Annotated in this window: 58 protein-coding genes (2 of these 58 only partly in view); 12 read left to right on the top strand and 46 right to left on the bottom strand. The window is 62.0% G+C overall.

The window, feature by feature from the left end; all coding sequences use genetic code 11:
* The 4 genes from CQ007_RS08840 to CQ007_RS08825 form a co-directional block, all read right to left on the bottom strand.
* A protein-coding gene (locus CQ007_RS08840; RefSeq protein WP_105645190.1) for a DUF3488 and transglutaminase-like domain-containing protein crosses the window boundary here: on the bottom strand, window positions 1-1,513 show its 5' portion. Its footprint begins 533 nt before the window's first position; the window shows 1,513 of its 2,046 coding nt (coding positions 1-1,513); the start codon lies at window positions 1,511-1,513; the stop codon falls past the left edge of the window.
* Window positions 1,510-2,472 carry a DUF58 domain-containing protein gene (locus CQ007_RS08835; protein ID WP_256582242.1) on the bottom strand — a complete coding sequence of 321 codons (963 nt, stop codon included), beginning with the start codon at window positions 2,470-2,472 and terminating at the stop codon, window positions 1,510-1,512. The genes CQ007_RS08840 and CQ007_RS08835 overlap by 4 nt, the downstream gene beginning before the upstream one ends.
* Window positions 2,469-3,386 (bottom strand): MoxR family ATPase, encoded by a 918-nt coding sequence (locus CQ007_RS08830; protein WP_105645188.1) that lies wholly within the window; start codon window positions 3,384-3,386, stop codon window positions 2,469-2,471. Before CQ007_RS08830 ends, CQ007_RS08835 begins: the two co-directional genes overlap by 4 nt.
* Window positions 3,387-3,460: 74 nt before the next feature.
* Complete coding sequence (locus tag CQ007_RS08825) at window positions 3,461-4,816, bottom strand: TAXI family TRAP transporter solute-binding subunit (RefSeq protein ID WP_105645186.1); 1,356 nt, start codon at window positions 4,814-4,816, stop codon at window positions 3,461-3,463.
* A 210-nt stretch (window positions 4,817-5,026) separates the two neighbouring features.
* Here CQ007_RS08825 and rnk point away from each other — a divergent pair, with 210 nt between their 5' ends.
* Window positions 5,027-5,434, top strand: coding sequence for a nucleoside diphosphate kinase regulator (gene rnk, locus CQ007_RS08820; protein WP_105645296.1), 408 nt, complete (start codon window positions 5,027-5,029; stop codon window positions 5,432-5,434).
* 41 nt (window positions 5,435-5,475) lie between these two features.
* On the opposite strand, the gene rmuC is transcribed toward rnk, so the two are convergent.
* Window positions 5,476-7,044, bottom strand: a complete 1,569-nt coding sequence (gene rmuC / locus CQ007_RS08815; protein ID WP_105645184.1) for a DNA recombination protein RmuC — start codon at window positions 7,042-7,044, stop codon at window positions 5,476-5,478.
* A 179-nt stretch (window positions 7,045-7,223) separates the two neighbouring features.
* Here rmuC and CQ007_RS08810 point away from each other — a divergent pair, with 179 nt between their 5' ends.
* Window positions 7,224-8,558, top strand: a complete 1,335-nt coding sequence (locus CQ007_RS08810) for a sigma-54 dependent transcriptional regulator (protein WP_105645182.1) — start codon at window positions 7,224-7,226, stop codon at window positions 8,556-8,558.
* A gap of 3 nt (window positions 8,559-8,561) precedes the next feature.
* On the opposite strand, the gene CQ007_RS08805 is transcribed toward CQ007_RS08810, so the two are convergent.
* From CQ007_RS08805 to CQ007_RS08755, 11 genes are all read right to left on the bottom strand, one after another.
* Window positions 8,562-9,797, bottom strand: a complete 1,236-nt coding sequence (locus tag CQ007_RS08805) for a hypothetical protein (RefSeq protein ID WP_256582241.1) — start codon at window positions 9,795-9,797, stop codon at window positions 8,562-8,564.
* A 49-nt stretch (window positions 9,798-9,846) separates the two neighbouring features.
* A complete protein-coding gene (locus CQ007_RS08800) occupies window positions 9,847-10,599 on the bottom strand; it encodes a hypothetical protein (RefSeq protein WP_146114555.1) in 753 nt (250 codons plus the stop codon).
* A 21-nt stretch (window positions 10,600-10,620) separates the two neighbouring features.
* Window positions 10,621-11,319: a C39 family peptidase gene (locus tag CQ007_RS08795; RefSeq protein ID WP_105645178.1), complete on the bottom strand. Its 699-nt coding sequence runs from the start codon at window positions 11,317-11,319 to the stop codon at window positions 10,621-10,623.
* Between the two features lie 57 nt (window positions 11,320-11,376).
* A complete protein-coding gene (locus CQ007_RS08790; RefSeq protein WP_105645176.1) occupies window positions 11,377-12,186 on the bottom strand; it encodes a hypothetical protein in 810 nt (269 codons plus the stop codon).
* A 41-nt stretch (window positions 12,187-12,227) separates the two neighbouring features.
* A complete protein-coding gene (locus CQ007_RS08785) occupies window positions 12,228-12,797 on the bottom strand; it encodes an adhesin (RefSeq protein ID WP_105645174.1) in 570 nt (189 codons plus the stop codon).
* Window position 12,798: 1 nt separating this feature from the next.
* On the bottom strand, window positions 12,799-13,296 hold the full coding sequence (locus CQ007_RS08780) for a hypothetical protein (protein WP_146114554.1): 498 nt from the start codon (window positions 13,294-13,296) through the stop codon (window positions 12,799-12,801).
* A gap of 390 nt (window positions 13,297-13,686) precedes the next feature.
* The gene (locus CQ007_RS08775; RefSeq protein ID WP_105645171.1) at window positions 13,687-14,382 is read right to left on the bottom strand and encodes an NrdJb; all 696 of its coding nucleotides are present in this window, start codon (window positions 14,380-14,382) and stop codon (window positions 13,687-13,689) included.
* Window positions 14,383-14,445: 63 nt separating this feature from the next.
* Window positions 14,446-16,599, bottom strand: coding sequence for an adenosylcobalamin-dependent ribonucleoside-diphosphate reductase (locus tag CQ007_RS08770; protein WP_105645292.1), 2,154 nt, complete (start codon window positions 16,597-16,599; stop codon window positions 14,446-14,448).
* Window positions 16,600-16,780: 181 nt separating this feature from the next.
* Window positions 16,781-17,365: a DUF1285 domain-containing protein gene (locus CQ007_RS08765; RefSeq protein WP_105645169.1), complete on the bottom strand. Its 585-nt coding sequence runs from the start codon at window positions 17,363-17,365 to the stop codon at window positions 16,781-16,783.
* A gap of 14 nt (window positions 17,366-17,379) precedes the next feature.
* A complete protein-coding gene (locus tag CQ007_RS08760; RefSeq protein ID WP_256582240.1) occupies window positions 17,380-17,991 on the bottom strand; it encodes a DUF4823 domain-containing protein in 612 nt (203 codons plus the stop codon).
* Window positions 17,988-18,887, bottom strand: a complete 900-nt coding sequence (locus CQ007_RS08755; RefSeq protein ID WP_105645167.1) for a radical SAM protein — start codon at window positions 18,885-18,887, stop codon at window positions 17,988-17,990. Before CQ007_RS08755 ends, CQ007_RS08760 begins: the two co-directional genes overlap by 4 nt.
* Window positions 18,888-19,065: 178 nt before the next feature.
* Here CQ007_RS08755 and CQ007_RS08750 point away from each other — a divergent pair, with 178 nt between their 5' ends.
* Window positions 19,066-20,751 (top strand): carboxylesterase/lipase family protein, encoded by a 1,686-nt coding sequence (locus tag CQ007_RS08750; RefSeq protein ID WP_105645165.1) that lies wholly within the window; start codon window positions 19,066-19,068, stop codon window positions 20,749-20,751.
* A 48-nt stretch (window positions 20,752-20,799) separates the two neighbouring features.
* On the opposite strand, the gene CQ007_RS08745 is transcribed toward CQ007_RS08750, so the two are convergent.
* Complete coding sequence (locus CQ007_RS08745; protein ID WP_105645288.1) at window positions 20,800-21,735, bottom strand: amidohydrolase family protein; 936 nt, start codon at window positions 21,733-21,735, stop codon at window positions 20,800-20,802.
* Between the two features lie 157 nt (window positions 21,736-21,892).
* Complete coding sequence (locus tag CQ007_RS08740) at window positions 21,893-22,531, bottom strand: TetR/AcrR family transcriptional regulator (protein ID WP_105645163.1); 639 nt, start codon at window positions 22,529-22,531, stop codon at window positions 21,893-21,895.
* 171 nt (window positions 22,532-22,702) lie between these two features.
* On the opposite strand from CQ007_RS08740, the gene CQ007_RS08735 reads away from it, so the two are divergent.
* The 3 genes from CQ007_RS08735 to wrbA all read left to right on the top strand — a co-directional run bounded on the left by CQ007_RS08735 (window position 22,703) and on the right by wrbA (window position 25,613).
* Complete coding sequence (locus tag CQ007_RS08735; RefSeq protein WP_105645161.1) at window positions 22,703-23,860, top strand: aminotransferase class V-fold PLP-dependent enzyme; 1,158 nt, start codon at window positions 22,703-22,705, stop codon at window positions 23,858-23,860.
* A 343-nt stretch (window positions 23,861-24,203) separates the two neighbouring features.
* Complete coding sequence (locus CQ007_RS08730) at window positions 24,204-24,902, top strand: pirin family protein (RefSeq protein WP_105645159.1); 699 nt, start codon at window positions 24,204-24,206, stop codon at window positions 24,900-24,902.
* Window positions 24,903-25,013: 111 nt separating this feature from the next.
* Entirely contained in the window at window positions 25,014-25,613 is a 600-nt protein-coding gene (gene wrbA / locus CQ007_RS08725) for an NAD(P)H:quinone oxidoreductase (protein WP_105645157.1), read from the top strand.
* Between the two features lie 9 nt (window positions 25,614-25,622).
* On the opposite strand, the gene CQ007_RS08720 is transcribed toward wrbA, so the two are convergent.
* The 13 genes from CQ007_RS08720 to CQ007_RS08660 form a co-directional block, all read right to left on the bottom strand.
* Window positions 25,623-26,402 (bottom strand): TatD family hydrolase, encoded by a 780-nt coding sequence (locus tag CQ007_RS08720; protein WP_105645155.1) that lies wholly within the window; start codon window positions 26,400-26,402, stop codon window positions 25,623-25,625.
* A gap of 2 nt (window positions 26,403-26,404) precedes the next feature.
* Entirely contained in the window at window positions 26,405-26,761 is a 357-nt protein-coding gene (locus tag CQ007_RS08715) for a PilZ domain-containing protein (RefSeq protein WP_105645153.1), read from the bottom strand.
* 34 nt (window positions 26,762-26,795) lie between these two features.
* Window positions 26,796-27,791: a DNA polymerase III subunit delta' gene (locus CQ007_RS08710; protein WP_105645151.1), complete on the bottom strand. Its 996-nt coding sequence runs from the start codon at window positions 27,789-27,791 to the stop codon at window positions 26,796-26,798.
* Window positions 27,784-28,416, bottom strand: a complete 633-nt coding sequence (gene tmk, locus CQ007_RS08705) for a dTMP kinase (protein WP_105645150.1) — start codon at window positions 28,414-28,416, stop codon at window positions 27,784-27,786. The genes CQ007_RS08710 and tmk overlap by 8 nt, the downstream gene beginning before the upstream one ends.
* Window positions 28,413-29,492 (bottom strand): endolytic transglycosylase MltG, encoded by a 1,080-nt coding sequence (mltG, locus tag CQ007_RS08700; RefSeq protein ID WP_371919811.1) that lies wholly within the window; start codon window positions 29,490-29,492, stop codon window positions 28,413-28,415. Before mltG ends, tmk begins: the two co-directional genes overlap by 4 nt.
* Complete coding sequence (pabC, locus tag CQ007_RS08695; RefSeq protein WP_105645284.1) at window positions 29,489-30,319, bottom strand: aminodeoxychorismate lyase; 831 nt, start codon at window positions 30,317-30,319, stop codon at window positions 29,489-29,491. The genes mltG and pabC overlap by 4 nt, the downstream gene beginning before the upstream one ends.
* A 14-nt stretch (window positions 30,320-30,333) precedes the next feature.
* Entirely contained in the window at window positions 30,334-31,572 is a 1,239-nt protein-coding gene (gene fabF, locus CQ007_RS08690) for a beta-ketoacyl-ACP synthase II (RefSeq protein WP_105645148.1), read from the bottom strand.
* A gap of 238 nt (window positions 31,573-31,810) precedes the next feature.
* Window positions 31,811-32,047, bottom strand: a complete 237-nt coding sequence (gene acpP, locus CQ007_RS08685) for an acyl carrier protein (RefSeq protein ID WP_044499790.1) — start codon at window positions 32,045-32,047, stop codon at window positions 31,811-31,813.
* Window positions 32,048-32,227: 180 nt separating this feature from the next.
* Window positions 32,228-32,971, bottom strand: a complete 744-nt coding sequence (gene fabG / locus CQ007_RS08680) for a 3-oxoacyl-ACP reductase FabG (RefSeq protein WP_105645146.1) — start codon at window positions 32,969-32,971, stop codon at window positions 32,228-32,230.
* A gap of 10 nt (window positions 32,972-32,981) precedes the next feature.
* The gene (gene fabD, locus CQ007_RS08675) at window positions 32,982-33,920 is read right to left on the bottom strand and encodes an ACP S-malonyltransferase (RefSeq protein WP_105645144.1); all 939 of its coding nucleotides are present in this window, start codon (window positions 33,918-33,920) and stop codon (window positions 32,982-32,984) included.
* 61 nt (window positions 33,921-33,981) lie between these two features.
* Window positions 33,982-35,004, bottom strand: a complete 1,023-nt coding sequence (gene plsX / locus CQ007_RS08670) for a phosphate acyltransferase PlsX (RefSeq protein ID WP_256582238.1) — start codon at window positions 35,002-35,004, stop codon at window positions 33,982-33,984.
* 3 nt (window positions 35,005-35,007) lie between these two features.
* Complete coding sequence (gene rpmF, locus CQ007_RS08665; RefSeq protein WP_074778555.1) at window positions 35,008-35,190, bottom strand: 50S ribosomal protein L32; 183 nt, start codon at window positions 35,188-35,190, stop codon at window positions 35,008-35,010.
* A gap of 18 nt (window positions 35,191-35,208) precedes the next feature.
* Window positions 35,209-35,730 (bottom strand): YceD family protein, encoded by a 522-nt coding sequence (locus CQ007_RS08660; protein WP_105645140.1) that lies wholly within the window; start codon window positions 35,728-35,730, stop codon window positions 35,209-35,211.
* Window positions 35,731-35,854: 124 nt separating this feature from the next.
* On the opposite strand from CQ007_RS08660, the gene CQ007_RS08655 reads away from it, so the two are divergent.
* Window positions 35,855-36,433: a nucleoside triphosphate pyrophosphatase gene (locus CQ007_RS08655; protein WP_105645138.1), complete on the top strand. Its 579-nt coding sequence runs from the start codon at window positions 35,855-35,857 to the stop codon at window positions 36,431-36,433.
* Here the strand turns inward: CQ007_RS08655 and CQ007_RS08650 are convergent.
* From CQ007_RS08650 to rluC, 3 genes are read right to left on the bottom strand one after another with little or no spacing between them, the layout of a single operon-like run.
* The gene (locus tag CQ007_RS08650) at window positions 36,425-37,426 is read right to left on the bottom strand and encodes a S49 family peptidase (protein WP_371919810.1); all 1,002 of its coding nucleotides are present in this window, start codon (window positions 37,424-37,426) and stop codon (window positions 36,425-36,427) included. The genes CQ007_RS08655 and CQ007_RS08650 overlap by 9 nt on opposite strands.
* Window positions 37,427-38,104 carry an HAD-IA family hydrolase gene (locus CQ007_RS08645; protein ID WP_105645136.1) on the bottom strand — a complete coding sequence of 226 codons (678 nt, stop codon included), beginning with the start codon at window positions 38,102-38,104 and terminating at the stop codon, window positions 37,427-37,429.
* A gap of 1 nt (window position 38,105) precedes the next feature.
* The gene (gene rluC / locus CQ007_RS08640; RefSeq protein ID WP_105645280.1) at window positions 38,106-39,080 is read right to left on the bottom strand and encodes a 23S rRNA pseudouridine(955/2504/2580) synthase RluC; all 975 of its coding nucleotides are present in this window, start codon (window positions 39,078-39,080) and stop codon (window positions 38,106-38,108) included.
* Between the two features lie 538 nt (window positions 39,081-39,618).
* On the opposite strand from rluC, the gene rne reads away from it, so the two are divergent.
* Complete coding sequence (gene rne / locus CQ007_RS08635) at window positions 39,619-42,858, top strand: ribonuclease E (protein ID WP_105645134.1); 3,240 nt, start codon at window positions 39,619-39,621, stop codon at window positions 42,856-42,858.
* Between the two features lie 88 nt (window positions 42,859-42,946).
* Here rne and murB read toward each other — a convergent pair whose 3' ends face one another.
* From murB to CQ007_RS08600, 7 genes are read right to left on the bottom strand one after another with little or no spacing between them, the layout of a single operon-like run.
* Window positions 42,947-43,972 (bottom strand): UDP-N-acetylmuramate dehydrogenase, encoded by a 1,026-nt coding sequence (gene murB, locus CQ007_RS08630; RefSeq protein ID WP_105645132.1) that lies wholly within the window; start codon window positions 43,970-43,972, stop codon window positions 42,947-42,949.
* Complete coding sequence (kdsB, locus tag CQ007_RS08625; protein WP_105645130.1) at window positions 43,972-44,733, bottom strand: 3-deoxy-manno-octulosonate cytidylyltransferase; 762 nt, start codon at window positions 44,731-44,733, stop codon at window positions 43,972-43,974. The genes murB and kdsB overlap by 1 nt, the downstream gene beginning before the upstream one ends.
* Before the next feature lie 2 nt (window positions 44,734-44,735).
* Window positions 44,736-44,921, bottom strand: a complete 186-nt coding sequence (locus CQ007_RS08620; protein WP_105645128.1) for a Trm112 family protein — start codon at window positions 44,919-44,921, stop codon at window positions 44,736-44,738.
* A 13-nt stretch (window positions 44,922-44,934) separates the two neighbouring features.
* Window positions 44,935-45,966, bottom strand: coding sequence for a tetraacyldisaccharide 4'-kinase (gene lpxK / locus CQ007_RS08615; RefSeq protein ID WP_105645126.1), 1,032 nt, complete (start codon window positions 45,964-45,966; stop codon window positions 44,935-44,937).
* Window positions 45,963-46,394 (bottom strand): biopolymer transporter ExbD, encoded by a 432-nt coding sequence (locus CQ007_RS08610; RefSeq protein WP_105645124.1) that lies wholly within the window; start codon window positions 46,392-46,394, stop codon window positions 45,963-45,965. Before CQ007_RS08610 ends, lpxK begins: the two co-directional genes overlap by 4 nt.
* 3 nt (window positions 46,395-46,397) lie before the next feature.
* Window positions 46,398-47,072 (bottom strand): MotA/TolQ/ExbB proton channel family protein, encoded by a 675-nt coding sequence (locus CQ007_RS08605; RefSeq protein ID WP_105645122.1) that lies wholly within the window; start codon window positions 47,070-47,072, stop codon window positions 46,398-46,400.
* Window positions 47,073-47,118: 46 nt separating this feature from the next.
* A complete protein-coding gene (locus CQ007_RS08600) occupies window positions 47,119-49,401 on the bottom strand; it encodes a DNA internalization-related competence protein ComEC/Rec2 (protein ID WP_105645119.1) in 2,283 nt (760 codons plus the stop codon).
* Between the two features lie 101 nt (window positions 49,402-49,502).
* Here CQ007_RS08600 and CQ007_RS08595 point away from each other — a divergent pair, with 101 nt between their 5' ends.
* The gene (locus tag CQ007_RS08595) at window positions 49,503-50,027 is read left to right on the top strand and encodes a DUF2062 domain-containing protein (protein ID WP_105645117.1); all 525 of its coding nucleotides are present in this window, start codon (window positions 49,503-49,505) and stop codon (window positions 50,025-50,027) included.
* Between the two features lie 9 nt (window positions 50,028-50,036).
* On the opposite strand, the gene lolD is transcribed toward CQ007_RS08595, so the two are convergent.
* A complete protein-coding gene (lolD, locus tag CQ007_RS08590; protein WP_105645115.1) occupies window positions 50,037-50,723 on the bottom strand; it encodes a lipoprotein-releasing ABC transporter ATP-binding protein LolD in 687 nt (228 codons plus the stop codon).
* Window positions 50,716-51,960, bottom strand: a complete 1,245-nt coding sequence (locus tag CQ007_RS08585; RefSeq protein WP_105645113.1) for a lipoprotein-releasing ABC transporter permease subunit — start codon at window positions 51,958-51,960, stop codon at window positions 50,716-50,718. The genes lolD and CQ007_RS08585 overlap by 8 nt, the downstream gene beginning before the upstream one ends.
* A 94-nt stretch (window positions 51,961-52,054) precedes the next feature.
* Here CQ007_RS08585 and CQ007_RS08580 point away from each other — a divergent pair, with 94 nt between their 5' ends.
* From CQ007_RS08580 to CQ007_RS08570, 3 genes are read left to right on the top strand one after another with little or no spacing between them, the layout of a single operon-like run.
* Window positions 52,055-52,639: a PilZ domain-containing protein gene (locus CQ007_RS08580; RefSeq protein ID WP_105645111.1), complete on the top strand. Its 585-nt coding sequence runs from the start codon at window positions 52,055-52,057 to the stop codon at window positions 52,637-52,639.
* The gene (locus CQ007_RS08575; RefSeq protein ID WP_105645109.1) at window positions 52,636-52,929 is read left to right on the top strand and encodes a phosphodiesterase; all 294 of its coding nucleotides are present in this window, start codon (window positions 52,636-52,638) and stop codon (window positions 52,927-52,929) included. The genes CQ007_RS08580 and CQ007_RS08575 overlap by 4 nt, the downstream gene beginning before the upstream one ends.
* A gap of 7 nt (window positions 52,930-52,936) precedes the next feature.
* Entirely contained in the window at window positions 52,937-53,668 is a 732-nt protein-coding gene (locus CQ007_RS08570; protein WP_105645107.1) for a glycerophosphodiester phosphodiesterase, read from the top strand.
* Between the two features lie 21 nt (window positions 53,669-53,689).
* Here the strand turns inward: CQ007_RS08570 and sthA are convergent, their stop codons facing one another.
* The 3 genes in view from sthA to CQ007_RS08555 are tightly spaced (at most 53 nt apart) and all read right to left on the bottom strand, a layout consistent with a single transcriptional unit that may run on beyond the window.
* The gene (sthA, locus tag CQ007_RS08565; protein ID WP_105645105.1) at window positions 53,690-55,087 is read right to left on the bottom strand and encodes a Si-specific NAD(P)(+) transhydrogenase; all 1,398 of its coding nucleotides are present in this window, start codon (window positions 55,085-55,087) and stop codon (window positions 53,690-53,692) included.
* Between the two features lie 53 nt (window positions 55,088-55,140).
* Window positions 55,141-55,374 (bottom strand): (Na+)-NQR maturation NqrM, encoded by a 234-nt coding sequence (nqrM, locus tag CQ007_RS08560; protein ID WP_105645103.1) that lies wholly within the window; start codon window positions 55,372-55,374, stop codon window positions 55,141-55,143.
* A gap of 4 nt (window positions 55,375-55,378) precedes the next feature.
* Window positions 55,379-55,606, bottom strand: the final stretch of a protein-coding gene (locus CQ007_RS08555) for an FAD:protein FMN transferase (protein ID WP_105645278.1). Its footprint extends 795 nt past the window's final position; 228 of the gene's 1,023 nt are visible here — the last part of the coding sequence; the start codon falls outside the window, past its right edge; its stop codon occupies window positions 55,379-55,381.

Here is a 55,606-nt window from a genome sequence, read left to right as displayed (position 1 = left end):
TGCGATAGCGCACCGCTGCCAGCGGGGAACCTTCGAGAAAACTGCCTTCGCTCTGCAATGCCTCCTGCAGACCGCGCTCGATCCGTTCCGGCGCCACCTGGAAGGTCGGGTCGACCGAGACCCAGCCCTGCCCCGGCAACCAGGCCTCCACCCAGGCGTGGGCATCGAACTGATGCACCAGTACATAGTTGCCACGCGGATTGAGCTCGCCGCCCTGATAGCCGGCCACCACCCGTGCCGGGATGCCGGCGGCACGCAGCACGAAGGTCATGGCTCCGGCAAAGTGCGCGCAGAAACCGCGGCGGCTGTCGAACAGGAACTCGTCATTGCTATGCTGACCCAGCGGGGTCGGACGCAGCGTGTAATGGAAGGGTTCACGATTGAAGTGACGCAGCAGCGCTTGCAGCAGATCGGCATCGTCGGGGTGGCTCTGGCGCAGCTCTGCGGCAAAGTCCCGGCTGCGCGGATCGAAGCCTTCCGGCAGGTGCAGATTCAGCCTGCGCTGCTGTGTTTCCAGTTCCAGCGGTTCCAGCAGACTGGCTGGATAGGACATGGCTCGATAGGCCATGCCCTGGTTCAACGGCCTCCGCGCCTGCAGGATGAAGTCCCGGTTCAGCAACAGCCGCTCGTCGTCACTGCTGGCCCCGCGCAGGCTGAATACCCAGGGTTGATGACTGGCGGTGGCGATCACCTGGTAGCTGTACGACTCGCCCTGCGGCTCCCAATGACGGGGCATGCTGCCCGAGGCCAACGGCGACTGGCTCCAGGTACGGCCATCGAACCGGCTGAGAGTCATCGCCCGCCAGTACAGCTGCGACTGCACCGGCGGCGCTCCGTCGAAGGCAGCACGGAAGGCCAGCCCACCAGAGCGCGCCAGCTCCGCGACATCCGCCGGCGTCATGCTTTCCGCCAGCCCGGTACGCGCCTGTTGCCCTGGGGCATTGACCGCCCACAGCGGGCCCATGCGCGGAAACAGTACGAACAGCACAATCATCAGCGGAACCGCCTGCAACAGCAGTACGCCGGCCATGCGCATGGCCCGCGCCGGATCATTGCGCCCCGGTGTCTGCTGCAGGCCGACCAGCGCCGCCACCAACAACAGCAGCGAGAAGCACTGGAACAGCGCCAGCGGTATGCTCTGGTCGAACAGAAAGGCGGTGGCGACAATGAACAGTCCCAGATAGATGACCACCAGCGCATCGCGGGGCCTGCGCATCTCCAGCAGCTTGAGCATGAACAGCATCAGCAGCAGCATCACCGCCGCATCCAGCCCGATCAGCGTCCCCTGGGTCAGATACACGCCTAGCGTCACCGCCGCCAGAGCCAGCATGCGTACCACCAGCCCCGGATAGCGCCAGCGCATGCGCTGGATCTGTACTCGCCAGACCGCGCAACCCAGCCACAGGACCGCCACCCACAACGGCAGACGCGGCAGGTGCGGCATCAGGGCCACTACCTGGGCGGTAAGCAGCCAGACCAGACTGTTACGGGGGATCAGCGCGTGACTGCTCATCGGGCTACCCCATGCAGCGCCAGTGCGCGCAGGCAGGCGTCGCGATGGGTCTCGCCCAGCGCCGGGCCGATACGATTGCCCGGCAGCGCCAGCCCGTAGGGGCGGCGCCGCTGTTCCAGTTGCAACACCCAACCAGTCAGGCAGCTCAGTTGCTGTTCGAGGGATTGTCCCGGGGTCTGCTCCAGGGTCAACCATTGGCTGGTGTGCCGCGGCTCGGCAAACACCTTGCTGTGCAGGCCCTGGCCGCGGGACCAGGCGCGCCAGTCCAGACGCCTTTTCGAGTCGCCCGGCTGGTAGCTGCGCAGCCCCTGAAAGTCATCCACCCCCTCGGCCAGCAACTGGTCCCCTTCCCCAGCCCCCCCAGCCTGCAAGCCGGGTAACGGCAGATTCAGTGGTTTGGGGTACACCAGCACCTGCCAATCAAGATCCACCAGGCTCCAGGCGACGAACCAGCCCAGCGGGTAACGCGTCTCCACCCGCAGGCGTCCAGGTTTAAGCCAGCCGCGCCGCGTAGAGGGGTAATACAGTGACAATGACGTGCTGAGGCCGGGCTCGACATCCACCTGGCGCCGTGGGGTGGATGGCCAGAACAGCACGATGGCCTGATGCTCGCGACGTTCGGACAGCAGGGTCAGGTTCAGCGGCGCCTCCTCCCCGGCGAACACCGGCAGGCTGCCATTGGCCTGCAACTCCAGACCGGCGAGGTTGCGATAGGTATGGTGCAACCCGACCCAGAACAGGCTGCCGAGTAGAAAGACCACGGCATACACCAGACTGTTCTGATAATTGATGGCACCGATCAGCATGATCACCAGCAACAGTAGCAACCCCATCCCGGCGCGGGTCGGCATGATGAAGATGCGTCGGTGGTTCAGGCGTACCTGGCTGGCAGCCGGAATGCGTCTTTTCAGCCAGTGCTGGAACAGCACACTGGTCTGCCCCCCCAGACGACTGATCAAACCGCCGGCACCTCGTTCAACAGCCGCTGCGCCAGGCTACCACCGCCATGTCCTGCTGGATCATCACTGGCACGCAGACGATGGCCAACCACCGCCGGCAGCACTGCCTGCACATCCTCGGGTATCACGTAGCCGCGATTCTCCAGCAGCGCCCAGGCGCGTGCGGCTGCCAGCAACCCCAGACTGGCACGCGGCGACAGGCCCCAGGCGCACAGATGGCTTTCCCGGGTGCGGGTGACCAGCCGCAGGATATAGTCGATGATGGCCTCGCTGGCGGTAATCTTCGGCACCTGGGCCTGCAGCGCCTGTAGTTGCGCACGGCTCAGCACCGGCACCAGGCTGTCCAGGCGCGCGCGCCCGGTATCCCCCAGCAGCAGGGTCTTCTCCGCCGCCGGCGCCGGATAGCCCAGCGACAGACGCATCAGAAAGCGGTCCAGCTGGGATTCAGGCAGGGAAAAGGTACCGCCCTGTGAAGCCGGGTTCTGCGTGGCGATGACGAAGAACGGATCGGGGAGCGGCCGGGTGGCACCATCGACGGTGACTTGGCCCTCCTCCATCGCCTCCAGCAAGGCACTCTGGCTCTTGGGCGTAGCACGATTGATCTCATCGGCCAGCACCAGCTCGGCAAAGATCGGCCCGGGATGAAAGACAAAGGCGCCGGTGTTGCGGTCGAACACCGAGGTCCCGAGAATATCGCCGGGCAGCAGGTCACTGGTGAACTGAATCCGCTGGTAACTCAGGCCCATCACCCGCGCCAGCGCCTGGGACAGGGTGGTCTTGCCCATGCCCGGCAGGTCCTCAATCAGCAGGTGTCCCTTGGCCAGAATGCAGGCGACCGCCAGCTTGACCGCCTGCTGCTTGCCCAGCAGTACCTGGTTGATGGCGTCCGTTGCTTGCTTCAACACATCCCTCATGTTCACCTCTTGTCTGCCCGTTACCGCATCTTATGACCCAGCCGTCCCCCTGCAAACCCCGACGCAATGCGCTGTCACAAAGCCGGCGCCTCGTACCCGGCGTCGGCATTCTCCTGCTGCATCTGCCGCAACCGACTGATCATGTAACTCACATGCAGATGCAGGCTGTACAGCTCATGAGCATAGGACAGCGGCACATCCACCCGCGTCAGCTCGTCCTCCAGCGCCAGCAGCGCATCGATCTCGCGCCCCAGCACTTCATGGATGCCGCCGTTGTGAATCAACTTGTCCACCCGCCGCAGGTGCGCATACCAGCGATAGACCCGCGCACGCATGCGCCAGGCATACAGGGGGCCCATGCTCTTCACCAGGGGCAGCATGATGGCGATGAAGGGAATCAGCAGCACCACGTAACGATCGACGATGGAGGCGACCCAGAACGGCAGATAGCGCTGCAGGAAGGGCACGCCGCGCTCGTGGTAATACTCGGCCTCGCCGCTGAGTTCAAGCTCCATGGGTGTGGCCGCGGGAAAGCTGCCCGGCGGGTCCAACAGACTGCCCTGACGCAGGACATCGGTGGTCGCCTGCAGCACCAGCGAGGCCAGTGCCGGATGAAAAGCCTCGTTGATCACCAGGGTCGCCACCGGTGACAGCAGTTCGGTGCGCTCGGCTGGAATGTTGCGTTGCAGGTCGAACAGCCCTTCAGCGACACTCAGCTTTTCCAGAAACGGCAACCTGGCCGCCAGCGCCTCGGTCTGGCCGAGGTTCACCAGCTCCAGGTCCGGGTCGGCCAGCAACTGACGAACCATGGCATTGTCCACCGGCAGTACGAAGAATGCCGCATCCAGCTCACCAGCATGCAGTGCCCTGGCCGAGGCGCTGTCCGGCAGTTGTCGCCAGTTGCCGTTGGCCAGCTCGTCCTCACCGGCCTGCCCGTCCAATTGATTGAACACACTGCGCACCACCGCCCAGGTGCCGCTGCCGGCACTGCCCACCGAAATCTGCCGACCGCGCAGGTCGCTGAGTCGGGCAATACCCGCATCACGCTTCTGGAACAGCCACAGTGGTTCATGGTAGATGGCCCCGAGGGACTCCAGCCCCGCCAGCCGCTGCGGCTCGATGAGACTGGTGGTACCACTCTGGATCAACCCCAGCTGCACCGCACCACTGCCATCGCTCAGGCGTTCCAGGTTATCCACCGAGCCACTGCTGGTACGCAGTTCCAGGGTCAGCCCTTCCTCGGCCAGACGCTGCTTCAACGCCAGCCCGAAATGATGGTAGCCGCCACTCTCACCGCCGGTGGTCATGACCAGGGTGCGTGGCGGTGCCGGATCGAGAAAACGGAACAGTGCCCAGGCCAGCAACAGCGCCAGCGGCACGATCCAGAAGTTGGTGCGAACGAACAGCGCCGCCTGTTTAACCACATGCATGCATCTATCTCCCTGTCATCGTTCAGATTAGTCTAAACGGCTCGGCACGGCGGGACCATGCCGGTCAAATAGCGGAGGGATCTTGCAAGAAGATTACATTCTGGTACTGTCTACCTATGCCGGTGTCCTGTCGGCTTCCTTACATGTATTTCCCAATTACCGTTTTTTTGATTTTTTTAATTGTTTCGACAAGGAGTAATGCTGTTCGCCATGAGCAAATCACCTTCAATCGTGCTCACCCGTCTGGATGTCCAACGCCTGGATGAGGTGTTGAATACCCTGGACGGGCCGATCGACCTGCTGGAAGCACTCGAGAATGAGATGCTGCGCGCCAAGGTCGTGAGTCACAAGCGCGTGGATCCGGATGTCGTCACCATGAACTCCAAGGTGCGCTTCGTGGATGAGACCAGTGGCCGTGAGTTGGTACTGACCCTGGTCTATCCCAACAACGCCGGCAAGGAAGGCACCATTTCGGTGCTGGCCCCGGTGGGCATTGCCCTGCTCGGTCTGAAAAAAGGTCAGAGCATCGACTGGACCGGCCCCAATGGTCGCCCCCTGAAGCTCAAGATCATCGACATCGAGTACCAGCCGGAAGCCAGCGGCGACTTCCATCTGTAAAACCCGGCGCCCCGCCGGGTCTTATCCTTCCCCATAGCACCTCAAGTTCCCAGTGTATCTGCGGTATCCGCGGACGCGTCGTGGCCGAGCTCAAGCTCGGCACGATCGGTCCAGCTTTCTCCAAGTTCTGCTTTAACAGATACACCCAACTCCTTGAAATCATTGACCTGCTTTACCAGATTCCCGCGCCCGCTGACCAGTTGGGCACAGGCTTTGTGATAAGCCTCGCTGGCCTTATCGAGACTACTGCCGATACTTTCCATGCTGCCTAGGAAGGTACGCAGCTTGTCATGCACCCGTGCCGCCCGCTCGGCCAGTTCGGCGGTGTGCCGGTTCTGGTCTTCGAAGCGCCACAGCTGGCGCACGATATTGAGGCTGGTCAGTAGCGTGGTCGGTGTGGCCACCAGCACGTTCTGCTCAATGGCCTTCTGGAACAGAGTTTCATCGGCCTTGAGCGCCTCGACGAAGGCCGACTCGATAGGCACGAACATGAACACCATCTCGGGTGCATTCAGCCCCGGTAGCTCGAAGTAGTTGCGCTCGGAGAGTTCACGGATGCGTTGTCCGAACGCCTGCACGTGCTCGGCCAGGGCCAGTTGACGCTCGCTGTCATCCTCGCTGTTGATGTAGCGGGTATAGGCATTCAGCGAGACCTTGGCGTCGATGATCAGATGCTTGTCCTGGGGCAGGTAGACCAGCGCGTCGGGACGCTGGCGCTGGCCTTCGACACTGGTCATGCTGACTTCGCGACGGAAGTCGATGCCGGCCCGCAGTCCGGAACGTTCCAGCACGTTCTCCAATATCAGTTCGCCCCAGTTGCCCTGGGTCTTCTTCTGGCCGCGCAGAGCCGTGCTGAGGTCGTGGGCCTCCTGGGTGATCTGCTGGTTCAGTTGCTTGAGCTGCAGCAGTTCCTGGGCCAGTGCCGCCTGTTGCTGGGTATCCTTGTGATGGATGTCTTCGACCTTGCTGCGGAACTGCTCGATCTGTTCCCGGAACGGCTTGAGCAGCGCATCCAGGGATTGCTGGCTGGTCTGGGTGAAGGTCTGCCCCTTGGCCTCGAAGATGCGCCCGGCCAGTTGCTCGAACTCCAGCTTCAGCTGCTCGCGGCTGTCCTTGAGCAGTTGCTGCTGTTCATCGAAATGCTGCTGGCGCTGCTCCAGGGTGGCCTGCACCGTGGAGTGTTCCACCCGCAGCTGCTCATGCGTCTGCTGCAGCTGTTGCAGGCGCTGCTCCAGGGTCTGGCGCTCGGCCTGCAGTTGTTCGCGCTGGCGCAGTTGCTCCTGCGCCAGCGTCTGGAAGCGTTCGGCCCGGCGCTGCCATTCATGGCACTGGCGTTCGCTGTCGGTCAGCCGCGCAGTCAGGCTATCGCATTCCGTGCCGGCGCGCTCCAGTGCCTGTTGCAGGTGCTCGATACGGGTTTCCATACTGAGCTGGCCGGCCAGTTGCTCGTGCGCCTGCAACTGCTGGCGCTGACTCTCCGCAGTCAGCTCGTCGAGCCTGGTTCTCAGCGCCGCTTCCCGGCGCAGCAATATCCAGCCGCTGAGCATCCAGCCTCCCAACAGGGCCAGGCTGAGCAGGGGTAACAGCAAGCGTGCTTCAATCAAGGGCATGGGCATCTCCTTCGGGCTGCCGGTATTATCCCCGCGTCGGGGGCAATATGTAACCGTTGGTCCGAATATGCCAGTCAGGCCCGGCAGACCACCCAATAGAGGGGCAAAGACATTGCACCTTGCGATCTTTCTGCTAGGTTACAAAGCATTACAGGCAGTTCATTGAGCAAGGGAATCTGATGCTGGATGTGGCTAATATCCCCCCTCGTCGTCTGTTACTGGTCGACCCCTGTGACGAATGCAGTGTCTTGCGCGCCCAGTTGAGCGCTGCCGGCTGGGAGGTCCAGAGCGCCGAGCTGGACGACGTTGGCCAGCCCGCCTGTGACCTGGGCATGCTCCGACTGCGCCCGGCGCACCTCGCCAATCTGAAGAAGGTCAAGGCACTGATCAACCTGACCGGTATCCAGTGGGTGGTGGCGGTACCCCAGGAGTTACTGGGCCAGCCCGGCGTGGATCAGTTCATCGCCGAGTGGTTTCTCGATTATCACACCCTGCCCTTCGACCACAGCCGGACCCATATCGCGCTTGGCCGTGCCTGCGGCATGGCCCATCTGCGCCGCCGACAGCAGCAACGGAACGGGACGGAGGATGAGTTCCTGTTCGGTGACAGCGACCAGGCCAAGACCCTGCGCAAGCTGATAGCGCGGATTGCGCCAACCGATTCGCCGGTGATGATCCGTGGCGAAAGCGGTTCAGGCAAGGAACTGATCGCCCGCGCCCTGCATGCCCACTCCCGACGCAAGCAGGAGCCCTTCGTCGCGGTCAATTGCGGTGCGATCCCTGAGCAGTTGATCCAGTCCGAGCTGTTCGGTCATGAAAAAGGCGCTTTTACCGGCGCCCATCAACGCAAGATCGGCCGGATCGAGTCTGCCGATGGTGGCACCCTGTTCCTGGACGAGATCGGTGACTTGCCGCTGGAGTTGCAGGCCAACCTGCTGCGTTTTCTGCAGGAGATGCAGATCGAGCGGGTCGGCGGCAACAGCACCATCACCGTGGATGTGCGGGTACTGGCCGCCACCCATGTCGATCTGGAAGCGGCCATCCGCGAAGGCCGCTTCCGGGAAGACCTGTATTACCGGCTCAATGTGCTGGAAGTACGCACCACCCCGCTGCGCCAGCGCCAGGCCGATATCTTCCCCATGGCCATGCACTTCGCCCAGCTGTACATGGCCGAGATCGGTCGCCGGCCACGCAGTTTCAGCACCGAAGCGATCAGCGCCATGCTGCGCCACAGCTGGCCCGGCAATGCCCGGGAGCTGGCCAACCGGGTGCGCCGGGGCATGGTACTGGCCGATGGCCGGGAGATCGAGGCGGCGGACCTCGGGCTGGCATCCTCGATATCGTCGGAGCGGCCCGCCATCGAGAGCCTGGAGACCTGGGTGTCGCGCGCCGAACGCCAGGCGCTGCATGCCGCGCTCAATCACTTCCCCAACAACATGCGCCAGGCCGCGGAGAAACTGAAGATCTCCCGCCCGACGTTGTACCGCCTGCTGCGCAAGCACCAGATCCGCTGATGCCTAGAAGTAATACGGAAATTTCAGGCTGACGCTGAAGTCCGGTGCATCGGGAGTCAGGCCTATCGACAGGTTGGGCACCACCGTCAGGCGGTCGCTGGCGGCCAGGGTCATGCCAATATTGAAGTACGCCGCATTGGCGTCGCTGCCGTTGACCGTTTGCCAGTTGCCCTCCCGGTACTTGATGCGACTGCTGCGGCTGATCAGCTCGGAAAAGGACATCGACATGCTCATGCGCTCGTTGAGGGCAAAAGCCATACCCAGGCCGAACTGGAAGTAGTCACCCAGATCCACCCGTCCCGGTACTGCCACGCCCTGCTGGGAACTGATGTCGCCGAAATTTCTCGCGAAATTGTGGGTATAGGCGATATTGCCGAACAGCACCGCCGGGTCCACGGTCTTGACCAGTGACAGCCCGGCGGTCGTCGCCCAGACACCGTTGCCAGTCGGCAGCGAGTCGGGCACCGTCAGGTTATCGTTGCCGGGTACCTGATGCAGCTTGATGCCGTAGGGGTGATTGCCGGTGGGCGCCTTGACCCGCAGGCTGACCACCGCATCGGGGCGTGAGGGTCCCTCGTCGAGAAACTTGTAGGCCACACCGACGCTGATATCACCCAGCTCCGGATCACCCTTGACCGTGGCCTCGCTGTAGGAGTTGCTGGCTCCCCCGGCGCCGGCGGACTGGTAAGTGGTCTCACGATAGATATAGGGCACGTTGATATCGAACTGCCAACGCTGACGCCAGTTGTAGCGTGCCGTCAGGTCGAAGGTGAAGGTATCGGCATTGATCTCGTCGACGCCGAGGTTGCCGAGAAAGATCGCGTCCAAAGCCAGAAAGCCATTGAGGAACAGTTGCCGCGTGTCGTAATGACTGTAGGTGAAGCCCGGTTCGAGACTGAAACGGCCGCCGCCGAAGAAACCACTGGCTTCCTGGTACAGGGCTTCCACACTGGGGGCCTGCTCCGAACCGTCACGCAGCGACTGGCCGTATCCACCGCCGGCACTGCTGGCGCTGGCCACCTGGGTAGCTGCAGGTTGCTGCCTGGCTGGTGCGGCGCTGCTGGGCCCCTCCAGCTGCCGCAGCCGCTGCTCCAGGATCATCAATGCATTCTGCTGCGCCTCATAGCGCTGTCGGAGTGCTTCGATCTCCTGACGCAATATCTGCTCTTCGCTGCTCTGGGCCAGGGCCTGCCCACTGAGGGCCAGCAGCAGTAATGCACAACCCGCTGATCTGCGCATGGTGCTCTTCCTTGTATAGCTCATTGTTATCGTGCCCGGCTGGACCTGCTCAGTAGCCGACGGGACGCAGTGCGCGCAACTGCTCCAGCGTACAGTTGGCGAACCCCTGCCCCAGTGGCATCTCCCGCAATGCCACGTTCAGAGTGGCAAGGTTACGCACGGTGTTCATGTCGCCGGTGAAATTCGCCTGTTGCACTATCTTGCCGGCGCCGATCTGCTGCAGGGCCGCGCCCTGCGTGCCGGCATCGATCCGGATGCTCAATCCGCCACCCTGTGTGCTGACCAGCAGGTTACCGGCAGCTCCCGCAAAATCGGCTGTTCCCTCCCAGGGGCTCGCCCCTGGTGTCGAGGCCAGACCTTCACCGCCATGGGAAATGACAATCTCCAGATTGTTGAGCCCGTCGTTGAAGTCACCGGCGCTGCGTACGCTTTGCGAGATGCCGCGCACCTCGGTCAACCCAGCGCCACCGATGACCTGGCCGGCGCCCGGACGCTGCACCGAGCCATCGCCAGCATCATTGATCATGGAAGACAGGTCGGTCACATGCAGACTGGGCTGGGCCTGTCCATCGACCTGGAAACTGACACCCGCACCTATGCTCTGCCCGGCGCTGTTTTCCCAGATGCTGCTCATGGTCACGCCAAAATGAATGATCCGCCCCGGCAGCACATAACGGCCGCGCAATTGGGCCAGCTCGGTATCGCTCAGCTCGGCGGCGCGAAACAGGCTGCCGGCACTGGTGGGAAGGCTGAAAGCAACCAGACATATCATCAGCCATGCCTGAGTCCGTTGACGTTTCATACTGTCCTCCCGCTGTGGTATTCAGAAAAAATCACTCTGCAGAAAGCCGAACTCCATCAGGTCCGCATCCTTGACCGGACTGAACCGGTCAAGGCGATGGCTGGCGGTCAATGGTTCCGGCGGCGTCAGCAAGGCGTTCTCCCGGTTGTAGCCAGGGCCTATCAGGGCGAACACGATGCCGTTCCAGCCCTGCGCGAACTCCTCCAGTGTCAGCTTCTTGTGCCCAAGTACCGGATCACCGATATACACCCAGCCTTCGTTGCTGACCTGCATCACCACGAAGTGCTTGTAACCGCGCACATCCAGCAGCACGATGGAGGGCACCTTCACCTCTGCCAGCTGCGTGGGCTGCAACCGGTACCCACGGGCCCGCAACCCCAGGCTTTCCGCGTAGCGCTTCATGTCCAGCATGGAGAAGCCCATACTGTGGACCTGCTGTACATCCGCCCCGGCGAGCATGCCCTGAATCACATCCTCTTCGCTGAAACGCCAGCCGTAGGCTTCATTCAACAAGGTGGCCATGGCCGCAGCGCCGCAACTGAAATCCGTTCTCTGCTGTACCAGGTTGACGAACCTCCGTTCACGCATGCTCTCCACCGGCTTGAACACCAGCCCGCCACCGGGCATGACCGCGAAGGGCTTCGGCGCCGCCAGAGCGGGGCCGGAGCCCAGCGGCAATAGCACAACACTCAGTGACAGACCCAGCAATAGATGTTTCATGCAACGGTCCCTGTATTCGAGAAGACCCCGGGGCAAGCCCCGGGCTCCAAGGGTCGCTTACGGACAGGCGTAGCAGCCGGCAGCGATGGACAGCGAATTGCTCTGCTGATGATTGCCACCCGCAGCGATGTTCACACCCGCCGCTCCGGAGAGGCCGTTGAGCGAGTTGGTCAGACCCGCGTTGTTTTCCACATCCAGGTTCTGGGTGGGGTGGCCCGGAAAGCCCGGGAAGCCGGGATACCCGCCGTAGCCGGAAGCAACCAGGTTGAGCGCCGAATCACCCGCCTCCACGCCGTTATAGGTAGTACCGCCCACAGCCGTCTGCAACACTTCAACCGAGGCATCGGCATTCTGAGCCTTGGACGCCGAGGCGATGGTCACGTCGTTCTTCTGCTGGTTGAACGCACCGGCAGCAACGTTCAGCCCCAGGTTGCCGGAGAAGTTGTTGGCGGAGTTGTGGACCGTCGCGTTGTTCTGCACATCGAGGTTGGACAGAACATTGCCACTATTGAACTGACCCACGCCAATGCTGGCGCTGGCGCTATGCCCGAAGACGAAACTGGCGTCGGCATCCGCGGTGGAGATAGCCACGGCGTTGGCCTGCTGGTTGGTATCGCCTGCGGACACGTTCACCGCAGCGTTACCGCTGGAATTCTGGAGGGCGTTATCCAGATAGGCATTGTTCTCGGTGCCCTGGTTGTCGACAGAGTTGTACATATTGATCTGCACATCGGTGATCGAAGCGCTCGAACTGGACGGGCTCACTGCCGGTGGCGGCGCTGGCGGAAAGCCTGCGGCCAGGGCTCCCAGGGAAAAGGATGCAGCAACGACAACGGCAATAGAGGTGAGTGTATGTTTCGTTTTCATGATCTATTCCTTGTGTGGCGTTTTGGTTGTCAGTACGGGTACTACTCCACGATCCGGATGCCGAGGTTGTTGACCATACGGTTGCCAACCCCGGCACCCTGATTCAGCTGGACCACGCCGCGGCTGTCGGAGAAGGCCTGGTCATCGATCTCGACCAGGCGCTCCCCTGCCCCGTGTGATCCTGCAGCTGAGCTGAACGACACCGGCGCGGCGCTTTGCGCCAGGCTGCTGTCATCGAGGCTTTCAGGGTGCACACCGGCACCCAGGCGAAAGCCGTTTATCTGTTGATTAGCCACCCCGGCGGCCTGGTTGACACCCAGCACACCGCTGCCATCACTGAAGGCGCTGCCGCGAATATGGGCCTGCAGATCGGCACTGGTAGTATCGGGCGAAAGCCCCTGGAGGTGCTGCTGCACAGTCACACTTGGCATCGAACCAGGGGCAATGGCCCTGGCATTGGCCTGCTGCTGCAGCTCCCCCGCAGCCTGATTGATCATCAGCGTGCCGTTGTAACCGGCCCCGCTGCTATCAATGGTTGCTGTGTGGTCGCTGGCTGTGGCAACGGCGGTCAGCAGCATGGTCAAGCCGGCAAGCAGTCGGTGGGTTCTCATGTCATTGCCCCTGCAAGGTTTGCAATGGACGCAGTCCCTGCTGCACGCTGCGGCTGACCTGGCCGCCCGCGCGGCCGGCAGTGCCGGCACCCCGCCCGACCGGATTCATGCCAGCGACGCTGCTGCGGCCCTGGCTGGCGACCGCGCCGGCACCGGGGGGATGACCGTCGCCTTGATGGGAAAGGGGCACTCCATTGCCCATACGGCTACCGGCATGGACGCCGGCAAAATCGCTGTCGGACATTTCCAGCGGTGCCAGGCCACTGCTCAGGGAGCTGTTGATCAGTTTCTCGCGGCTTGGATTGACCACCTGGGGGTTGGGGTCGGGTACCAGTTCCTGGCGCGCTGCGGCTCTGGGCTGTACCTGTCGGGAGATGGTGATATCTCCCCCGGCGGCCTGTGCCGGCAGTTGGGTAGCGACACAGACCGTCAGGCCGGCCAGGCAGACCAGCATCTGCATGATCAATGAAGAGAAATGGGAGCTCACTAGCGTATCCATGTCCGACTGCTCCGGCCGCAGGTTCTGATTGTTGTTACATCAGTTCAGAGCAAGGCCTGTGCCGGGTCCTTGATAGCCAGTACATTCAATGGGTTACATGGATTCTTCAGCACCGCCATAAGAAGAGTGTTTCAGTTTTGAGACACATGCTTCTGACTGGGAATAGCGAAACCCACGTGCAGCGAGGCACCAGGGCGAATCGGTTGGTTCCAGACGATTCTCAGAATTGAGACAAGGCGGCGACCAGCCCGGCTTTACTGGTCTGTAGCGCAGGGAGATGTCTCAGTTATGAGCCGGAGAGAGAAAAGAGAGCCAAACAAGAGCCAAGGATGAAAAATTCGGAATGGTGAAGCTGCACCGGGTAGCGCCGATGCAGCTGGAGGCGTCCTGTCAGCCGCACTTGCTGTCGCCGCAGGCCAGACAGGTCAGGCAGCCATCCATCTGGACCGCCGCCTTGGTATGGCACTTACCGCACATCTGCGCGCCCGAGGGATAGGTTTCGGTGCTGTCATCACAATCGGATGCGGCCTGGCTGGGCACTGTCAGACTGTTGAATTCGGCACGCTTCTGTTCCAGATAGGCACGCTGATGCTCATCCATTTCATCCTTGATCAGGCCGATATGCTTGAGATGGCGCTCCAGCACGTCACCGATTTCCGCCACCAGCGACGGCATCCAGCGACCGCCACGCTTCATGTAGCCACCCTTGGGATCGAATACGCTATTGAGCTCTTCCACCAGGAAGGTACAGTCACCGCCCTTGCGAAAGACTGCGGAAATGATCAGCGTCAGCGCTGAAATCCACTGGTAATGCTCCATGTTCTTCGAGTTGATGAAGATTTCGAAGGGCCGGCGGATCTCGTGGTCACTGCCAGGGTTGAGCACCACGTCATTGATGGTGACGTAGATCGCATGCTCGGACGTTGGCGTCTTGATCTTGTAGGTCGAGCCTTCCAGATGCTCCGGGCGCTTGAGCTTTTCATGCATTTCCACATAGGTGGGCACCGGCGCCTCCGGCACCTTGGCCGGCTCATCCGGCTTGACTACCGCATAGTCGACGATCTTGCTGTCTATCTTGATTGCCATATTCCATCATCCTCGCCCCGCCTACGCCGGGGCCGTGTCATTGCTGATTCAGCCAGTGAGTGCTCAGAACTTGCCGTAGTAGCCTTCCTTGAGCGCATCGTACAGGTTGGCCGCGGTATGCATCTCGCCGTCATATTCGATCTCATCGCCCCCCTTGGCCTCGATGACGCTGCCGTCGGCAAGCTTGAAGCGGTAGGTGGTATTGGCCAGATCCTGCTCCTTCACCAGCACGCCCTGGAACGCCTCGGGATTGAAGCGGAAGGTGGTGCAGCCCTTCAGCCCCTTGTGATAGGCATACAGATAGATGTCCTTGAAATCCTCATAGGGATAGTCGGTCGGCACGTTGGCAGTCTTGGAGATCGACGAGTCGATCCACTTCTGCGCCGCCGCCTGTACATCCACGTGCTGGGTCGGCGTCACGTCGTCGGCAGCGATGAAATAGTCCGGTAGGGTGCGCGAGGCCGCCTCCATATCGGGCAACGCCTGCGGGTCGATGAACTCGCGGTAGGCAAGCAGTTCGAAGCTGAACACATCGACCTTTTCCTTGGATTTCTTGCCTTCGCGGATCACGTTGCGGAAGTAATGATGGGCAAAGCTCGGCTCGATGCCATTGGAGGCATTATTGGCCAGCGACAGGGAGATGGTGCCGGTCGGCGCGATCGAGCTGTGGTGGGTGAAGCGCGCCCCCTTCTCGGCCAGCGCTTCGACCAGTTGCGGGTCTTCAGCGGCAACCTGCTGCATGTAGCGGCTGTACCTGGCCCAGAGCACCTTGCCCTTGACCTTCTGGCCGACCTGGAAGCCGTCTTCACGCATCTCCGGCCGTTTGGCCAGCATCGCACCGGTGACGGTGAACTCTTCCTCCATGAGCGGGGCCGGGCCCTTTTCCTCGCTCAGTTCGAGACCGGTACGCCAGCCCTGCAGCGCCATTTCCCGGGATACCCGCTCGGTAAACTCCAGGGACTGGGCGTCCCCGTACTTCATGCGCAGCATGGTCATGGTCGAACCCAGACCGAGAAAGCCCATGCCATGGCGACGCTTGCGGAAGATTTCATTGCGCTGCTGCTCCAGCGGCAGACCGTTGATCTCGACCACGTTGTCGAGCATGCGGGTGAAGATGTCCACCACCTGGCGGTACTCGTCCCAGTCGAAACGGGCCTTGTCGGTAAACGGGTCACGCACGAACAGGGTCAGGTTGATCGAGCCCAGCAGACAGGCGCCATAGGGCGGCAAGGGCTGTTCACCGCAGGGGTTGGTGGCGCGGATTTCCTCGCAGAACCAGTTGTTGTTCATCTGGTTGACCCGGTCGATGAGGATGAACCCCGGCTCGGCGAAGTCATAGGTGGAGGTCATGATCATGTCCCAGATGCGCCGCGCCTTCATGGTGCGGAATATGCGGCAGGCGACCAGGCCATCCTCGCGGGTGACATAACCTTCGTTGCTCGGCCACTCGCGCCAGGTCACCTGCCCGGCATCGTTGACATCGACGTTGTCCGCCTCGGCCTCGGCTTCACTCAGCGGAAACGCCAGCTTCCATTCACTGTCGGACTCAACCGCAGCCATGAACTCTTCGGTGATCAGCAGCGACAGGTTGAACTGGCGCAGGCGTCCGCCCTCACGCTTGGCGCGGATGAAATCCGTAACATCCGGATGACCGACATCGAAGGTCGCCATCTGCGCACCACGCCGACCACCGGCGGAAGACACGGTGAAGCACATCTTGTCGTAGATATCCATGAACGACAGCGGGCCGGAGGTATAGGCGCCGGCGCCGGAGACGTAGGCGCCGCGGGGACGCAGCGTGGAAAATTCGTAACCGATGCCGCAACCGGCCTTGAGCGTCAGCCCGGCCTCGTGCAGCTTGGCCAGGATGTCATCCATGGAGTCACCGATGGTGGCCGATACGGTGCAGTTGATGGTCGAGGTGGCCGGCTTATGCTCCAGCGCGCCAGCATTGGAGGTGATACGACCGGCGGGAATGGCGCCATGGCGCAGGGCCCAGAGAAAGCGTTCGTACCAGGTGTCACGCAGCTCCGGGGCTTCGACCTGCGCCAGCGCGCGGGCAACACGCTGGTAGGTTTCATCAACGGTCTGGTCGATGGCCGTGCCGTCCTTGGTCTTGAGTCGATACTTGGTATCCCAGATATCTTCCGAGGCAGGCTGCATGGGAATGTTGGTGACCACATTATGCAAACGCTGCACTTTGGCTGCTTGACTCATCATCTTCTCCTGAAAGCGTGCTTCCCCGGAGTTGCCGATGGTAAAGCCCATCTACCCCAAGCAGGAATCACTACCTGTTGTGCGTGAGAAGGATGCTATGCCCATATATGGTAAATATCAACCGCGCAGACTGTATTGTTTTGCGCCTGCGACAGCTTGTCTCTGGCCGACTGTGGTGCGCTCAGGCGCCAGCGCCGTCTATCGGGAAGAACACGCCGGCGCTCCACACACCGGTAGGCCGCTGCCCATCGACCTGATGTTCAACGGCAAGATCAACCAGTTGATAGAACACGTTGCGATGGATCAGCGCCTGCAGATTGGTTCGCAGCAGTACATAGGGAGACGGTTGCTGGGTCTGCGCATCCACTTCGACCCGGATCGGATGCTCGGCGCCAGCCACAATGCGATGTTCGAGACTGGTGATGAACACCAGCCGCTGCTCCCGTCCCTGCCCCTCCACTTCCAGACGCACCGCAACGAAGGGCACATCATCGACCTTGATGGCCCAGCGCTCGACCGGTGTCACCAGGTAGTAGCGACCATCCTCGTCCAGCCGCAGGATGCCGGAAAACAGCTGTGCCAGGGCCTTGCGGGTAATCGCTCCACCCTGGTAGTACCAGGTGCCGTCGCGGGTGATATGCATATCCAGCTCACCGCTGAATTCCGGCTGCCACAGATGTACCGGGGCCGGTTCGCGGGCATCACCGCTGGCCGATTGCGGAAGGCTTTGCAGCAACGATTGTGCCGGGGGCTGTCGATTATCCATGAAGTTCTCCGTTCTCAGGGCCTGCCCAATAGTTGACGGGTATAGTCCTGCATCGGTTCCCGCAGCAGATCCTCCGGGCGCGACTTGTAGAAAGCCAGAAAGCCCGTGCGGCTCTCGATGGTAACGAAGTCGATGACCCGCTCGCTCGACGCTTCCATCAGCAGCAACTGCAACACCACCCGGTCCCGCCCGACATGCCCCTGCTGGGCAGCCTGTTCGCTCGGCTGGGTTCCGGCACTGCTCTGGGCACTGGCAAAGCGGGTGTACAGCAGATAGTCCAGCCCCTGCTCGCGGGTGCGCATCAGCGCCTGATCCAGTCCCAGCGGCTGCTCTGCCCGCTGCACCATGGGGAATACCTGCACCGCGGCGGCAAAGGCTTCCTCGGCGAGAATATTCGGCCTGGCATAGACATGCCCGACCGGGACGAAATGGCTCTGGCCGATATACAACCGTGAATCGGCCTGCAAACGCCAGTTGCCGCTGCGCTTGATCTGATAATTGTCCAGCAGACCGGCATCACTGAGGTAGTAACGCCCCTCATCGCGCATCTGTGACGGCGTGCAGCCAGCCAGCAACAGCAGCGCCAGGATGGTCATCATGCCGGGAATCAAGACGCTCGGTTTCATAATCCACGCATCCATTCCGGGCGGAGCCCGGCTTGCTCGGGTTGTTCGATGGCCTCGCGCACCTGCGCCAGCAGCCGCGGCTTGTCCGCGCCGAGAACGCCCTTGAGCACCAGGTAGTTGGAAGCATGGTCACTGCGAAACACCGTACTGCTGAGCTCCAATGCCGAGAGAAACCGTTCGGCCTCCCGGAACAGCCCAGCCTGGTCCAACGGCTGGAAGTCCGGGAACTGTGCCTGGTAACGTGCCATGCCATGTGGAAAGCTGACCACCAGGGTCGACAGATAATCAGGCTGGGTCAGATTCATCAGCCTTGCCGAGTTCGCTGCATGCTGCTCGGTCAGGGATTGCCCGCCCAGCCCGTTGAGGATCATCACCGAGGTCTGCAAGCCGGCCTCCCTGGCCTTGAGCAGGGCCTCGGCCGTGGAGTCGAAGGTCTCGCCCTTGTTCACCCGCTGCAACACCTGGTCGTCGCCCGATTCGGCACCAACGTACAGCATCTGCAGTCCCGCCTCGCGCAGCTGCCGCAGATCATCCACCGACTTGCGCCGTAGATTGCGCGGCAGACAGTAGGAAGTGACCCGCTGCACCTCGGGCATGTGCTCACCTATCGCTTCAAGGATACGCAGCAAGCGGTGGGTTGGCAGCACCATGGCATCCCCATCCGCCAGGAACACCCGTTGCACTATCAGGCGCTCGCCGCTGCGACGGATCTCGTCGAGCACCTGCTGCTCGTCCCGGGCCCGGAACTTCTTCTGTGGAGCGGTATACATGTCACAGAAGGTGCACTGGTTCCATGAGCAGCCATTGGTCACCGGCAGGATCAGCGAATGCGCCTCGCTCGGCGGCCGGAATACCGGTTCGATGTAGTCGATGGGAAAGCTGACCTGGGCTGACATCAATCGCTCCTTGTGAAAGTCCGGCATGCAGTTTACCGGATGACGCAGCCAGGGTCTGCCAGCCCGCAGCCTCACCCGTATGGGTTTAGCGCGCCTCCGCCAATTATTTTAAGGTTTGCCTACCAACACAAGGCACTTTGCCAGTGCCGTCGGCTGGATCATCACACGGATAATAACAATGCACAAAAGCACCAATACCTCCAAGCGCCTCGTACTCTCCCTTTCCACCCTGGCCCTGGCCATCAGCCTCGGCGGCTGCCTGTCCGGGGGTGGCGGCGGGAGCAGCAACAGTGGTGGCGGCAGCGCTCCCGACAACTCGCTGACGGTCACTACACAGCAGGGCGATTATATTGGCATCAGTGATGCGGGTATGCGGGTATTCCGCGGTATCCGTTACGGGGTAGCCGAGCGCTTTGCCGCCCCGGAGCTACCACCCACCCATGCCACCGCCATCGAGCTCAGCGACGCCTTCGGTAGCAGTTGTCCGCAGGCCGCCAGCCCCTTCGGTGAAGCCAGCCTCAATGAAGACTGCCTGTTCCTCAATGTATATGCTCCCGAGGAGCCCGGCGATTACCCGGTCACGGTATGGATCCATGGTGGTGCCTTCATCTATGGCTCCGGCGGCCCCAGCTATGACCCATCGCGCCTGGTAGAGCAAGGCGTGGTGGTGGTGACGCTGAACTACCGTCTCGGCGCACTGGGCTTCCTGCCCCATGAGGCGCTGGGCGATGCCAACTTCGGCTTGCAGGATCAACAGCTGGCGTTGCAGTGGGTGCGGGAAAACATTGCCGAGTTCGACGGGGACCCAGACAATATCACTCTCTTCGGCGAGTCCGCCGGTGGACACAGCGTTCTCAGCCAGCTGGCCTCGCCCGCTGCCGCAGGGCTGTTCCACAAGGCCGTAGTGCAAAGCGGCTCTTACAACGGTGACCAGATTGCCCTGCAAGAGACGTCCCAGGGACCATTCACCATCCCGGGAGGCCAGCAACTGTTCGGGTTGCCGACCATCGCCCAAACCGATTGCGCCACTGCCGCAGAAGCGGAACTGCTGGAGTGCCTGCGTGAACTTTCGGTGGAAGAAATTCTCGCCGCCCAGCCAGGCAATATTCTACCGGTCACCGGCACCGACACCCTGCCCATATCCATCAACCAGGCCCTGGCCTCCGGAGACTTCAACCAGGTACCGGTGATGATGGGCAGCAACCTTGATGAAGGAGCGCTCTTTACCTTGCTGGCCCTGGGTGATGGGGAAGACCTGTTCACGGCAGGGGGCTATGAAACCGCGGTTACCAAGCTGCTGGCGGAAAACCCATTGTTGAATGCCGGCCAGATCGCCGCCGACTATCTGGCCGAGCAGCCCCCCGGCTTGCTGCAATTCGCCAATGCCTATACCGCAATAGGGACCGATTGGCGTTTCAATTGCCCCAACGATACCCAGTGGGGCCTGTTGAGAAACCATGTGGATACCTGGGGATACTGGTTCACTGACCGGGATGCGCCAAATATTCTCGGCGACATATCGGCACCTTTCCCTCTTGGTGCAGCCCATTCCTTCGAGATCCAGTATGTACTGAGCTCGGAGCAGACGTTGACCCAACGTGGCGCTGGAGCCGCTCAGCTCGCATTGGCGGAACATATGGCCCGCTACTGGACCAATTTCGCGAAATACGGTGATGATCCAGCTATCGGACCCAATGATATCGACGGTGCGGCAGAAGCAGTCGAATGGCCGCGTTTGACCGCGAATGGCGAAATCCTGCGCCTCGATGCACCAACGCCGGCGGCGGTTGGTCAAAGTGATTTCAGTACTGCTCACCAGTGCGCTTATTGGGCAAACCCGCCGATCAACCTTCCTGTCAGGTAATACTCGTTCAGCGACGCCGGCATCTGCCGGCGCCGCTAACCAACTGTTTCAATCATCCTGCGCCGCTTTCTGCTTCGGCAATATGTCCAGAAAATTGGTGCTCGCCACCTTGTGTGCTACCGCCTCGGGCAGCGCATCGAGGAATACATCGAAACTGCGCATCTGCTCGCCCAGGTTCCTGAAGCGCCCCACCACGTCCGAACCGATCATGAAGCGGTCGGGGAAACGCTCGACCAGTTGCAGCCATTGCGGGTCAGGCTCGCCCTTGGCGTCCAGCAGATAGGGTTCGCGCATGGTCCAGGACAGGTCGATATACAGATTGGGGTACAGCCCCAGCATCCGCTCCACCTCGTCGAACAGGAACTCCAGCTTATCCTGGTGACGGTGGATCTCCATGCTGGTGCCGGCGTGGGCCCAGATGAAACGCACCTGCGGATGATCGCGCAGGGACTCTTCCAGCTCTGGGAGATACAACGGATTGCGCTCACGCTTGGAAGTGATGTTGCTGTGGATCAGCACCGGCAGATCATGTTCGGCTGCCAGAAAATAGATACGCTCCATGGCCTCGCCGTTGGCTCGGGGGGTATCGCCATTGGTCAGCGCAGTGAGGTCGTCATGCCGGGTGAACACCTCGCCAAGGCCCTGCCACATGCCCGGGTACATCTCCAGCATGCGACGCACATGCACATCGGCATTCTTGTCGTTGGGATTGAAGCCGGAGAGAAACGGATGGAAGCGCTGGCGCTGCTGCGCATCAAGCTGTTCCAGCGCATGCGCCACTATGTTGTCGGTGGCGCTGTACCAGTACACGCTGGCGTCATCACCAGCGTAATAGCGTGGCCGCCGCGGCTCGTTCTCATGCCATTTCTTGGCCACCGGCACACCGCTGATCATGACATGTCCGATGCCATGCGCATCCATCTGCTCCAGCAGGGCGGCCATGCCGTCGGTTTCCTGGAAGAAGTCGACATAGTGCAGGTGCATATCGGTGTAGTTGTAATCACGCGCCTGCGCCGCCAACGCGCACAGCGCCGCGACGATACATAAACCTGAACGAATGAACTGCAAACGGGGCCACTCCTGTGTAAGTCGATCGCCCCTGTAGACCCAACGGCGACCGGCAAAGTTCACCGGACACCCCTCAGGCAGGATCACCCTCCTTCCGGCGCTTGGAGCGATTACCCATGCGCACTCCCATATCCGTCAGAAAGCGCATGTAGCCTTCCTTGTCCTTGATGACATCTTGCCAGAACGGTGAGTGATACATGGACATGGCTCCATGCACCAGCGCCCAGGCGGCACAGTAATGGAAGTACGCCGGCACATCCTCCAGCTTGCCTTCATCGATCCGTTCCTGAATGACTCCGGTCAGATGATTGAAGTTGGAGGCGCGAATGCCATGCAATTGCTCGATCAGTTCCGGCATCTGGTTGGCCTTGACCACCTTTTCCTCCAGGCGGTCGAACAGGCGATAGCGCTCGGGATCGCTCATGCGGAAGGCAAAGTATTCACGTGACAGAGCCTCGCGGTCCTTTTCGATGGTTTCCGAATGCAGCAGCTCGGCCAGGTCGCGCTCATAGTCGAGCATCAGGCGCAGATAGATCTCGGCCTTGGACTTGAAATGCTTGTAGATGGTGCCCTTGCCGATGCCCACCTCATCGGCGATCATCTCGACCGTGACGCTGTCCTCCCCCTGTTCGAGGAACAATCGCAACGCCGCAGCCAGGATTTCCTGTTCCCGACGGCGAAACTCCCGGATTTTGCGTGATTCTTTCTGCATATGCTTACCTGCATGGGCGTGACGATGAGTGCGCATTATGCCAATTTCATGACCCCTTGCACACTTCCGGTACTAAAATGACCGGAAATTCATCACACATTCACTATCCCCTGTCGTTTGCCTGCAGCCACGCTATCATCAATCTCAACGTAACCCGGACAGGACCTGACCATGCTTCATGATGCATTGTGGGATGACGAGTTTCCCCACGACCCAAGTATCTGTTATCTGAATCACGCCGCTGTGGCGCCCTGGCCAAAACGTGCAGCGGATGCGGTAAGTGCCTTCGCCCGGGAAAACATCCATCAGGGTGCGCGCGACTACCCCCGCTGGATTCAATTGGAACATCGGCTGCGCGGGCAATTGCAGACCCTGCTCAATGCCCCCGGCAAGGGCGATATCGCACTGGTCAAGAATACCTCCGAGGCATTGTCGCTGGTTGCCATGGGCCTGGACTGGGCCGCGGGTGATGAAGTACTGATCAGCGATCAGGAGTTTCCCTCCAACCGCATCCCCTGGCAGGCGCTGGAAGGACGCGGCGTCACCGTACGCCAGGTCAGTCTGGATGGGGACCCCGAAGCGGCGCTGATCGCGGCGATGGGACCGGCCACACGCCTGCTCAGCATCAGCTCGGTGCAATATGCCAGTGGGCTGCGCATGGACCTGGAACGTCTCGGGCGCGCCTGCCGCGAGCGCAACATTCTGTTCTGCGTGGATGCCATCCAGTCCCTGGGCGCCCTGCCCTTCGATGTACAGGCCATTGACTGCGACTTCGCGATGGCCGATGGGCACAAGTGGCTGCTCGGCCCCGAAGGGCTCGGCGTGTTCTATTGCCGGCGCGAAGCCCGCGATCGCCTAAAACTGACCCAGTTCGGCTGGCATATGGTCGAGGCCATGGGCGACTATGACCGTGAGGACTGGGTCCCGGCCAGCACCGCACGGCGTTTCGAGCCCGGCAGCCCCAATACCCTGGCCCAGCACGCCCTGTCCGCCAGTCTGGAGCTGTTGCTGGAGGTCGGCCTCAAGCGTATCCAGGAGGCGTTGCAACAGCGCACCGCCTATCTGCTGCACTCGATAGCCGCCATTCCCGGAGCACGCATTCTCAGCCCCAGCACACCGGAGCGCCGCGCGGGTATTGTCACCTTCACCATCGGCGACTGCCCCAATGCCTGGCTGTTCCAGCAGCTGAAAGACGCGGGCATCGTCTGTGCCGAGCGCGGGGGCGGGATTCGCTGGTCACCGCACTTCTATACTTCTCAGCAGGTGCTGGACAACGCGCTGGCCATTCTGCGCAGCGCTCTGCAACAACACTACAACCGGTCACGATAAGCTGGATAAAGTTATTCCAAATGAGTTTAACCAAGAGGCCTTTCAAGGTGGAAATGCGGTGAATACCGACAATACTTACCACATCAGGTTCTGGCATCTCCCCCAAGTGCCAGCCTGACAGAAACGGGCTCTGCCCGTTTCTGTATCACTCCTAATGGTCTTGACCCGAATTCTTCCCCCGGAATTCGGGTTTTTTTATGGGCGTGGAGAAACCTGAAAACATCTATATATTAGATATATTAAGCGCAATTTATGCGCTTTTTATCCCGATCAAACTGATTGATCATGTTTGTCATTGACCCACCGACCCGGTGGCCAGCAACCTGAATGAAGGGAGAGACTCATGATCGAATTACGTCCCTACACACAACTGGGCAGAGCCAACCATGGCTGGCTGGATGCCCGTCATCACTTTTCGTTCGCCGGATATCACGATCCCAAGCGCATGCACTGGGGCCATCTGCGAGTGTGGAACGATGACATCATCGCCCCCCAGTCGGGCTTTCCCGGCCATCCGCACCAGGATATGGAAATCATCACCTACGTCCGCGCTGGTGCGATCACCCATCGCGACAACCTCGGTAATGAGGGGCGGACGGTGGCGGGCGACGTACAGGTGATGAGCGCCGGCACCGGCATCGCCCACAGTGAATACAACATGGAGGATGAGGAAACCCGACTTTTCCAGATATGGATATTGCCCGATGAGAAAGGCCTGCCGCCCTCCTGGGGCACTCGTCAGTTCCCCAGGGGGGAACGCAGCGGCTCTTTCGTCGCTCTGGCCAGTGGTATGCCGGAAGACACCGAGGCGTTGAAGATCCGTGCCGATGCACGCCTGGTGGCAGCCACATTGCAGGCCGGACAAACCGCGGACTATGCCGTCGCCAAGGGCCGCAAGGTCTATATGGTGCCGGCCAGCGGTCGCATCGAAGTCAATGGTGTAGCTGCCACTGCTGGCGACGGGCTGGCTATCCGGGACGAGGACCTGTTACGGGTCGTGGCTACCGAGACCAGCGAGATAGTGCTGGTGGATGTGAACTGAGCGGGCACCGCCGAGGCGTTGTCAGCGCCCCGGAAAATGATCTTTTTAACCTACACTGCATGTAATCCATGGGCCTCAGGCTACAGCCCATCCATTGAAGAGGAAGCGATCATGGCGAAAATACTAGTGCTTTACCATTCCATGTACGGTCATATCGAAACCATGGCCGAGGCGGTCGCCGAAGGGGCGCGCGGCGTATCCGGCGTCGAGGTCACCATCAAGCGGGTTCCGGAGACCATGAATGCCGAAGCATTTGCCGCCGCGGGCGGCAAGACCGATCAACAGGCCGCCGTGGCCAGCCCGGCGGAGCTGGCCGACTATGATGCCATCATCTTCGGTACCCCGACCCGCTTCGGCAACATGTCCGGGCAGATGCGCAATTTCCTCGACCAGACCGGCGGTCTGTGGGCCAAGGGCGCGCTGGCCGGAAAGGTCGCCAGTGTGTTCACCTCCACCGGTACCGGCGGTGGTGAAGAGATGACCATCACCTCCACCTGGACCACCCTGGCGCACCACGGCATGATCATAGTACCGATCGGTTATACCACTCCAGCGCTGTTCGATATTTCCCAGGTTGGTGGCGGTACACCTTATGGTGCCTCGACCATTGCCGGCGGAGATGGATCACGTCAACCCGATGAACGCGAACTGGGCATTGCCCGCCATCAGGGCCAGCATGTGGCCCAGATCGCCAGCAAGCTCAAGGGCTGATGGCCGCTGTCAGTTGATGGCCAGGGGGAACAGCCGGTGGAAGTTGGCGGTGGTGTTCTCCCACAGGGTTTCCTCCGACTCGCCACGTATCTGCGCCAGCGCGGCCGCCACCTCATGGACGAACTGCGGCTCGTTCGGCTTGCCACGATGCGGCACGGGTGCCAGGTAGGGCGAGTCGGTCTCCACCAGCAGACGATCGGCGGGCACCCGCCGGGCCACCTCGCGTAGCGCCTCGGCATTGCGGAAGGTAACGATGCCGGACAGGGATATGTAGTAGCCCATATCCAGTGCTGCCCGGGCCATGTCCCAGTCTTCGGTGAAGCAATGCAGCACCCCGGCCTGCGGCAGATCAGCCTCGCGCAGCAGCTCCAGCGTATCGGCACGGGCTTCACGGGTATGGATGATGACCGGCTTGCCGGTCTGGCGCGCGGCCTGCAGGTGACAGCGGAAGGACGCCTGTTGCGCCTCGGCCATCTCCGGCTGGTAGTGGTAGTCCAGCCCGGTCTCGCCGATCGCCACCACCCGGGAGTGATCCAGCGCCTGCAGCAGCCAGGCAAGGTCGGTCGCCTCGTTGCGGCTCAGATCCAGTGGGTGGATACCGACACTGCACCATACATCCTCGTACTGTTCGGCCAGTTGTTTGACCACCGGGGCATTGGCTGCGTCCACCCCGATGCACAGGAACTTGCCCACGCCACGGGCGCGAGCGGCATTCAGCGCATTGTCGAGGCTGCCGTCATGGGCGGTGAGGTCGAGTCGGTCGAGATGGCAATGGGAATCTATCAGCATGGTCACATGGTATGGGTCGGGCGGTCCGATTTGAGCGCACCGGCCAGGTAGGTTTCGATCTTGCTGCGGGCGGTGCTGTCCTGGTCGCTGAACTGCACGCCGATACCGGCTGCGCGGTTGCCCTGCGCGCCCCTGGGCGTGATCCAGATGACCTTGCCGGCCACCGGAATCTTTTCCGGTTCTTCCATCAGGTTGAGCAGCATGAATACCTCATCGCCGAGGCGATAGGATTTGTTGGTGGGAATGAACATCCCGCCATGTTTTATGAAAGGCATGTAGGCGGCATACAGCACCGACTTGTCCTTGATGGTCAGTGAAAGAATGCCGTTGCGGGGTCCTGGCGCAGTCGCTGTGTTCATAACGTTGTCCTTGTGTGTACTCGGCGAATTCAGGTTAGCGTCTTTCCATCAGTTGCTTCCATCGGATCAGCAGTGTCTCGATGAACAGTACCCGATTCAGGTTGGCCTTGCCCAGCAACATGCCCCGGTGTTCCAGCAGCCAGCTCTGCCAACTCAGCAGCGCCGGCATACGCACATGCCGCGCCATGTAGGGCAACACCTTGTCCATGTCGGCATTGGCCGGTGTGTCACTGGCACCAGTCTTCAGTCGCAGCAGGTCCAGCGTCCAGTCGCAGAACCAATCGGCCAGCAGCTCCAACGGCAGGCTCGGCCAGCGCTCGGCCAGCTGTGAAGCCGACTGCTGGCTTTTCAGCAGCGCCTTGACGCCTTCCACGACCTGCTGGCGCAGGCTGGCGGCGTCCATTTCATGCAATGTCAGCGCCCGCAGCGGTGCGCCACCGGCCATCAGCAGCAAGGCCGCGTGCTGCTCTGCAGCCAGTTCCGGCAGGCGCTCGGCCAACCACGCCTGGGCCTGCTCAGCACTCGGCGTGGGCAGCGTCTGCACGCGGCAGCGGCTACGGATGGTCGGCAGTAGCCGGCTCGGCTGGTCGCTGACCAGCAGCAGGTAGGTTTCGGCGGTCGGCTCTTCCAGCGACTTGAGCAAGGCATTGGCGGCATTCAGGTTCATCGCCTCGGCCGGGTGCAGGATGATCACCTTGCGCCCACCCTGCTGCGCCGTCTGGCCCATGAAGTCTGCCAATTGACGGACGGCATCGATGCGGATGGCCTTGCCCTGCTCTTCCGGCTCCACCACCAGCCGATCCGGATGACTGCCTGCCAGCCGCAGTTGGCAACTGCGGCAGTGTCCACATGCATGCCCTGACTCTGGCTGCAGGCACAGCAGGCTGGCGGCGAAGGCTTCGGCGAACAGACGCTTGCCGACACCCGGCAGGCCGCCGAACAGGTAGGCATGGGCATGCCGGGTCCGGGCGGTCAGCGCAGTCCATACCGGCAGGTGCCAGGGGCAAGGCAACACGGCCTGCTCAGCCATGGGCGCGCTCCAGCACTTCGTCTATCAGTGGCTGCATGGCCTGACGCACCTGGTCCAGATCACCGCTGGCGTCGATCACCCGATAGCGCTGCGGGTCAGCTGCCGCACGTCGCAGGTAGGTATCCCGGACGTTTTCAAAGAAACGTTGCTGCTCCTGCTCGAAGCGGTCCAGCTCACTGCGCGCCCGGGCGCGGGCCATGCCCAGCTCCACCGGCACATCGAACACGACGACCATGTCCGGGCGCAGGTCGCCCTGCACCCAATCTTCCAGCACCGCAATGCGCTGTGGGTCGATACCACGGCCGCCACCCTGGTAGGCATAGGTGGCATCGGTAAAGCGGTCGCTGATGACCACCTTGCCTTCCGCCAGCGCCGGGCGGATCAGGCCGTTGAGATGCTGCGCACGGGCAGCGAACATCAGCAGCAGTTCGGCGTCGGCGTGCATCGGCTCCTCGTGCATGCTCAGCAGCACATCGCGGATACGTTCGGCCACCGGGGTCCCACCAGGCTCGCGGGTGATCACCGGCGGGCAGCCGCGTTCCGCCAGCGCCTGGGCAAAGACCTTGAGATTGGTCGACTTTCCGGCGCCTTCCGGGCCTTCAAAGGTGATGAACAGTCCACTCATTCGGCAGCCCCGTTGTCTGTTGGCTCCGCCGGTGGCGGACTGGAACGATAGTTGGGCGCGCGCCGCAGGATCTGATAATGGCGCACCGCCCTGTTGTGCTGCTGCAGGGTTTCGGAAAACACATGGGAGCCATCGCCGCGGGCCACGAAGAACAAGGTCTTGCCCGGGGTCGGGTTGACTGCCGCCAGCAATGAATCACGCCCGGGCATGGCAATCGGCGTCGGCGGCAGGCCATCGATGGTGTAGGTATTGTACGGCGTGGCCTGGCGCAGATCGCTGCGACGGATATTGCCCTGCCAGCTCTCGCCCATGCCGTAGATCACCGTGGGATCGGTCTGCAGGCGCATGCCTTTCTGCAGGCGTCTGGTGAATACCCCGGCAATCTCGCCACGCTCATGCGGTACCCCGGTTTCCTTCTCGATGATCGAGGCCAGGATCAGTGCCTCGTAGGGACTATCGATCGGCAGCCCAGGAATCCGCTGCTCCCAGGCCTCGGCCAATACCCGCTGCATACGCTCATAAGCGCGTTTGAGAATGTCCCGGTCACTCATGCCCAGGGTATACAGATAGGTGTCGGGGAAGAACAGCCCTTCCGGGTGGTCCTCGGCCAGCGTCAGCTCGGCTGCCACCTGATCATTGCTCCACTCCCGCGGCAGCGTCTGCTCCAGGCGCTCGGCCCTGGCCAACGCATCGCGGAACTGGCTGAAATTCCAGCCCTCGACCAGGGTAATACTGCGCTGCACCACCTCACCACTCTGCAATAGCTCCAGCAGGCCGTTGACGGTCATGCCAGGCTCGAGCCGGTATTCACCAGCGTGCAATATGGTGTCGGGCATCTGCCATTGCCAGTAACGCCGCACCCAACTGGCCCGCTGGATAACACCGCGACTTTCCAGCCCGGCCAGGATCCGCGCCGGCGTGCTGCCAGGCGGCACCTCCAGGGTGTCGACGATCTCGATCTGCAGCGGCTGAGTCAGCGTCGCTTGCAGGGTGAAGTAAGCCCACGCCCCTATTGCAGCAACGGAAATCGCTGAAAAAACAATCACTAAACCTAGAAACTTGATAAACGCCTTCAACTCAGAACCTGCTTTGCCAGGGTTTGCACAAACCGTGTATGCGGGCCAACCGGCCAGCGGTGCTCATCCAGCGCGACGATCGGCCAGACGCCGAATACGCTGTTGCAGCAGAATATCTCTTCCGCTGCCAGCAATTCGTCGAGGCTGATGCGACGCTCGGCAACCGGCTCGCCGCGACTGGCCAGTTGCTGCAGCAGATAGTCACGCATCACACCGCGCACACCGCACTGGTCGAGCGCCGGCGTGACCCACCCGTGCTGAAGCCGGACGAACAGATTGCTCATGGTGCATTCAATGGGGTGGCCGGCCAGATCGCATACCAGTCCTTCGGCATGTTCGGCACCCTGCCATTCGCTGCGCGCCAATACCTGCTCCAGCCGATTGAGGTGCTTGAGGCCGGCCAGTAACGGCTGGTATCCCAAGCGCATGGTGCAAGGGTACAGGGAAATGCCCTGCTCCGCGTTGGCCGCCGGATAATCGGGCAACGGCGAGGATTGCAGGATGCGGTTGGGCGCAGGCTGCGGCGGCATGGCGTAGCCACGCTGGGACTCGCCCCGGGTGATGGTCAGTTTGAGCAGTCCGCTGCCGATTGCGGCAGCACGGCTGACAACCTCTTCCCTCACCAGCTGCAGGTCCAGCGGTATGTGCAGCACAGCCGCCCCCTGGGCCAACCGCTGGAAATGCCGGTCGGCCAGGGTGGCGACGCCACGACTCACCCGAATGGTTTCGAACAGGCCATCACCGTAGGCCAGGCCGCGATCCCGGACCGAGACCAGGCTGCCTGGTACACCATTGACCAGGCAGTTGGTGTCGGTTGGAGTGGCCATCCGGCTGCTGTCCATCAGAGTCGGCGGAACACCAGGCTGCCGTTGGTGCCACCGAAGCCGAAGGAGTTGGATACGGCCACATCCAGTTTGCGCGACTGTGCCTCATGGGCGACATAGTCGAGATTGCAGCCTTCACCCGGATTATCCAGGTTGATGGTGGGCGGTGCCGCCTGGTCGCGCAGGGCCAACACACTGAAGATAGCCTCGACGGCCCCCGCGGCACCCAGCAGATGGCCAGTCATGGACTTGGTCGAACTCATCGCCAGTGCGCGAGCATGCTCGCCGAAGACGCTTTCCACCGCACGGGTTTCGGCCAGATCACCAGCCAGGGTGGAAGTACCGTGGGCGTTGATGTAGCCCACCTGCTCAGGGTCGATACCGGCATCACGCAGGGCATTGCCCATGCACATCGCCGCACCCCGACCGTCTTCCGGTGGCGCGGTCATATGATAGCCATCACCACTCATGCCAAACCCGATCAGCTCGGCATGGATATGCGCGCCGCGCGCCTTGGCGTGTTCGTATTCCTCCAGCACCATGGCGCCGGAACCGTCGGACAGCACGAAGCCGTCACGCTCGCTGTCCCACGGACGGCTGGCCTTCTGCGGCTCGTCATTGCGGGTCGACAGCGCACGTGCTGCGCTGAAACCGCCAAGCCCCAGGCCGCTGGTAGCCATTTCCGAGCCACCGGCAATCATCACGTCCGCCTCGCCATAGGCGATGTTGCGCGCGGCCATGCCGATGCTGTGTGTGCCCGTGGTGCAGGCGGTGGTCAGGGCGTAGTTCGGACCACGCAGGCCATACTGGATCGACAGGTAGCCGGCCACCATGTTGACGATCGAGCCGGGCACGAAGAAAGGAGAAATCCGCCGCGGGCCACTGTTGAGCAGCAACTCATGGTTATGCTCGATATTGGTCAGACCGCCGATACCCGACCCCATGGACACGCCGATGCGGTCACGGTTGGCATCGCTGATTTCCAGCCCCGACTCGTTCAACGCCTGCATGCAGGCCGCGATGCCGTACTGAATGAACAGATCCAGCTTGCGGGCTTCCTTGGCGGTCATGTACGGCTCGATCTCGAAACCACGGATCGAACCCCCAAAACGGGTAGAGAAAGCGCTCACGTCCATATGTTCAATGGGAGCGATGCCGCTTTTACCTGCCAAAGCTGCCTGCCAGCTGCTTTCAACCGTATTGCCGAGCGGGCTCAACATACCCAGGCCGGTTACCACGACGCGTCTACGCGACAAAGGAGACTCCTTAATTCAACTCTTTTGACAGCGGGCTATTGTCCGCATAAAGGACCGGCGCGGCAACTGAATGATTGCCGCCATGGACAGCTGGCCACAAAAAATCACCGGGAGCGATTCTTCGCATCGCGCAGCGATAGCCCGCAAGGGTGGCCGCCATGAATGGCAGGCCACAAAAAAAGCCGCAGTTCCGATACCAGGACTGCGGCTTCTTTCGACCTGCAAGCAGACTGCGTGATTACTTCTGGTGCGCGTTCACGTAGTTGATTGCTTCTTGCACGGTGGTGATCTTCTCGGCTTCTTCATCCGGAATTTCGGTCTCGAATTCTTCTTCGAGAGCCATCACCAGCTCAACGGTGTCCAGGGAGTCAGCGCCAAGATCTTCAACAAAGGAAGCACTGTTGGTTACTTCTTCTTCTTTGACGCCGAGTTGTTCGGCAACAATTTTCTTGACGCGCTCTTCGATGGTACTCATACCTTGTTCTCACTCCTAATTTGCAGTTCCGATAAGCCGGACTGCGGGTAGTTTATAGAAAGAATTCCCGAGTTTTCAAGCTGGAAATGCTTCTGTGCCAAAACAGCCCGGCCCAGACAGCTCGCACCGGGTCGGTTCTCAACCAGTCAAACTCCATTGGCGGCCCGAAGGTGCCGGAGTTTAACCCATGAACATACCGCCGTTCACCGGAATGGTTGCCCCGGTGATATATCCAGCCGGCTCACCGGCAAGAAACGCCACCACTGCAGCAATTTCCTCGGCCTGGCCGAGACGCCCCAGCGGAATCTGTTCGAGCATGACCGAGCGCTGACTGTCGTTCAGTGCACGAGTCATGTCCGTATCGATAAATCCGGGTGCCACCGCATTGACGGTGATACCGCGGGAACCCACCTCGCGGGCCAGTGCCCGGGCGAAGCCCTCCATGCCGGCTTTTGCGGCAGCATAATTGGACTGCCCGCCGTTGCCCATACCGGCGACCACGGAACTGATGCAGATGATACGCCCCCAACGGGCTTTGGTCATGCCACGCAGTACCGCCTTGGACAGACGGTAAACCGAGCCCAGGTTGGTGCTAATGACATCATCCCACTCATCATCTTTCATGCGCATAAGCAGATTATCGGCGGTTATCCCGGCATTATTGACCAGAATAGCTGGCGCAGCGTATTCCGCCGCGATGCGTTCCAGCACCTCGCTGACCGAGGCCGGGTCGCGCACATCCAGCTTCATGCCGGTGCCCTGATACCCCGCCGCAGCGAGTTTTTCGGCAATCGACGCGGCACCGGCATCACTGGTCGCAGTGCCGATGACAGTTGCTCCCTGGGCTGCCAGGGCATGGGCGATGGCCTGCCCGATACCCCGACTGGCGCCGGTAACCAGCGCTACTTTTCCTTCCAGACTCATATCGGTCTCCTTAGGCAAACTGGGCAAGGGCTGCGGCAAAGCCGTCCACGCTGTCCAGGTTGTGAGTCGCAACACCTTTGGCGCAGCGCTTGTTCAGGCCCGACAACACCTTGCCGGGACCACATTCAATCAGATCGGTGACACCTTGGGCGGCCATGTATTCCACACTCTCGACCCAGCGCACAGGGCTGTACAGCTGTTCGACCAACTGGCTGCGCAGCGCATCCAGATCCGCCGCCGGCCGGGCCGTGACGTTCTGCACCAGAGTGATCTGCGGCGACTGCCAGCTCAGCCCGGCAAAATCCTTCGCCAGTTGCTCGGCAGCCGGCCGCATCAGCGCACAATGCGAAGGCACACTGACCGGCAGAGCGATGGCACGCTTGGCACCAGCGGCCTTGCAACCGTCGATGGCCCGCTGCACAGCAGCGGCCTGACCGGCGATCACCACCTGCCCCGGGGCATTGAAGTTCACTGCACTGACCACCTCACCCTGCGCCGCCTCGCTGCACAACTGGATGATCTGCTCATCAGTCAGGCCGAGGATCGCCGCCATGCCGCCCTCACCTGCCGGCACCGCCTGCTGCATCAACTGTCCACGGCGCTCGACCAGGCGCAGGGCGTCGGCAAAACCGATTACCCCGGCAGCCACCAGCGCGGAGTATTCGCCCAGGCTGTGGCCGGCAACAAAGGCCGGACGCGCCTCGGAGTTGGCGGCCCACAGGCGCCACAGCGCGACGGAAGCAGCGAGGATCGCCGGCTGGGTGCGATCGGTCCGGTTCAGCTCGGCTTCCGGTCCGTTCTGGCACAGTTGCCATAGATCGTATCCCAGCGCATCGGCAGCCTCGGCAAAGGTTTCGCCAATCAGGCCGTATTGCTCGGCCAGCCCGGCGAGCATGCCGACAGCCTGTGAGCCTTGCCCGGGAAATACGAAAGCGAGGGTTTGAGTCATGCAACCTTCCTCATTTATCAATGAAATAATTCCGTCTAGGATGACCAGGCAGTCATGCAGGTCACAACAGTTCATTCCGGCAACGGGCCAGCCGCCCGGCAATCCGCTGCGGCATGTCCGATTGACAGGCGCGTACCGCCTGCCTGATCGCCACTTCGAAGGCATGCTGCCCGGCATTGCCGTGGCTCTTGACCACCACACCCTGCAGCCCCAGCAGACTGACGCCGTTGTACTGGTGAGGGTCCAGACGCTCCCCCATCGGCTTGAGCGCCCGGCGCAGCAAGGGCGCCATCAGCCGCAACAGCAGATTGCCGGATAGCGCCCGATGCATCTCGTCCTGCATGTAATCCGCCAGGCCTTCACTGGCCTTGAGCACCACATTGCCGACAAAGCCATCACACACCACCACATCGGCCCGGTCATGGAACAGCTCATTACCTTCTATATGGCCGATGTAGTTCAATGAGCGGCTATCGCGCAACAGCTCGGACACCTCGCGCACCCGCAGCGAGCCCTTGTTGATCTCGCTGCCGATATTCAGCAGGCCGACCCGGGGCCGATCGATGCCAGTCAACTCGGACACCGCCTCGGAGCCCATCACCGCGAATTCGAACAACTGGCGTGCCGTGCAATCGACATTGGCCCCCAGGTCCAGCACATGACAGAACTTGCCGGCCACTGGCAACGCCGCCATGATCGCTGGTCGCTGAATGCCTTCCACGGTCCCCAGCAGGGTCTTGGCCAACACCATCAACGCCCCGGTATTGCCGGCGCTCAGGCAGCCATCGGCATTGCCGTCACGTACCTGCTCGATAGCCACGCGCATGGACGCATCACGCTTGCTGCGCAGCACGCTGGCGGGCAGATCATCGGCAAGAATGATTTCGGAAGTATGAACGAAACTGACGCGATCGCCAGGCAGGAGGTGTTTTGCACAGAGACTGGCCATGGGTTCGGGAGAACCGACCAGAACGACCTTGAACCCGGGAATCTGCTGTAGGCAGCGGGCAACGGCGGGGATAATGCAGCGGGGACCGAAGTCCCCGCCCATCACATCAATCGCTAAGCGGACTGACGTGGACAAGACTTATTCGTCGTTGTCCTTGTTGACCACCTGACGGCCACGATAGAAGCCATCCGGGGACACGTGGTGACGAAGATGAGTCTCGCCGGTAGTTTGATCTACGGACAGTGCCGCCGAGGTCAGTGCATCGTGCGAACGACGCATGCCACGTGCGGAACGAGACTTTTTGTTCTGCTGTACAGCCATGACTTTAAGCTCCTAAGCTCAGGTATCGCGTTTCAACTTGGCCAGCACACTAAAGGGGTTGGGCCTTTCAGCTTCTTCCTCAGGCTCCGCCGTATCAGGCTGATAGCCTGGCGGGTGCTGACATGTTCCCATCGGATGCATCGGAACCGCCGGCAGAGCCAGCAGCAGTTCATCCTCGATCAGCGCATGCAGATCGAGCGCCTCTTCATCCACAATAACCGGTTCATAATGCCGCGGCAGGTTCTTCGCTGCCTCGTCACTTGCCACAAATCCCACATCACATTCGGTATCCAGTGCCAGCACCACCTGCTCAAGGCAGCGCTGACAGATTTGCGCGACCTCGACCTGGTAATGCCCGTGCATGGCACTGACGCCCTGCTCGTCCCGCGCAAAGGAAAGCTCGACCTGAACATCTCCTGCGGGAGCGTCAAGCAAGGCGCTGAGGCGGGGCATCTTGGCGGTGGGTACGATCCCTTTCAGGACGATTCCACGGTCAACTAGCCGACGCGGTTCTATGTGTGCAGGTATGGGTCCAGACATAAGCGCGCAATTCTAGGCACCAAGGGTGCTGCTGTCAAAACTATTTGTTGAAAAACCGCATCTTCGCCACGCCAGACTCTGGCCGGGATAGAATCGCGATACTTTCTAGTAATAAGGACAGCAAATGCCTGACCTGGTTCTCGCCTCCAGCTCACCCTATCGCCGTGCCCTGCTCGAACGCCTCGAGCTCGCCTTCCAGTGCGCAGCGCCGGATATAGATGAAACACCCCGGCCCAATGAAAGCGCCGAACAGTTGACCCAGCGCCTGGCACTGGGCAAGGCCCAGGCACTGGCCGGGAGATTTACGGATCACCTGATCATCGGCTCGGACCAGGTCCTGCTGCTGGATGGCCAGCCGATCAGCAAGCCCGGCAACCACACTGCAGCGCAACAGCAACTGCGGCGCTGCAGCGGTCGTACGGTGGAGTTCACCACCTCCCTGTGCCTGCTCAACAGCCGCACCGGAGCCTATCAGCTGACCAGCGAGCCGTTCCATGTCAGCTTCCGAGAACTGGATGAGGACAGCATCGAGCGCTATCTGCTGCGCGAGCAGCCGTACGATTGCGCCGGCAGCTTCAAGATGGAGGGCCTGGGCATCACCCTGTTTCGCGCGCTGCGCGGCGATGACCCGAACAGCCTGATCGGACTACCGCTGATCAGGCTGTGCGACATGCTGCGCCAGGAAGGCGTGCGCTTACCGTAATACCGGCGCAGCCAGGCCGAGGTGGGTGGCCAGCGTATTGCCGATGCTGGTGCCCAACTGCCGGGAAAAACGCTGGAATGGCGATTCGCGGTAGGTGAAGTCGACCAGTTCCTCGGCACCGACAACCTCCCGCGCCACCGCCGAGGCACTGGACAGGCCATCCACCAGACCCAGCTCCAGCGCCTGCTCGCCCGACCACACCAGACCACTGAACAGCTCGGGATGTTCCTTCAGGCGCTCCCCCCGACCCTGCCGGACCTGATCGATGAACTGCTGGTGAGTGGTTTCCAACACCGTCTGCCAGAACGCACGCTCATCTGCGCGCTCGGGCTGGAACGGATCGAGAAACGCCTTGTGCTCACCCGCGGTATAGGTACGCCGTTCAACGCCCAGCTTGTCCAGCGTCTCGACAAAACCGAAACCAGCGGCCGTGACCCCGATCGAACCGACCAGGCTGGCCTTGTCGGCATAGATCTCATCGGCCGCAGCCGCAATGTAATAGGCACCGGAGGCACCGATATCGGCAATTACCGCATACAACCGGGTATCCGGATGCAGTGCTCGCAGGCGCTTGATCTCATCATATACATAGCCGGCCTGCACCGGGCTGCCACCGGGACTGTTGATGCGCAGCACCACGGCCTGGGTCTGTTCATCCTTGAAGGCCCGACGCAGGCTGGTGACCAGGTTGTCCGCACTGGCCTCCTGGCGATCGGCGATGGTCCCGCGCACCTCGATCAGCGCGGTGTGCGGCTTGCCGGTGGTCGCCGCCCCCTCGAACCCGGCGAACGGCGAGAACAGGAACAACGCGCCGAGCAGATAGAGGAAGGTCAGGCTCTTGAAGAATATCCCCCACCGCCGTGAACGACGCTGCTCCTGCACTGAAGCCAGCAAGGACTTCTCCAGCAGCTCCCAGGCCTTGCGATCTTCCTTCTGTGCCTTGGCCTGGTTGCGCTCGATCATCGGGCCCTCGGTCCATTGGTCCTGTTGCATCTATTGCACCTCTATCATCTGACTGGTCCGAAACTGGGGCAGAGCCCACCCGTGGAACTCGTCGAAAGAGTCCACGCAATGCACTGGCTGGCAGCGCAGCAGTTGTTCATGGGTCATGGCACCGTAGGTGACCGCCACCGGGCGCACCCCGGCATTGTGCCCCATCATGATGTCGAATTCGCTGTCGCCCACCATGCAGGCATCGGTCGGAGCCACACCCAGCTCACCGAGGATTTCCTCGATCATCCGCGGGTGCGGTTTGCCAGCGGTTTCATCCGCACAGCGGGTGACGTCGAAGTAGTCTTCCAGGTCATGGGAGGCCAGCATGCGATCCAGCCCCCGGCGTCCCTTGCCGGTCGCCACGGCAAGGTGGAAGCCCCGGGCACGCAGCGCATCGAGCGCGACATGCACACCCTCGAACAGCGGCGACGGGTCCCGCTCCAACGCCAGATAGTTCTCGGCATACGCCTCGATAAGCCGTTGCGCCAACAGCGGCTGATCAAGCTCTGGATACAGCACGGCAACCGCATCCGGCAGGGCCAGGCCGATGATGTCACGCACCTCCCGCACCGAGCATACCGGCAAAGCCACATCCACCGCAGCACGCTGCATGGCCGTCACTATATTGTTGATGGAGTCGGCCAGGGTACCGTCCCAGTCGAAGATCAGGGTATTCATGTCACTCCTTCTCGAGCTTGCGCAGCGTCAGGTCCCAGACCGCTCCAGGCTCGGCCCGAACTTCCAGGCACCCCCCTTCCGGTAGTTGAGAAGCGAGAGAAGCTGCATGCAAAAACAATCGCTTACCGCCCTTTTCTCGAATTATTCTGGAAAACTCATCGTCGCCGTATTTGGCATCACCGGCGATCGGGTGACCGGCGTGGCGCGCATGCACGCGGATCTGGTGGGTACGCCCGGTGATGGGCCGCGCCTCAACCAGCGTGGCGAAATCGCCGAAGCGCTGGACCACGCGGAATTCGGTCAGCGACTCCTTGCCTTCCGGGTTGACCTCCACCATACGTTCGCCCGAGCGCAGGTTGTTCTTCAGCAACGGAGCGTGCACCTTCTTTACCTGCGACGGCCAGCGCCCGCGCACCAACGCCAGGTAGCGCTTGTTCACGCCCTTGCCCGGACCGTCGCCACGCAACTCGGCATGCAGATGCCGCAACATGCTGCGCTTCTTGGCGATCATCAGGCAGCCGGAGGTATCCCGGTCCAGCCGGTGCACCAGTTCCAACTGCTGCGCTTCGGTCGGGCGCAGTTGACGCATCGCCTCGATCACACCGAAATTCAGGCCACTACCGCCATGTACGGCCAGGCCGGCGGGCTTGTTGACCACAATCAGGCCTTTGTCTTCATACAGGATGCTTTGTTCCAGGGCATTCAGGATGCCCTGCCCGACCAGCGCCGGAGCATCGGCCTCCGGCAGGCGCACTGGCGGTATGCGAATGCTGTCGCCCGCCTTCAAGCGGTACTCGGGCTTGATCCGGCCCTTGTTGACCCGCACCTCGCCCTTGCGCAGGATGCGGTAGATAAGCGTCCGGGGCGCACCTTTCAGACGCGTCAGCAGGTAATTATCGATGCGCTGACCGGCCATATCCTCGGAGATCAGGTCGGTTTGCACGTTGGGAGAGATAACGGATTGGTCGGTTTTCATGGGCGCATCATACATTTTTTCATGCAATTGAAGCACTTGAATAATGCTGCTATAGTCCGGCGAGCTGCGCAAAAGGCAGCAGGAGGCCCTGGTAGTCGATCCGATTGCCGCACCCCTCCCAGAAATAGTGATATAGAGCCTTCGTCAGGCCCGGAAAGCAGCGCCGGCGAACCTCGAGAAAACATGCTGCGGGCCACAGGCTGGCAGAATATTAACCCGCTCCCCGGAAGGCGACGAGCGGCACCCGATTCAGATGGGAAAGTGATTAGGTGGAGATGCACAGCTTCAGGATGATGTGACGAGCGTTGACACTTGCATTGATCGTGTCCCCGTCCCCAGTCCGGCTGATTCCTCCCTAAAAGTAAAGTTTCTCTGTACTCGCCATAGACAGACTGAACTGCAGCTGCCCAACGGCAACAGCAATGTGAACTCTGAACAAGGGCAAGGTTGGCCCAAGCAGAAACACGCCTGACACCTAACGGAAGAATCAGGTGCCGTACTCGTGTTCCGGGAAGCACTGGAAACACAACGGTACTTCATGAAAAGAATGCTGATCAACGCAACTCAGCCAGAAGAGTTGCGCGTAGCGCTGGTAGATGGCCAACGGCTGTATGACCTGGACATCGAATCAGGCGCCCGCGAGCAGAAGAAATCCAATATCTACAAGGGCCGCATCACCCGCATCGAACCCAGCCTCGAGGCCGCCTTCGTCGACTTCGGCTCCGAGCGCCACGGTTTTCTGCCGCTCAAGGAAATCTCCCGCGAATACTTCACCAAGCAGCCCGAAGGCCGCGTCAACATCAAGGAAGTGCTCAAGGAAGGCCAGGAAGTCATTGTCCAGGTCGACAAGGAAGAACGTGGCAACAAGGGCGCCGCGCTGACCACCTTCATCAGCCTGGCTGGCCGCTACCTGGTGCTGATGCCCAACAACCCCCGCGCTGGCGGCATCTCCCGCCGTATTGAGGGCGAAGAGCGCAACGAACTGCGCGAAGCCCTGAATAGCCTCAACGTCCCTGCCGACATGGGCATGATCGTGCGTACCGCCGGTCTTGGCCGTAGTGCCGAAGAACTGCAATGGGACCTCGATTACCTGCTGCAACTGTGGGAGGCGATCAAGAGCGCCTCCAGCGAGCGCAGCGGCACCTTCCTGATCTATCAGGAAAGCAACGTCATCATCCGCGCCATCCGCGACTACCTGCGCCAGGATATCGGCGAGGTACTGATCGACAATGAAACGGTCAAGGAGGAAGCGCTCAACTTCATCAGCCAGGTCATGCCGCAGTATGCGAGCAAGGTCAAGCTGTACGAAGACAGCGTGCCGCTGTTCAACCGCTTCCAGATCGAAAGCCAGATCGAGACTGCCTTCGACCGCCAGGTCAAGCTGCCGTCCGGCGGCTCCATCGTGATCGACCATACCGAAGCGCTGGTATCCATCGACATCAACTCGGCACGCGCCACCAAGGGCGGCGATATCGAGGAAACCGCACTGCAGACCAACCTGGAGGCCGCCGAGGAAATCGCCCGCCAACTGCGCCTGCGTGATATCGGCGGCCTGATCGTCATCGACTTCATCGACATGACCCCGGCCAAGAACCAGCGCGCCGTGGAAGAGCGCGTGCGCGAAAGCCTCGAGGCCGACCGCGCCCGGGTCCAGGTGGGCCGTATTTCCCGCTTCGGCCTGCTGGAAATGTCCCGTCAGCGTCTGCGCCCCTCCCTGGGCGAGACCAGCGGTATCGTCTGCCCACGCTGCAACGGTCGCGGCACCATTCGTGATGTCGAGTCGCTGTCCCTGTCGGTACTGCGCCTGATCGAGGAAGAGGCGCTGAAGGATCGTACCGCCGAGGTGCGCGCCCACGTGCCGGTATCGATCGCCACCTTCCTGCTCAACGAGAAGCGCGACGTCCTGGCCAAGACCGAGGCCCGCACCCAGGTCCGCCTGCTGGTACTGCCGAACGCCCACATGGACACCCCGCACTTCGAGGTCCAGCGCCTGCGCGATGACCAGGAAGCCGTGCTCAATGGCGAATCCAGCTACACCATGAGCGCCGAGGTCGAGCAGGAAGAGCCCGTCCAGGTCAGCCAGACCCGTGCTATCGTGCGTCAGGAAGCGGCGGTCAAGAGCATTGCCCCGTCACGCCCTGCCCCGGCACCGGCCCCCGCTCCCGTTGCTGCGGCAACCAAGGCCATTCAGGAATCCCAGCCAGGCCTGATCAAATCGCTGATCAAGTCCCTGGTGGGCATGTTCTCCGGCGACAGCAGCCAGGCTGAGAAAGCCGAGCAGCAGCCTGCCAGCGATGCCACCCAGAAAACCACGCGCGAAGGTAACCGCAATGCCGAGCGTCGCCCCAACCGCAACCGCCGTCAGCGGCCGGAGCGCGGTGAGCGCAGCGGCGAACGCAGCGAGCGGCCCCAGGCCCAGCGCGGCGAGCGCAAGAGTGCCGAGCCGGCAGCCGAAGCCGCCGCACCCAGCCAGGCAAGCGTACCGAGCAGCAAGGCCGAAGGCAGCACCTCCAGCCGTCGCCGCCGTCGCAGCAGCGGCAGTGCCAGCAGCGAGAATACCGAGCAGCGCGTAGCCCAGACCGAGGACAGCAGCCGTCAGGAACGCCGCACTCCACGCCAGCCAGAACCGGTTGCCGCGCAGGATGAGGAACTGACCGACCTGACTCTGGAGCAGTCCGGCAGCGAGGGCGGCTCGGAAGAGGATCGTCCCAAGCGCCGCTCACGCAACAGCCAGCGCCGCCGCAATAACCGTCGCAGCCGCAGCCCCGTCCAGGACGAGAGCACTGGCGAAAACGTGGCAGCGGCAGCCCAGGCCGATAGCGCAGCCGACACAGCGGACAAACCGGCCAACCAGAGCAGCAATGACGCCGCCGAGGTCATCATTCCGGCCAGTGTAGCCATCGCTGCCACCCAGGCGGTTGCCGCCAGCGAAGGCCAGGCCCCGTCGGAGATGATCAATGAGCCGGCCGTAGAAGCAGCTGCCCCGGTCTCCGCCGAACCCCTGGAAGAGGTCAAGCAGCCGGTTGAGGAAACCCTGACCCAGGCAGTATCGGATATCGAGCAATCGATCGAGCATGCCGTCGAGGCATTCAACCAGTCCCAGCGTGAAGAGGGTGGCGCACCGGCAGCCGAGCCGGCACCGACCAGCGTGACCGAGGAACCAGCGGCTCAGCCGCAGGCGGTTGAGCAGGTTGTTGCCGAACCTGAGGCCCAGCCCGAGCCGGACGTTGACAGCGCAGCAACCGTCGCCGAGCAGACCGCTGCCCAGCCGGAAGAAGCGCCCCAGGAGCCGACTCCGGCACCGCAGCCTGCTGCCGAAGAGGTAGTAGTCGCCGAGGCTCCGGCACAGGTTGCCGAATCGGAGCAGAAGCCGATCCCAGCCCTGACCGAAAGCGGCCGCGCCTTCAACGATCCGCGTGAAATCCGCAAGCGTCGCCTGGAGGCCAAGCGTCTGGCCGAGCAGCAGGCCGAGGCACCCGCCCAGGAGCAGGTGGAAGCCGAGCCCGAGGTACAAGCCGAAGCCCAGCAGCCCGCCGAGCAGACCGCACAGCCGGTCGAGTCGGTGAGCGAAGCGATGGCCGAAGCCCAGGACGTCATCGAGACCATCGAGGAAGCCCAGGTTGAGCCGAGCCCGGCAGTAGCCGCGACGGAGGAAGCCGAAGAGGTCATCACGACCGGCGAGCAGGCGGATATCCCTGCGCACCCGGGAACCAGTGTCGTGGAGCAGCAGGAAGACTCCGCCGCACAGGAGGATGACGAGCAGGCTCCGAGAAGCTGATCGTCAGTTGCAGCAACGACAAAGGGGATGCCAATCGGCATCCCCTTTGTCGTTTATGGCCTTCCCTTGCCTGACTGACCCGCCGATGTCAGCCGCCGATCAGTTGCGGCTCCATCTCCAGGGTAACGCCAAACCTGCGCGCCACATCCTGCTGGATATCGCCAGCCAATGCCATTACCTCGGCACCCCGCGCGCCTCCGAAATTGACCAGCACCAAGGCCTGCTCGCAGTGCACGCCGACGCTGCCGCGACAATGTCCTTTCCAGCCAGCCTGCTCGATCAGCCAGCCGGCAGCCAGTTTGATACTGCCATCATCCTGCGGGTAATGCGGCATGCCTGGCCAGGCTGCCAGCAGTGCCGTGGCACGTTCGACACTGACCAGGGGGTTCTTGAAGAAGCTGCCGGCATTACCCAGCTGGGCGGGGTCGGGCAGTTTCGAGCGACGGATGCGACACACCAGTTCGCTGATCACCCGACTGTCGGGCCGCTGCAGGCCAAGCGCCTGCCAGGCCGCCGCCAATGGCGCATAGCCGAGCCTGGGTTGCGGGCGCGTAGCCAGCCGCAGGCGTACCCGCAGAATGACGAAGCGCCCGGGTTGCTGCTTGAACAGGCTGTCCCGATAGGCGAACCGGCAGGCTGCCCGATCCAGGCGACAGACCTCTCCAGTGTGGCGATCCAGCGCATCCAGACTGTCGAATACATCACACAGCTCGACACCATAGGCACCGATATTCTGTACCGGCGCAGCACCCAGGGTACCGGGAATCAGGGACAGGTTCTCCAGCCCGTGGAAACCATGATCCAGGCTCCAGCCAACCAGTTGATGCCAGTTTTCGCCGGCCTCCCCTTCGATCAGGACGTTATCGGCGGTGCGCTCGACCACCCGCCGCCCACGGCTGCGCATGGCTATGGTCAGGCCCGGCACCGGGCCGGCCAGCACCATGTTGCTGCCACCACCGAGCAGGGTCACCGGCCAGTCTTGCTGCCGGGCCAGGCTTAGCGCCTCACGCAACTGGATGTCGTTCTCGACTGTTACCAACCGTTCGGCATATTCGCTGATACCGAAGGTATTGAGCAGGCGCAGATCCGCCCGGGAGACGACCACCGCTCCCATCAGCGTGCAGCCAGCAACTGGCGTACCCGCTCCAGGTCTTCCAGCGTATCCACCCCGGCCGGCGGCACTTCGCAAGCGTCGGCGACATGGATGCGACAGCCGAACCACAAGGCCCGTAATTGCTCGAGCGACTCAGCGGCTTCCAGTGGACTGGTCGGCCAACGTACATAGTCATGCAGGAAGCCGACCTTGTAGGCATACAGGCCGATATGGCGACGGAACGGGATATCCTCGGGCAAACTGGCCGGACGCTCCCCGGCAAAGGCATCCCGACACCAGGGCATCGGCGCGCGGCTGAAATACAGGGCGAACCCCTGGTGATCGGTCACCACCTTGACCGCATTGGGATTGAACAGGGTGTCGATATCCTGCAGCGGCTCGGCCAGGGTGGCGATGCTGGCGGCGGAAAAGGCCCGCAGGTTGGCGGCCACCTGGTCGATCAGCACCGGCGGGATCATCGGCTCGTCGCCCTGCACATTGACCACATGGGCCTCGCTGTCCAGCCCCAGTTGGCTGACCACCTCCTGCAGGCGATCAGTTCCGGACGGATGATCGTCACGGGTCAGCAGTGCATCGGCACCGAACTCGCGACAGGCCTCGACGATGCGCACATCGTCGGTGGCGATGGTCACCGATGCGGCGGCACTCTTGCGGGCCTGCTCCCAGACGTGACGGATCATCGGCTTGCCGGCGATATCCTGCAGTGGTTTGCCCGGTAGCCGGGTGGAGGCATAACGGGCCGGTATGATGACGTGGAACATGTTCAGTGATCCAGCCTCTCGTCCGCGTCCAGCGCACGCGCTTCACCCTCAAGCATCACGGGAATACCGTCACGCACCGGGAAGGCCAGACCATCGGCCCGGCACCACAGTTCGGTCTTGTCCTGGTTCTGCACCAGCGGGCCCTTGCACAATGGGCAGGCCAGGATATCGAGCAATTTGGGATCCATCGTCAGACTCCGGTCAGGGAAAGGTTTTCCGGCTGGACCGCAGATGGCGGTCCAGTCTTTCATGCAGCGCCGCGGTGAAGGCGGCGCTCAAGCAGGCATCGACGCTCAGGTACCACCAGTTGTCGCGCGCGAAGCCGGCACATTTGATCGCGTCCTTTTCGGTCATGATCAACGGCTCGCCATGGTCGAACTCGGCGAAGCTGTCGGCATTGTACTGGGCGTGATCGGCGAAGGCATGGATTTCCGGCACGAAGCCATGATTCTCCAGGGTCTTGCAAAAGCGCTCGGGGTTGCCGATACCCGCGACCGCCTGCACCCGGGGCGGTGCTTTCCACTGCGCCGGCTTGATGCGCTCACCTGTCTTCAGGTTGACCAGATCCACGGCCTGCAGTTGCATGGCGAAAGCGCCATCGGCATCAACATCGGCACCGGTACGTACCAGCATATCCACCGATTCCAGGCGCTTGGCGGGTTCGCGCAGCGGACCTTCAGGCAGGCAGCGGGCATTGCCCAGACCACGCCCGTGATCGATCATCACCAGTTCCAGCGTACGCCCCATGCGGTAATGCTGCAGGCCATCATCGCTGATGATCACGTCGACAGCCGCGTGTTCCAGCAGATGCCGCCCCGCCCTGGCACGGTCGTGGTCGATCACCACCGGCACCTGGCAGCGACTGGCGATCAGCAGTGGCTCGTCGCCGACCTGCTCGGGACCATCCTCGGTCGGCTGGATGCGCCAGGGCCGGGAAGGCGGTTTGGAGCCGTAGCCCCGACTGATGACCCCCACACGCAACCCGCAATCACGCAGGTGTTCTACCAACCAGATCACCATTGGCGTCTTGCCGGTACCACCGAGGGTAATGTTACCCACCACGATCAGCGGCACTGGCGGTTGCCAACTGGCCGAAGGATCATCCAGGTAGCGTTGTCGGCGGCGCGTGGCGACCCCTTGATACAGTTGCGACAGTGGCCGCAGCAGCTTCAGCCAGCCATGCCGTTCATACCAGGCACGGAGCATGAAGCGCTCCAGGGAGAAGCCGTTCATGGCGCCGGGTTTTCCGGCTCACTGGTGGTCAGCCGCAGGTGGGTGAAGCCCTGCTGGCCGGCAGCATCCATGGCGGTGATGACTGACTGATGCGGCGTCCTGGCATCGGCAGTGATCACCACCGGCAGAGCGTGGTTGCCACCGGCTTCACGCGCCAATGCCGCCTTCAGCGTCTCCAGACCGGGATCGATCAGCGCATTGCCGTTGATCGCCACCTCGCCGGTAGCGGAAATCAGTACCTCGATCTGCTGCTGATCAGCATTCTCGGCCCGCTCGCCGGAGACGGACTCCGGCAGGTCGACTTTCAGATGGGTTTCCCGGGTGAAGGTAGTCGATACCATGAAGAAAATCAGCAACAGGAACACCACATCGATCAGCGGCGTCAGGTTGATATCGGTATCCACCCGGGTCCTGCGTCGAAAATTCATCGGTCAATTCCCTTTGGCCAGGCTGACGGGCCGCTTGTCCTGTGCCGCCGGAGCGCTGCCGTTGAAATCGGCATCACGCTGGCCCTGCACCACTTCAACCAATTTGGTCGCTTCCTGCTCCATGGCCACCACCAGCTCGTCGACCCGGCGGGACAGAAAGCGGTGGAAGAACAGCGCGGGGATGGCCACGGTCAGGCCCGCGGCGGTGGTGATCAGCGCCTTGGAAATGCCACCAGCCAGCACTGCGGTGTTACCAGTGCCCTGCAGCATGACTGCGGTGAACACATCGATCATCCCGATCACGGTGCCCAGCAGCCCCAGGAGCGGGGACACGGCGGCAATAGTGCCCAGGGTGCTGAGGTAGCGCTCCAGCTCGTGGATGACCTTGGTCGCCGCCTCCTGAATGCATTCCTTCATGATTTCCCGGCCATGATGAGCATTGGCCAGGCCGGCCGCCAGGACCTCGCCCAGCGGGGAGTCGGCACGCAGCGCCTTGAGCCGACTGGTATCGAGCTGGCCGTCCTTGATCCAGCGCCAGGCCTGCCCTACCAGGTTGGCCGGCGCGACGCGGTTACTGCGCAGCGTCCACAGGCGCTCCAGAACGATGGCTGCGGCCACCACCGAGGACAATACGATCGGCAGCATCAGCCAACCGCCGGCTTTGATCAATTCCCACACAGACGTTCCCTCCAAAATTGGTCTACTCTAGCACGCCTGCTGGCGACTATTCAGCCAGCCGGCCCGGTGCTCGATCTTCATGCCAGAAGCGTTGTGCACGCTCACGCCAGGACCACTCCCGGCGGGCCTTCCCTGTGTCGTCCAGGACAAAGCGTATCGCTCCGGCGGTGGCAGTATAAACTGGTTCGGCTCCCAGTTCGCGGTAACGTTCCACAACCCTGGGATGTGGATGGCCGTATTGACTGTGCCGACCGGCACTGAACACTACCCAGCGCGGGTTGACCGCGCGGATGAACGCGTAGGATGAGGAGCTGCGGCTACCATGGTGGGGTGCCAGCAGCAGGTCGGCGCTCAGCGGCTTGTCCAGCATCTGATATTCACCACGAATTCCCACATCCCCGGGCAGTACCACCGCCCCCTGGCCAGCGACCACACGCAGCACACAGGATTGCTCGTTGGCCGATGCCGGGGGTGGCGGGCTATGCACCACCTCGAAACGTACGTCATCCCAGCTCCAATGCTCGCTTGGAATGCACGGCTGTGCCTGGAGCAGAGGGTCGAGCGCGGCATATTGCCCCGCCAGCGTGCGCTTGACCGGCAGGTTGGCGGCAATGAAGCCTGCGCCCCCGGCGTGATCGTTGTCGGCATGACTGAGCAGCAGTATATCCAGCTTGCGCACCCCCAGCGCCAGCAGGGCCGGATGCACCACTGCCTCGCCCAGATCGAAGCCACTGGCAAAGCGGGCCCCGGTGTCGTACAGCAGGTCATGACGCTGGGTCTGCAGCAAGACCGACAGCCCCTGCCCCACATCCAGTACGGTGACCCAGAGCTGGCCAGGCGCCGGCCGTGGTTGCGGTGGCAGCAACAAGGCCAGCAGACAGACCAGGCCCGGCAACCACAACAACCGCGCCAGCGGGCTGAGCAGCGCGGTGACCCCAGCCAGACCGAGGAGAAAACCCGCCCAGCCGGGAAATGCCAGACGCTCGGCCTCGCGCAACCGGGCCACCCAGTCGAGTCCGTCGAATAGCCAGTTCAGTGCCACAGCGGCAGCCCTGACCAGCCAGGGGAAGTCGAACAGCATCTGCAGCACCGTGCCCAGCAACGCTGCCGGCACCACCAGCAGGCTGACCCAGGGGATCGCCAGCACATTGGCCAATGGCGACGTCAGGCTGGCCGGCATGCACCACAGCAACAGCCATGGCCACAGGCCGACGAATACCAGCCACTGCGCACGCCCCCACTTCCACCAGATATTGGCCGTGCCCAATCGGGCGCCCATGCCATACAGCAGCAAGCCGACCGCAATGAACGACAGCCAGAAGCCGGCGCGCAGCGGCGCCGCAGGATTGAACGCCACCACCCCGGCAAAGGCCACCAGCCAGAATGTCCACAACCCCGGCTGGCGGTATAGCAACTGGATCAGCAGCCCCAGGGTGATCATCAGCAAGGACCGCTGTACCGGCACATCGAATCCGGCCAGCAAGGCATATACGGCAGCGACCACGATCACCAGCGGCATCGCCAGCCACAGCCGCGGCCAGGGCCAGACCAGCACTCCGCAGCGCCCCAGCAGCGTCACCACACCGAATACCGCAGCCGCCAGCATGCCCACATGTAAACCGGAAATGACCATCAGGTGGCTGGTGCCGGTGGCCTGCAATGTCTGCCAATCCTCCCGGCCGAGTACACTCTTGTCGCCGACTACCAAAGCCGTCAGACGGGTACCGCCGGGCTGACCATCGAGTACCTGTTCCAGTTGCTGGCGTATGTTGTTGCGCAGCGCGGCGATACCCGGGCCCGGCTGTGCCTCGCTGAGCCGCTGCCCACTCCGCACGCTGCCGAGCGCACCGATACCCTGGGCATATAGCCAGGCCTCGTAGTCGAAGCCTCCAGGATTGGCCATGCCGGCCGGACGCCGCAGGGTCATCTCGAAGCGCCAGCGCTCGCCCGGGCTAAGCGGCTGGCCATCGAACCAGTGCGCGCGCAAGGGTGGCAGCGGTTGGCCGGTGTCGGCCAACCGCACCTGCTCCAGATCGAAGCGCCAGCCACTCTCGGTGGGTTCGGGCAGTCCCCTGACCTGCGCCACCACCTGCACACGAACGCCATCGAACTCCGTCGACAGGCGCTGACCCAGCAGTTGGTGATGAAACAGGCAGGCCCACAGCAGACCGATGGACAACGGCAACAACCAGCGCAGCCGGCGGACATGCCAGAGCAGCACTGCCAGGCCCAGCGGCACCGCTGCCAGCCAGGTCGGAGGCAGACTGCTCCAGCTCAGCGGCAGCAACATGCCGGTGATCAGGGCGATCAGAAACAACGGCACAACCATGTGCGAAATATCCAGTCATTTTCAATACCACGGCGATGGGTGGCCGGAATACCCCATTAGGAGCATAATTGCCGTTTAGCCCGCCTACCGATCAGCCTGCGATGCCACGTCAGCTACTCAAGCGCTACATGCCCAGCCCGGAACGGATCAAGCACAGCAAGTCGCTGCGTTTCATGGGCACCGTGCTGCATGATCCGAACCTCTGGCACCTGACCCGGCACAGCGTCGCCAGGGCCATGGCCGGCGGCCTGTTCGCGGCCCTGCTGCCAATCCCCATGCAGATGCTGCTGGCCGCGTTCATCGCTGTAATGATACGGGCCAACCTGCCGATCTCGGTGAGCCTGGTGTGGCTGACCAACCCGATCACCATGCCGCCGGTATTCTTCATGCAGTACAAGCTCGGCACCCTGCTGCTGGGCGCCCCGGAACGCACCATGCCGCCGGAACTGTCCATCACCTGGCTGACGACAGAGATTCACCATATCTGGCAACCCATGCTGGCCGGCTCACTGGTGTCAGCCGTCGCCGCCGCCGCCATTGGCTACTTCGGCACCCTGTTGTATTGGCGTTTCTGGGTTGCACGCAACTGGAAGCGCCGCAAAATGCGACGCCGTCGTCAGTCCTGAATCAACTGTTCAGATTTGCTGTGCCACCAGCCGGCCTTCATCGAGGGTCAGCACCCGATCCATCTGCGCGGCCAGCGCCAGATCGTGGGTAACCACCAGAAAGGCGGTATCCAGCCGCTGGCTGAGTTCCAGCATCAATTGCTGCACGCTGCGGGCAGTGTGCTGGTCGAGGTTGCCGGTCGGTTCGTCCAGCAGTACACAGGCCGGCTCGTTGATCAGCGCCCGGGCGATCGCCACCCGCTGGCGTTCGCCACCCGACAGCTCGGCCGGCTTGTGACCGGCACGGGGCGATAGACCAACGCGCTCCAGCATCGCCAGGCCGCGTTCACGCGCCTGGTCGATCGGCGTTGCACCGATCAGCAGGGGCATGCAGACGTTCTCCAGCGCGGTGAATTCAGCCAGCAGGTGATGGAATTGGTAGACGAAGCCCAGATCGCTGTTGCGCAGCTGTCCGCGTTCGGACTCCTTGAGCGCCGACATCTGCCGCCCCGCCAGCCACACCTCGCCGGTGGTTGGAGTGTCCAGGCCACCGAGCATATTCAACAGGGTCGTCTTGCCCGAGCCTGAACTGCCAACGATGGCGATACGCTCGCCAGCCTGCAACCGCAGATCGACCTCGTCCAGTACCTGCAGACTTTGCGGGCCTACCGCGTATCGCTTGCCCAGCTTCCGGCATTCCAGTACTACTTCAGTCATAACGCAGGGCCTCCGCCGGCTCGGTACGGGATGCACGCCAGGCCGGATACAGGGTAGCCAGAAAGCTCATGCCCAGCGCAGCGGTGCAGATGATCACGACATCCGTCCAGATCAGCTCGGACGGCAGATAACTGATGAAATACACATCGGAACTGAGAAACTGGGTACCCAGCAGCTTTTCCAGCCCGGCTACCAGCGCCGAGACATTGAGCGCCGCCAGTACCCCCAGAATACCGCCAGCCAGGGTGCCGACCACCCCGATGACCGAGCCCTGGACCATGAAGATGCCCATGATGGTGCCGGGCGAGGCTCCCAGGGTACGCAGGATGGCGATATCGGCCTTCTTGTCGGTGACCACCATGACCAGGGTGGAAATGATATTGAATGCCGCCACCGCCACGATCAGCAGCAACAACAGGCCGATCATGGTCTTCTCCATGCGGATCGCGGCGAACAGGTTGCCGTGACTGCGCGTCCAGTCCTGCGCGTAATACTCCCCCGGCAACTGTGTCACCAGATCCCAGGACACCTGGGGCGCCTGGAACAGGTCAACCAGACGCAGCCGTATGCCCTGCACCTGGCCCGGCTCCCAGCGACTCAAACGCGCAGCATCGGCGGCGTGAATCAGCGCCATGGAAGCATCCAGTTCGGCGCCGACCTTGAACACACCGGTGACATGGAAGCGCTTGAGCCGGGGGAACACGCCAGCCGGGGTGACCGAGGCCTCGGGCATGACGAAGGTCAGCTTGTCACCCAACTGGACATTGAAACGTTTGGCGATCAGTTCGCCGATGATGATGCCGAACTCGCCTTCCTTCAGGTCATCGAGGCTGCCGGCCTGCATGTGCTGGTCGATGATCGACACCTGTGCTTCCGCCTCGGGAATGATGCCGCTGACCAGTACCGGGGCTACACTGCCATTGTGGGTCAGCATGCCCTGCATCTGGATGAACGGGGCGGCAGCGGCAACCTCGGGATGGGACTCCAGTTCGGTGGCCAGGCTGCGCCAATCATCGATCGGCTGATAGCCATTGATGCTGGCGTGCGGCACCATGCCGAGAATGCGGGTGCGCAGCTCACGGTCGAAACCGTTCATGACCGACAGCACCAGAATCATCACCAGCACGCCCAGGGTCAGCCCCAGCATGGAGATCAGGGAAATAAAGGATATAAAGTGATTACGACGTTTGGCGCGCGTGTAGCGCAACCCGATGAAAAACGGCAAGGGTCTGAACATGGAATACCAGTTACCTGATGAGAAAAGTCCCGATGAATGGCAGTTCGGGCTGACATGTTACACTGAAACCGGTTTCGGTAAACGGGCCTGAAACATGCAAACCAACAATCACGATGGCGTTCACTCCGGCTACTTCCAGATCCAGGATCGACTGGCGCTGGATTATCAATTGATCGATGCCCTACCCGCCGAGCATCCCCCCCAACCCGAGCCATCCCCACTGTTCGGCCTGCTCGGTGAATTGCACCTGTTGGACCATGAATCACAGCATCTGTTGCGCCAGATCGGTGAGCATGATCGCGGTCTGGCCGCCTACCTGAAGATCCTCAACAAGCGGGTCGAGCTGATCGGCCGGGCCCTGTCCCTGCAACTGGTCGAGGATATGGGGACACCACTGGCCGTGACCCTCAGCGAGGCTGGTCTGACCTTCCCTTCCCATCGGGCATTGGCCGTAGGCCAGTGGATCGTCCTGCGATTGCTGCTGCCGGACCCGATCGGCCTGGCGGCAACGGTGCAGATTGCCGACTGTGTCCGGGATGACGCTTCCGACCAGTACCTGATACAGGTAAGCTTCGCACAGTGCAACGATGCCCAGCGCCAGCTGCTGGCTCGGCATATCGTGCAGAAACAGGCACAGGAAATCCGTGCTGCGAAACACAACGAAAGGACATCGACATGAAACGACTTCTGCCCCTGACCCTGGTCACCACCCTGTTTGCCGCCACCATCGTACAGGCCGAGACCCTGTCCATACCGCTGGGCCAGCAGGCGGTCAGCCAGCAACTCGATCTGCCCCAGCGCGGCACCAGCACCAGCGCGGTACAGCAGCGCCACGGTGCGCCGACCACCCGTCACGCGGCGGTCGGCCAACCACCGATCAGCCGCTGGGACTATCCGGGTTTCAGCGTCTACTTCGAACATGACAAGGTGATCCACAGCGTGCGCCAACACATCCCCACCGGCAACTGAAGACCCCATGCTCATCTACGGCCATCGCGGTGCTCGCGGCGAAGCCCCGGAGAACACCCTGCCCAGCTTCCGCAAGGCGCTGCAGGCTGGGGTGACCCGGGTGGAGCTGGACCTGCACCTGTCGTCTGACCATCAATTGATGGTCATCCATGATCCGACTCTCAAGCGCACCACCGGCATCAAGGGCAAGGTCGCGGCCCTGCGCGCCGCCGATCTGACCCGCATCGACGCCCGCCTCGGTCTGGCCGGCTGGGCGGAGCCCTGCCCGATTCCCACTCTGGAACAACTGTTCCAGGCCTGCCCGGAATTCGAGCACTATCAGTTGGAAGTCAAGAGCGGATCGCCGGCGCAGTCACGCCGGGTGATCGATGCCATTACCCGGCTGGTCGATGCCCACGGCCTGGCAGACAAGGTGGTGATCACCTCATCCAGTCGTGCGCTGTTGCGCCATGCCCGGGATAGTGGCTGCCCGCTACCGACCGGACTGGTCGAGGAGTATGGCCTGCTGGACCCGGTCAAGAGCGCCCTGCGCTATCAGTGCCGCTTTCTGGTGCTGAGCTGGAAGCTGTGCACCCCGGCCAGAGTCGCCCAGGCACACCAGCACGGCCTGCACGTTTCGGTGTGGACGGTGAACGAGCCGCAGCTGATGCTGCAATTGCGCGAGATGGGAGTCGATAGCCTGATCACCGATGTACCGCAACTGGCTGTCACGGTACTGGAGTCTGGCGCGGCCGACTGACCGCACCAGACAGGTGGCAGGTCAGAACAGCCGGCCGAGGCCGTCCAGCGCGGCGACCCGATAGGCCTCCGCCATGGTCGGGTAGTTGAAGGTGGTATTGACGAAGTACTTGATGGTATTGGCCTCCCCCTTCTGACTCATGATTGCCTGGCCGATATGCACGATCTCGGAGGCCTGGTCGCCGAAGCAATGGATCCCAAGCACCTGCAGCGTCTCGCGATGAAACAGGATCTTCAGCATGCCCACCGGCTCGCAGCTGATCTGCGCCCGTGCCATGCTCTTGAAGAAGGCCTGGCCCACCTCGTAGGGCACCATTTCGCTGGTCAGCTCACGCTCCGTCTTGCCCAGCGAGCTGATCTCGGGAATGGTGTAGATGCCGGTCGGCACGTCATCAACGAACCGCCAGCTGTCATTCTCCACAATATTCCCCGCCGCCGAACGTCCCTGGTCGAAGGCAGCACTGGCCAGGCTTGGCCAGCCGATCACATCCCCGGCCGCATAGACGTTGGGCACCTCGGTGCGATAGTTCTCGTCCACCAACACCTGGCCGCGACTGTTGGACTGCAGGCCGATGTTCTCCAACCCCAGGCCATCCGTATTGCCGGAGCGGCCATTGCACCAGAGTAACGCGTCACCCTTGATCTTCTTGCCTGATTTCAGGTGCAGTACCACTCCGCCGCCGTCCAGTCCCTCGATCTTTTCGTACTCCTCGTTGTGACGGATGAGCGCCATGCTGTTGCGCAGATGGTAGCTCAAAGCATCGGAAATCTCGTCATCGAGGAAGCTCAGCAGGCGGTCGCGGTTGTGGATCAGATCCACCTTGACTCCCAGCCCACAAAAGATGGAGGCATATTCGCAGCCGATGACCCCAGCACCGTAGATGATCAATGTGCGCGGAGTATGGTTGAGCTGCAAGATGGTATCGCTGTCATATATCCGCGGGTGGTTGAAATTGACATCCGCCGGACGGTACGGCCTTGAGCCAGTGGCAATAATGACTTCCTGAGCCACGAGCCGGTCCACAGCCCCTTCGGCGTTGACCAGCTCGATGGTATGGGCATCGGCAAAACTACCCTTGCCGAAGAACAGATCGATGCGGTTACGCGCGTAGTAGCTATTACGCGAACGTACTTGACGGGAAATGACCTTTTCCGCGCTCTTGAGCACATCCGGGAAGGAAAAGTCCCGTGGCTCGCCCACCGTGCGAAATACCGGATTGGTATTGAATTGAATAATCTGCTTGACCGAATAGCGCAGCGCCTTGGACGGAATGGTACCCAGGTGAACGCAGTTGCCGCCCACCATGTTCCGTTCCTCGATCACCGCAACCCTGCGTCCCAGCTTCGCCGCGTTGACCGCAGCTCCCTCTCCCGCCGGGCCTGCGCCCAGCACTACCACATCATAGTTGTAAACAGCCATTCAATTCGGTCCTGTAGCAATCCTCAGATAGATTCCTGTGCAGCCTGCGCCATTCACTTTCTCTGAGTGGCGTCGTAGCCCAATGCCGGGGGGGCTGTCGAACCGGTTTCCTGCTTCGACTCCTCGCACTTGTTGGGGTTGCCGCCACACAGACTGCAGCTGGCATCCGCCCCCATAGCTCCGATACCGCCGCAGGAACCGGCAATCGGCTTGCGGCCGGCCATGACGCCAACCGCCATACCGGCGACACATAGCAGCATCACCGAAAAAGTCACGACCCAAAGCATGGTTCTACTCCTTGCCCTGTTGCAGGGCGATGAATCGGGGAGTGCTGCGGGATACGAAGCCATCCCCCTGACGAATGACGAACAACGCCGGAATATCGTGCTCCAGCGCATAATCCCAGCCGCGCTCCGAGCCCTTCACCAGCAAGGTGGTGGACAGCCCATCGGCCCAGGCGGCGGACTCGTGCAGTACCGTCACGGCGGCCAGGTCGTGCATCACCGGCTTGCCGCTGAC

This window comes from Pseudomonas sp. MYb185 (assembly GCF_002979975.1).
In the GTDB taxonomy this organism is placed as follows: domain Bacteria; phylum Pseudomonadota; class Gammaproteobacteria; order Pseudomonadales; family Pseudomonadaceae; genus Halopseudomonas.
The sequence above is the reverse complement of the archived record's forward strand: the minus strand, read 5'-3'. Positions and strand labels throughout refer to the sequence as shown.

Bases quoted from the DNA above. Each gene is read 5' to 3' on its own strand.
- rne (WP_105645134.1), top strand. From the start codon at position 39,619: ATGAAAAGAATGCTGATCAACGCAACTCAGCCAGAAGAGTTGCGCGTA.
- CQ007_RS08750 (WP_105645165.1), top strand. From the start codon at position 19,066: ATGCACAAAAGCACCAATACCTCCAAGCGCCTCGTACTCTCCCTTTCC.
- nqrM (WP_105645103.1), bottom strand. From the start codon at position 55,374: ATGCTTTGGGTCGTGACTTTTTCGGTGATGCTGCTATGTGTCGCCGGT.
- CQ007_RS08715 (WP_105645153.1), bottom strand. From the start codon at position 26,761: ATGAACACAGCGACTGCGCCAGGACCCCGCAACGGCATTCTTTCACTG.
- acpP (WP_044499790.1), bottom strand. From the start codon at position 32,047: ATGAGTACCATCGAAGAGCGCGTCAAGAAAATTGTTGCCGAACAACTC.
- CQ007_RS08735 (WP_105645161.1), top strand. From the start codon at position 22,703: ATGCTTCATGATGCATTGTGGGATGACGAGTTTCCCCACGACCCAAGT.
- CQ007_RS08710 (WP_105645151.1), bottom strand. From the start codon at position 27,791: ATGGCTGAGCAGGCCGTGTTGCCTTGCCCCTGGCACCTGCCGGTATGG.
- murB (WP_105645132.1), bottom strand. From the start codon at position 43,972: ATGGGAGCGGTGGTCGTCTCCCGGGCGGATCTGCGCCTGCTCAATACC.
- CQ007_RS08720 (WP_105645155.1), bottom strand. From the start codon at position 26,402: ATGCTGATAGATTCCCATTGCCATCTCGACCGACTCGACCTCACCGCC.
- CQ007_RS08805 (WP_256582241.1), bottom strand. From the start codon at position 9,797: ATGCGCAGATCAGCGGGTTGTGCATTACTGCTGCTGGCCCTCAGTGGG.
- CQ007_RS08785 (WP_105645174.1), bottom strand. From the start codon at position 12,797: ATGAGAACCCACCGACTGCTTGCCGGCTTGACCATGCTGCTGACCGCC.
- CQ007_RS08575 (WP_105645109.1), top strand. From the start codon at position 52,636: ATGAAACGACTTCTGCCCCTGACCCTGGTCACCACCCTGTTTGCCGCC.
- CQ007_RS08790 (WP_105645176.1), bottom strand. From the start codon at position 12,186: ATGAAAACGAAACATACACTCACCTCTATTGCCGTTGTCGTTGCTGCA.
- fabG (WP_105645146.1), bottom strand. From the start codon at position 32,971: ATGAGTCTGGAAGGAAAAGTAGCGCTGGTTACCGGCGCCAGTCGGGGT.
- CQ007_RS08755 (WP_105645167.1), bottom strand. From the start codon at position 18,887: ATGTCAGCCCAGGTCAGCTTTCCCATCGACTACATCGAACCGGTATTC.
- CQ007_RS08595 (WP_105645117.1), top strand. From the start codon at position 49,503: ATGCCACGTCAGCTACTCAAGCGCTACATGCCCAGCCCGGAACGGATC.
- CQ007_RS08650 (WP_371919810.1), bottom strand. From the start codon at position 37,426: ATGCAACAGGACCAATGGACCGAGGGCCCGATGATCGAGCGCAACCAG.
- kdsB (WP_105645130.1), bottom strand. From the start codon at position 44,733: ATGTTCCACGTCATCATACCGGCCCGTTATGCCTCCACCCGGCTACCG.
- CQ007_RS08775 (WP_105645171.1), bottom strand. From the start codon at position 14,382: ATGGCAATCAAGATAGACAGCAAGATCGTCGACTATGCGGTAGTCAAG.
- pabC (WP_105645284.1), bottom strand. From the start codon at position 30,319: ATGGCCACTCCAACCGACACCAACTGCCTGGTCAATGGTGTACCAGGC.
- rmuC (WP_105645184.1), bottom strand. From the start codon at position 7,044: ATGCCCTTGATTGAAGCACGCTTGCTGTTACCCCTGCTCAGCCTGGCC.
- CQ007_RS08745 (WP_105645288.1), bottom strand. From the start codon at position 21,735: ATGCACCTGCACTATGTCGACTTCTTCCAGGAAACCGACGGCATGGCC.
- CQ007_RS08765 (WP_105645169.1), bottom strand. From the start codon at position 17,365: ATGGATAATCGACAGCCCCCGGCACAATCGTTGCTGCAAAGCCTTCCG.
- CQ007_RS08610 (WP_105645124.1), bottom strand. From the start codon at position 46,394: ATGAATTTTCGACGCAGGACCCGGGTGGATACCGATATCAACCTGACG.
- CQ007_RS08730 (WP_105645159.1), top strand. From the start codon at position 24,204: ATGATCGAATTACGTCCCTACACACAACTGGGCAGAGCCAACCATGGC.
- rpmF (WP_074778555.1), bottom strand. From the start codon at position 35,190: ATGGCTGTACAGCAGAACAAAAAGTCTCGTTCCGCACGTGGCATGCGT.
- CQ007_RS08825 (WP_105645186.1), bottom strand. From the start codon at position 4,816: ATGCATGTGGTTAAACAGGCGGCGCTGTTCGTTCGCACCAACTTCTGG.
- CQ007_RS08660 (WP_105645140.1), bottom strand. From the start codon at position 35,730: ATGTCTGGACCCATACCTGCACACATAGAACCGCGTCGGCTAGTTGAC.
- CQ007_RS08795 (WP_105645178.1), bottom strand. From the start codon at position 11,319: ATGAAACATCTATTGCTGGGTCTGTCACTGAGTGTTGTGCTATTGCCG.
- lolD (WP_105645115.1), bottom strand. From the start codon at position 50,723: ATGACTGAAGTAGTACTGGAATGCCGGAAGCTGGGCAAGCGATACGCG.
- CQ007_RS08740 (WP_105645163.1), bottom strand. From the start codon at position 22,531: ATGCAGAAAGAATCACGCAAAATCCGGGAGTTTCGCCGTCGGGAACAG.
- CQ007_RS08810 (WP_105645182.1), top strand. From the start codon at position 7,224: ATGCTGGATGTGGCTAATATCCCCCCTCGTCGTCTGTTACTGGTCGAC.
- CQ007_RS08780 (WP_146114554.1), bottom strand. From the start codon at position 13,296: ATGGATACGCTAGTGAGCTCCCATTTCTCTTCATTGATCATGCAGATG.
- CQ007_RS08570 (WP_105645107.1), top strand. From the start codon at position 52,937: ATGCTCATCTACGGCCATCGCGGTGCTCGCGGCGAAGCCCCGGAGAAC.
- wrbA (WP_105645157.1), top strand. From the start codon at position 25,014: ATGGCGAAAATACTAGTGCTTTACCATTCCATGTACGGTCATATCGAA.
- tmk (WP_105645150.1), bottom strand. From the start codon at position 28,416: ATGAGTGGACTGTTCATCACCTTTGAAGGCCCGGAAGGCGCCGGAAAG.
- fabD (WP_105645144.1), bottom strand. From the start codon at position 33,920: ATGACTCAAACCCTCGCTTTCGTATTTCCCGGGCAAGGCTCACAGGCT.
- CQ007_RS08760 (WP_256582240.1), bottom strand. From the start codon at position 17,991: ATGAAACCGAGCGTCTTGATTCCCGGCATGATGACCATCCTGGCGCTG.
- rluC (WP_105645280.1), bottom strand. From the start codon at position 39,080: ATGAAAACCGACCAATCCGTTATCTCTCCCAACGTGCAAACCGACCTG.
- CQ007_RS08585 (WP_105645113.1), bottom strand. From the start codon at position 51,960: ATGTTCAGACCCTTGCCGTTTTTCATCGGGTTGCGCTACACGCGCGCC.
- CQ007_RS08600 (WP_105645119.1), bottom strand. From the start codon at position 49,401: ATGGTTGTGCCGTTGTTTCTGATCGCCCTGATCACCGGCATGTTGCTG.
- sthA (WP_105645105.1), bottom strand. From the start codon at position 55,087: ATGGCTGTTTACAACTATGATGTGGTAGTGCTGGGCGCAGGCCCGGCG.
- CQ007_RS08655 (WP_105645138.1), top strand. From the start codon at position 35,855: ATGCCTGACCTGGTTCTCGCCTCCAGCTCACCCTATCGCCGTGCCCTG.
- CQ007_RS08620 (WP_105645128.1), bottom strand. From the start codon at position 44,921: ATGGATCCCAAATTGCTCGATATCCTGGCCTGCCCATTGTGCAAGGGC.
- CQ007_RS08770 (WP_105645292.1), bottom strand. From the start codon at position 16,599: ATGAGTCAAGCAGCCAAAGTGCAGCGTTTGCATAATGTGGTCACCAAC.
- CQ007_RS08830 (WP_105645188.1), bottom strand. From the start codon at position 3,386: ATGAGGGATGTGTTGAAGCAAGCAACGGACGCCATCAACCAGGTACTG.
- CQ007_RS08800 (WP_146114555.1), bottom strand. From the start codon at position 10,599: ATGAAACGTCAACGGACTCAGGCATGGCTGATGATATGTCTGGTTGCT.
- rnk (WP_105645296.1), top strand. From the start codon at position 5,027: ATGAGCAAATCACCTTCAATCGTGCTCACCCGTCTGGATGTCCAACGC.
- CQ007_RS08645 (WP_105645136.1), bottom strand. From the start codon at position 38,104: ATGAATACCCTGATCTTCGACTGGGACGGTACCCTGGCCGACTCCATC.
- lpxK (WP_105645126.1), bottom strand. From the start codon at position 45,966: ATGAACGGCTTCTCCCTGGAGCGCTTCATGCTCCGTGCCTGGTATGAA.
- CQ007_RS08580 (WP_105645111.1), top strand. From the start codon at position 52,055: ATGCAAACCAACAATCACGATGGCGTTCACTCCGGCTACTTCCAGATC.